General features: G+C 37.6%; 40 protein-coding genes (2 of these 40 cut by a window edge). 20 read left to right on the forward strand and 20 right to left on the reverse strand.

The features are described 5' to 3' along the window. From CRO54_RS05530 to CRO54_RS05545, 4 genes are all read left to right on the forward strand, one after another. Positions 1-1,348, forward strand: the 3' portion of a protein-coding gene (locus CRO54_RS05530; RefSeq protein ID WP_171047826.1) for a TonB-dependent receptor. 1,046 nt of this gene lie to the left of the window's left edge; only the last 1,348 of its 2,394 coding nucleotides appear in the window; its start codon lies off the left edge, out of view; the stop codon is at positions 1,346-1,348. 13 nt (positions 1,349-1,361) lie between these two features. After that, positions 1,362-2,267, forward strand: a complete 906-nt coding sequence (locus CRO54_RS05535; protein WP_097129576.1) for a DUF4625 domain-containing protein — start codon at positions 1,362-1,364, stop codon at positions 2,265-2,267. Between the two features lie 49 nt (positions 2,268-2,316). Then, positions 2,317-3,015, forward strand: coding sequence for a hypothetical protein (locus CRO54_RS05540; RefSeq protein WP_240775023.1), 699 nt, complete (start codon positions 2,317-2,319; stop codon positions 3,013-3,015). Between the two features lie 78 nt (positions 3,016-3,093). Continuing rightward, the gene (locus tag CRO54_RS05545) at positions 3,094-3,564 is read left to right on the forward strand and encodes a DUF4625 domain-containing protein (protein WP_097129579.1); all 471 of its coding nucleotides are present in this window, start codon (positions 3,094-3,096) and stop codon (positions 3,562-3,564) included. A gap of 227 nt (positions 3,565-3,791) precedes the next feature. On the opposite strand, the gene CRO54_RS05550 is transcribed toward CRO54_RS05545, so the two are convergent. The 16 genes from CRO54_RS05550 to CRO54_RS05625 form a co-directional block, all read right to left on the reverse strand. Continuing rightward, a complete protein-coding gene (locus CRO54_RS05550; RefSeq protein WP_097129581.1) occupies positions 3,792-4,550 on the reverse strand; it encodes a glucosamine-6-phosphate deaminase in 759 nt (252 codons plus the stop codon). Positions 4,551-4,600: 50 nt separating this feature from the next. Further along, complete coding sequence (locus CRO54_RS05555) at positions 4,601-5,242, reverse strand: carbohydrate-binding family 9-like protein (protein WP_097129583.1); 642 nt, start codon at positions 5,240-5,242, stop codon at positions 4,601-4,603. Positions 5,243-5,378: 136 nt separating this feature from the next. Continuing rightward, positions 5,379-6,572: an N-acetylglucosamine-6-phosphate deacetylase gene (nagA, locus tag CRO54_RS05560; RefSeq protein WP_097129585.1), complete on the reverse strand. Its 1,194-nt coding sequence runs from the start codon at positions 6,570-6,572 to the stop codon at positions 5,379-5,381. Then, positions 6,565-7,905 (reverse strand): sugar MFS transporter, encoded by a 1,341-nt coding sequence (locus CRO54_RS05565; RefSeq protein WP_097129587.1) that lies wholly within the window; start codon positions 7,903-7,905, stop codon positions 6,565-6,567. The genes nagA and CRO54_RS05565 overlap by 8 nt, the downstream gene beginning before the upstream one ends. Before the next feature lie 6 nt (positions 7,906-7,911). Next, on the reverse strand, positions 7,912-10,458 hold the full coding sequence (locus CRO54_RS05570; RefSeq protein WP_097129589.1) for a family 20 glycosylhydrolase: 2,547 nt from the start codon (positions 10,456-10,458) through the stop codon (positions 7,912-7,914). Between the two features lies 1 nt (position 10,459). Next, positions 10,460-12,007 carry a beta-N-acetylhexosaminidase gene (locus CRO54_RS05575; protein ID WP_240775024.1) on the reverse strand — a complete coding sequence of 516 codons (1,548 nt, stop codon included), beginning with the start codon at positions 12,005-12,007 and terminating at the stop codon, positions 10,460-10,462. A gap of 8 nt (positions 12,008-12,015) precedes the next feature. After that, positions 12,016-13,443 carry a T9SS type A sorting domain-containing protein gene (locus CRO54_RS05580; protein ID WP_097129591.1) on the reverse strand — a complete coding sequence of 476 codons (1,428 nt, stop codon included), beginning with the start codon at positions 13,441-13,443 and terminating at the stop codon, positions 12,016-12,018. Positions 13,444-13,453: 10 nt separating this feature from the next. Continuing rightward, positions 13,454-14,371: a hypothetical protein gene (locus tag CRO54_RS05585; protein ID WP_097129593.1), complete on the reverse strand. Its 918-nt coding sequence runs from the start codon at positions 14,369-14,371 to the stop codon at positions 13,454-13,456. Positions 14,372-14,412: 41 nt separating this feature from the next. Then, positions 14,413-15,963, reverse strand: coding sequence for a right-handed parallel beta-helix repeat-containing protein (locus tag CRO54_RS05590; protein ID WP_097129595.1), 1,551 nt, complete (start codon positions 15,961-15,963; stop codon positions 14,413-14,415). Positions 15,964-15,965: 2 nt separating this feature from the next. Continuing rightward, complete coding sequence (locus CRO54_RS05595) at positions 15,966-17,456, reverse strand: CBM96 family carbohydrate-binding protein (protein ID WP_097129597.1); 1,491 nt, start codon at positions 17,454-17,456, stop codon at positions 15,966-15,968. Between the two features lie 14 nt (positions 17,457-17,470). Continuing rightward, positions 17,471-18,895, reverse strand: coding sequence for a RagB/SusD family nutrient uptake outer membrane protein (locus CRO54_RS05600; RefSeq protein ID WP_097129600.1), 1,425 nt, complete (start codon positions 18,893-18,895; stop codon positions 17,471-17,473). 4 nt (positions 18,896-18,899) lie between these two features. Next, complete coding sequence (locus tag CRO54_RS05605) at positions 18,900-21,998, reverse strand: SusC/RagA family TonB-linked outer membrane protein (protein ID WP_171047827.1); 3,099 nt, start codon at positions 21,996-21,998, stop codon at positions 18,900-18,902. 1,131 nt (positions 21,999-23,129) lie between these two features. Then, positions 23,130-24,191, reverse strand: a complete 1,062-nt coding sequence (locus CRO54_RS05610; RefSeq protein ID WP_097129947.1) for a LacI family DNA-binding transcriptional regulator — start codon at positions 24,189-24,191, stop codon at positions 23,130-23,132. 156 nt (positions 24,192-24,347) lie between these two features. Continuing rightward, positions 24,348-25,814 carry an efflux transporter outer membrane subunit gene (locus tag CRO54_RS05615; protein ID WP_244904282.1) on the reverse strand — a complete coding sequence of 489 codons (1,467 nt, stop codon included), beginning with the start codon at positions 25,812-25,814 and terminating at the stop codon, positions 24,348-24,350. Positions 25,815-25,848: 34 nt separating this feature from the next. Beyond that, on the reverse strand, positions 25,849-29,004 hold the full coding sequence (locus CRO54_RS05620; RefSeq protein ID WP_097129609.1) for an efflux RND transporter permease subunit: 3,156 nt from the start codon (positions 29,002-29,004) through the stop codon (positions 25,849-25,851). Positions 29,005-29,035: 31 nt separating this feature from the next. Continuing rightward, positions 29,036-30,154, reverse strand: a complete 1,119-nt coding sequence (locus CRO54_RS05625) for an efflux RND transporter periplasmic adaptor subunit (protein WP_097129611.1) — start codon at positions 30,152-30,154, stop codon at positions 29,036-29,038. A gap of 407 nt (positions 30,155-30,561) precedes the next feature. Here CRO54_RS05625 and CRO54_RS05630 point away from each other — a divergent pair, with 407 nt between their 5' ends. Further along, on the forward strand, positions 30,562-31,371 hold the full coding sequence (locus tag CRO54_RS05630) for a universal stress protein (RefSeq protein WP_097129613.1): 810 nt from the start codon (positions 30,562-30,564) through the stop codon (positions 31,369-31,371). Between the two features lie 327 nt (positions 31,372-31,698). On the opposite strand, the gene CRO54_RS05635 is transcribed toward CRO54_RS05630, so the two are convergent. The 4 genes from CRO54_RS05635 to CRO54_RS05650 form a co-directional block, all read right to left on the reverse strand. Beyond that, a complete protein-coding gene (locus tag CRO54_RS05635; protein WP_171047828.1) occupies positions 31,699-34,992 on the reverse strand; it encodes a T9SS type A sorting domain-containing protein in 3,294 nt (1,097 codons plus the stop codon). Positions 34,993-35,450: 458 nt separating this feature from the next. Next, positions 35,451-38,819 carry a T9SS type A sorting domain-containing protein gene (locus CRO54_RS05640; RefSeq protein WP_097129617.1) on the reverse strand — a complete coding sequence of 1,123 codons (3,369 nt, stop codon included), beginning with the start codon at positions 38,817-38,819 and terminating at the stop codon, positions 35,451-35,453. A 1,183-nt stretch (positions 38,820-40,002) separates the two neighbouring features. Next, on the reverse strand, positions 40,003-40,758 hold the full coding sequence (locus CRO54_RS05645; RefSeq protein ID WP_097129621.1) for a LytR/AlgR family response regulator transcription factor: 756 nt from the start codon (positions 40,756-40,758) through the stop codon (positions 40,003-40,005). Further along, positions 40,748-41,854, reverse strand: coding sequence for a sensor histidine kinase (locus CRO54_RS05650; RefSeq protein WP_240775025.1), 1,107 nt, complete (start codon positions 41,852-41,854; stop codon positions 40,748-40,750). Before CRO54_RS05650 ends, CRO54_RS05645 begins: the two co-directional genes overlap by 11 nt. A 684-nt stretch (positions 41,855-42,538) precedes the next feature. Between CRO54_RS05650 and CRO54_RS05655 the strand changes: the two genes are divergently transcribed. The 15 genes from CRO54_RS05655 to CRO54_RS05725 form a co-directional block, all read left to right on the forward strand. Then, a complete protein-coding gene (locus CRO54_RS05655; RefSeq protein WP_097129623.1) occupies positions 42,539-44,620 on the forward strand; it encodes an HRDC domain-containing protein in 2,082 nt (693 codons plus the stop codon). A 256-nt stretch (positions 44,621-44,876) separates the two neighbouring features. Further along, a complete protein-coding gene (locus CRO54_RS05660; RefSeq protein ID WP_097129951.1) occupies positions 44,877-45,629 on the forward strand; it encodes a LytR/AlgR family response regulator transcription factor in 753 nt (250 codons plus the stop codon). Then, positions 45,629-47,581 (forward strand): sensor histidine kinase, encoded by a 1,953-nt coding sequence (locus tag CRO54_RS05665; RefSeq protein WP_097129625.1) that lies wholly within the window; start codon positions 45,629-45,631, stop codon positions 47,579-47,581. Before CRO54_RS05660 ends, CRO54_RS05665 begins: the two co-directional genes overlap by 1 nt. 139 nt (positions 47,582-47,720) lie before the next feature. After that, positions 47,721-48,164, forward strand: coding sequence for a hypothetical protein (locus CRO54_RS05670; RefSeq protein ID WP_138765750.1), 444 nt, complete (start codon positions 47,721-47,723; stop codon positions 48,162-48,164). Between the two features lie 8 nt (positions 48,165-48,172). After that, a complete protein-coding gene (locus CRO54_RS05675; protein WP_138765751.1) occupies positions 48,173-48,739 on the forward strand; it encodes a peroxiredoxin family protein in 567 nt (188 codons plus the stop codon). Further along, positions 48,740-49,354: an XAC2610-related protein gene (locus CRO54_RS05680; RefSeq protein WP_097129635.1), complete on the forward strand. Its 615-nt coding sequence runs from the start codon at positions 48,740-48,742 to the stop codon at positions 49,352-49,354. 13 nt (positions 49,355-49,367) lie between these two features. Then, on the forward strand, positions 49,368-50,426 hold the full coding sequence (locus CRO54_RS05685; protein WP_097129637.1) for a GIDE domain-containing protein: 1,059 nt from the start codon (positions 49,368-49,370) through the stop codon (positions 50,424-50,426). Further along, complete coding sequence (locus tag CRO54_RS05690; RefSeq protein ID WP_097129640.1) at positions 50,423-51,400, forward strand: hypothetical protein; 978 nt, start codon at positions 50,423-50,425, stop codon at positions 51,398-51,400. Before CRO54_RS05685 ends, CRO54_RS05690 begins: the two co-directional genes overlap by 4 nt. 39 nt (positions 51,401-51,439) lie before the next feature. Continuing rightward, positions 51,440-52,396, forward strand: coding sequence for an XAC2610-related protein (locus CRO54_RS05695; RefSeq protein ID WP_138765752.1), 957 nt, complete (start codon positions 51,440-51,442; stop codon positions 52,394-52,396). Positions 52,397-52,398: 2 nt separating this feature from the next. Continuing rightward, the gene (locus CRO54_RS05700; RefSeq protein ID WP_097129645.1) at positions 52,399-52,980 is read left to right on the forward strand and encodes a hypothetical protein; all 582 of its coding nucleotides are present in this window, start codon (positions 52,399-52,401) and stop codon (positions 52,978-52,980) included. Continuing rightward, entirely contained in the window at positions 52,980-53,798 is an 819-nt protein-coding gene (locus CRO54_RS05705; RefSeq protein ID WP_097129647.1) for a VanW family protein, read from the forward strand. Before CRO54_RS05700 ends, CRO54_RS05705 begins: the two co-directional genes overlap by 1 nt. A 468-nt stretch (positions 53,799-54,266) precedes the next feature. Further along, positions 54,267-55,346, forward strand: coding sequence for a hypothetical protein (locus CRO54_RS05710; protein WP_097129650.1), 1,080 nt, complete (start codon positions 54,267-54,269; stop codon positions 55,344-55,346). Positions 55,347-55,359: 13 nt separating this feature from the next. After that, complete coding sequence (locus CRO54_RS05715; protein WP_097129652.1) at positions 55,360-55,899, forward strand: hypothetical protein; 540 nt, start codon at positions 55,360-55,362, stop codon at positions 55,897-55,899. Positions 55,900-55,902: 3 nt separating this feature from the next. Further along, a complete protein-coding gene (locus tag CRO54_RS05720; protein WP_097129655.1) occupies positions 55,903-56,664 on the forward strand; it encodes a hypothetical protein in 762 nt (253 codons plus the stop codon). 481 nt (positions 56,665-57,145) lie between these two features. Further along, on the forward strand, positions 57,146-57,671 hold the 5' portion of the coding sequence (locus CRO54_RS05725; RefSeq protein ID WP_097129657.1) for a hypothetical protein. Its footprint extends 359 nt past the window's final position; 526 of the gene's 885 nt are visible here — the first part of the coding sequence; the start codon lies at positions 57,146-57,148; its stop codon lies beyond the right edge, outside the window.

Consider the following 57,671-nt stretch of genomic DNA (forward strand, 5'->3'; position numbering starts at 1 on the left):
GCACGATGCTTCTAACCGAGATATCCAATTACCTTATCAAAAGGTAAACCATTTTAAAGTAATTAGCCGTACGGAGTTTAAGCACGAAAACAGCAGAACAGAAGTAGAATTAGGTTTTCAGCGAAATTTTAGACAGGAGTATAACCGTTATACCAATCACGGTTTTATGCCTCCAGTTTACCCATCGCAAATGTCTATTCCCATTAACCTGGAGAGAGAATATGATAAATCAGTTTACTCGGGAAACTTGAAGCATAGCTTTGCGCTCAACCAGCATCAATTACAAATTGGAGCAAATGTGGATTATCAGGACAACAACATTAGCGGATGGAGCTTTCTAATTCCCGGATTTCAGCAGTTTAATACAGGATTGTTTGTGTATGACAAATTGGTTATCAATAACTCGCTAATTCTGCACGGAGCATTACGCTATGACTATGGACATACTCAATTTGAAAGGTATGATGATTGGTTCTTATCACAAATAGTAGATGGAAATACTACGATTTACAAAAAATTGAATAGAGCAAAAAGGTTTGGAAGAGATTTTAACAGTTTTGTATGGTCGGCGGGTGTAAATTACAATCCTAGCAAATTCAACTTTAAAGCAAACGTTGGGAAAAGCTTTAGGATGCCAATTGCGAAAGAATTAGCTGCAAATGGTGTAAACTACCATTATTTCAGTTACGAAAAAGGTAACGAGAACCTAAATCCAGAGGTAGCTTATCAAGCTGACTTTGGTTTTGGCTGGACGGAAAAGAGATGGTCAATAGAATTTAGTCCGTTCTACAACTATTTCCCAAACTACATTTACCTTAATCCTACACCTTATCATGATCGGGCTTACGGTGCTGGCAATCAAATTTTTGAGTACCAACAGAGTAGCGTGATGCGTTACGGAGCAGAGCTTAAAATAAATTATCAATTACTATCAAACTTAAGCACTGAATTTCTTGGAGAATACCTGTACAGTGAACAACTTTCAGGAAGTAAAAAAGGATTTACCTTGCCCTTCTCTCCTGCTCCATCCGCTTTGCTAAACCTTACTTGGTCGCCAAAATTAAATGGCAAATTAAGCAACAGCTATTTTTCAGTCGATTATCGCCTTACTGCAACCCAAAATGATGTTGTTCCTCCGGAAAAACAAACGCCCGGATATCAGGTAATAAACCTACAGTTGGGCACTACACTTTCTACCAAAAAACAAGCTTTTGAACTAAGTCTACAAGTACAAAATCTATTTGATGCCAACTACCTTAATCACACTAGTTTTTACAGACTGATAGGATTACCGGAAGCTAGCAGAAACATCATTTTATCCTTAAAAATGCCCTTTAAAATTAACTAAACAACAAATTACAATGAAAAAGAACTATCTGATCATCAACTTTTTGCTCTTGGCTGGCACTTTTAGCGCATGCAAGAAAGACAATCAGGAAATTGAGATTGCCAACCCTACGTTGAGCAATGTAGAAATTGGTTATGCCAATAATAAACGTGCCATAAGAGGAAGAGATTTCCATCTTAATGCCGATGTAATTGCAGGAACCAAAATCACTACTGTTGAAGTTAAAATCTTGCAGAAAACCAATCAGAAATACACTGATAATTGGAAACTGGAGCTTACATGGGAAGAATTTAAGGGCTCTAAAAACACGAATGTACATAAGCATTTCACTATCCCTAAAGAAGCGCCAGAAGGCACCTATGATTTCTTATTCATTGTAAACGATGAAAATGGCAGTAGGCTGGAGCTTAAAGAAGATTTTATTATCATAGACGCAGCTAACATGGCTGTAGACCCAATTGTTGACAGGGACATTTTCTCAAGAAACGAAACGATGATTTATTACATGAACACGTTTGTTGAGAACCCGCTACTTTTCAATAAAAACGATTTATTTACCGCTGGCGCACAGATTAAACAAATACAGGGAGATGGCATACTTTACACAGCGCTAATTAAAAGGAAACTCAACTACTTTCCGGAGACCGTAAGTCAGTTAGACTTTACTAAGTGTATCATCATTTCTAAGGTAGAGCATAAAGGTCTAGGGCCAGCGTCAAGCGTATCTACGCTAAATAAAATTAATGGCGTTTGGGGAGGCAACACCATAACCATAGGGGCAGAAAAAGATGGTGTAGGCAATTCTATTTCTGGTGTTAAAGCTTGGGAGTCTGGTCAATACAACCTGGTAATTCTTTATCATAATTCTACCTATAACGTCAGCACATATAAATCAATACCTATCACCATAGCATATTAATAACAGAGTAAAGCATTCATCAACAATTAATTATCAAATCATTAAAAAAATGAAAAAACAATTTAAACTATCAACTTTAGCCATTATCGGCGCCGCCATGCTTTTTATTACTTCTTGTAAAAAAGACGAAGAAACACCTGTAGTACAAGAAGGTATTGAAAGAGCCGAACTTACTTTTACCGAAGTAGATGGCCATGCACACGGAGATCACTTCCATGATCTTGCCGATAAAACTGGCGTAACTCCAATAGTAGTTAAGTTCAACAACAAAGGGGCAGCTATTTCTGGTGGTCACATGCACATTGAAGCCGATGCTATTTACAAAATCCAATTGAAAGCTTGGGACTATACAGGTAAGGAAGTTCAAAATGATTTCATCGCTAATAAAGCTACTGCTGATAACTACAAAGCTTTTTTGGTTGGCGGTAATTTCACCTTAAACGCAAATACCACAGACGAAAGTGGTGCTATTTTCCAACCTAGAGAAACTACTTATGGTGATGGAACAGCGGTTTCAGGAACTGGTGGTATAGGCACTACCGGTATTTTAAGCTACTTCACTGTTGGCCATGGCAATGAAGGTGCTACAAAAGAAGTGAGCTTCATCCTTAGAAAAGTAAATGCTGGCGTTAAAGCTAACATTACCAGAAATGATTGGAACCGTACCGATTATGCTACAGCTTTTGGTGGACAAGATGTATTGAAATTAAATCTTGAAATACACGCAGAAGAAGGACACGGACATTAAATTTTAAGAAATAAAAAGGAGATTGTTAGATCCAATCTCCTTTAATACCCTAAACAAAACGTATTAAATATAAATATTATGAAAAAGATTGCTGCCTTGTTTGCTATAGTGTTGTTGATTTTTACCAGTTGTAAAAAAGATGATAATAGTAACGAAATAGATACCGAATATCCTGAAATTGTAACTACGGCAAACTCAGCGCCACTACAGTGTGGTGTGCTTACACGTGGGCAAACTTACACCTTTAAAGCTACTTTTACTGACAATAAAGAATTAGGTGCTTATAGTATAGATGTTCATCATAATTTTGATCACCATAACCATAGTACAGAAGTTAACCAATGTACTTTTGACGCTAAAAAAACGCCAGTTAAACCGTTCTTACTCATACAAAACTACGATATTCCAACTGGTTCGAAACGATATGAAGCTACTGCACAAATTGTAGTGCCAGCAGACGTAGACCCTGGAGATTATCATTTTATGATTCGCTTAACGGATAAAGAAGGATGGCAAACCATCAAAGGATTAAGCATAAAGATACAGTAAATGAAAACAGCTAAGCTATTAATTGTACTTATTGGTTTTACATTTATGAGTACTGGATGTAGGCATGACCATAAATCAAAGTCATCCAAAACCGAAAAATCAAATGATTCTCTAGAAATAGATAAAGAGGCGAAAAAGAATCATCGCCATTAAAAATAATAGTTTGTTTAGGTTAGTAGTAATTGCCCCGACGGATGTCGGGGCTTTGCTCATTACCTTTCATGTATCTAACTGATCAGCTTACTACTATCATCATCCAAATAAAGTACTACATTAGGATGTGTTCTTAATATTGTTGATGGATTTGCTGTACTAATCTCACTTTCTAGTGTATGTTTTACTGCTTCTGCTTTCGTAGGACCAGGTACCACACAATTGATGTAGCTAGCACTCAATAACGCAGGAATAGTAAGTGTTAATGCCTTAGTTGGCACTTCTTCTAAATTGGCAAAACATCCATCGTTTACTTGTTGCTGTCTGCAAATTTCGTCGAGTATAACTACCTTAACAGTTTGTGTATCTTCAAAATCAGCGACCGGAGGATCGTTAAAGGCCAAATGACCGTTTTCTCCAATTCCCATACATACAATATCTACAGGATGTTCTTGCAATAAGTTGGTATAACGGGCACATTCCGCAGCAATATCATCGGCATTGCCATTTAAATAGTTTACTGATTTGAAATTGAATTTATTGAATAAGCGTTGTTTTAGGAAATTACCAAAACCTTGCGGCGCATCGGCAGCTAAAGCAATGTACTCATCCATGTGGAAAGCGTTGATCTTACTCCAATCTAAACTTTCAGGCTGTAATGTTTCCAAAAACTCATTTTGTGAGGGTGCTGCAGCAAAAACCACATTAATTTCCTCTTTGATTTTCAAAAGTTCATTTGCTTCTTTCACAAATTTGTCGGAAGCTGCCCTACCCATCTCTTTTCTTGTTTCGTAAATCCTTACATCAAGTTTGGTTTCGGTATTAGTTGTCATGTTATTCTATATTTTAATGTAGATAATTGCGTATCAAATACGCCAAATAGCTAAGCAAATGTTAGTTCTCCGAAAAAATCTTTCCTATGAAAATCTGGCTGTTCTGCCTCAATCATATTCCAAGTAAGGAAATGTGGTTGTGGTAGGCCATCGCCGCATTTGTAGAAATTACCTTTGGCTTTTAAATTATTGAACGATGTAATTTCATGTTCTATAAAAATTGCTCGAGGTATCACCAGCATAATCTCCCAATCGAATCCTCCGTTGCTGTTGATGACACTATTTGCATTAATTTTGGAAGAAAAACTCAGTTGTTTAATTACATCCACAGGCAATAGTTTTCTATCGCTCCTATCGTAACCATAACCAATTTTGGTAAAGCCCAAACAGTTAAATTCTAAATTATAATAGCCATCATTATCAAAAGCGATAAACAATTCTACGCAACTGTCATTATGAATATTACCATTGGTTACTTCATTTGCAGCGATGTATCTTTCTGCTACTATATACTTCAACAAAATGGCATCCCCATTATGTGCCATCAAGAAATTTGCTTTGGCATCAGCCTGATATGCTGGCCAAGGATTACAGTCGATAGCAATAGCTTTTAAGCCAACCATTAGCTGGTTAAGCTTATCCATCTCCTGCACATCATCAGTTTCTAAAAAAGGTATCTCTAATCTTCTCACACTCGTTATTTGTTAACCACCAAGACACAAAGAGCGCAAAGCCTTATTTTTAGGGCGAATAACGTTTTAGCTCTAAATAATTTGAACCATTATTCTTACTTAGTGTTCTTTGTGTCTTTGTGGTTTTCTTTTAAATTTATATCTTCTCTTTATTGTACACTACATTACCTTTAACAATTGTGGTATCTATATTTATCCCTTCGTCAAAAATCACGATATCTGCATCTTTGCCGTTTACTAACTCTCCTTTTCTTTCTTGAATTTTCAAGATTTTAGCAGGAGTTGAGCTAGCCATTTTTACTGCATCAAATAAAGGTACATCCGCCAGCTGAATCATATTTCGTACTAATCTATCTGTAGTTGCCACACTACCTGCAAATGCAGTACGATCTGGTAACTTCGCTACTCCATCTTCGATAATCACTTCCAAGCCATCTTTTAGGCTTCCCAAAATGCTTTTTCCTTCAGGCATTCCTGCACCTCTCATAGCATCGGTAATTAAAGCTGTATGCTCAGTTCCCTTTATTTTGTAAATCAATTTAAGTAATGGAGCTGGTAAGTGAACACCATCTACAATGATCTCTACGGTCATGTCATCCAGTAAATAAGCACTTTCTATCACTCCCGCATAGCGGAAAGCATTGCGCCTAGAAACGCCAGACATACACGAGTAGAAGTGTGTAGCGTGGGTAAAACCAACTTCATAAGCCTTAATTACTTCTTCGTAAATGGCATCGGTATGGGCAATGGCAGCTAACACATTATTCTTTTGCAAGAAGCGGCCAAATTCAATAGTTCCAGGTAATTCTGGTGCAGCACTCCATCTTTTGATATTTTTAGATGCAGCTAGAACTTCCTCATATTCTGCTGGATTTGGATTACGGATATACCTAGGATCTTGCGCTCCCTTCTGCGACATCGCAAAGTAAGGTCCTTCAATGTGAATTCCGACAAAATCGGCTCCATCGGTGTTTATGGCATCTGCTTTTTCGTAAATATCAAGCGTAGTCAACAAATCTTCTTTTTCACAACTTAAAGTAGTTGGCATTAAAGCTGTTGTGCCATATTTAGCATGTGTTTTGGCAATGGTCAAAAATGCTTCCAAGGTATTATCCATAAAATCGTGACCACCACCACCATGAACATGCATATCAATAAAACCTGGAGATACATATTGACCTTTGGCATCTATTTCCAAAGCATTATCTACCGCTACATTTTTAGTAGTGATTTCGGCTATTTTTCCGTCGGCAATAATCAGTGTACCATCCTTCAAAAACCCTGAAGGAGTGATGATATTGGCATTATATATTTTGGTATAGTTAGTCATTAGAAATTATCTTTTTGCTGGTCCAGCTTTTTAACGTGTGACCGTAGAAAGCATAAAAAATGAGATAAGCATAGCATGGAATTAATACCCAATAAGCCTCTTTAAGACTATGATTATCGGCCCAATAACCATAAAACAAAGGCATAATGGCATTACCGCAAAGTCCCATAATGAGCAAAGAAGCTCCAGTTTTAATAAACCTACCCAGATTGTCTAATGCCAAAGGCCAAACACCAGCCCAAATCATGGAATTGGCAAAACCTAATAAGACGATAAACCATACAGAAATATCAGTATCATGACCAAACAATGTAATTCTACCAGAAAATAATAGAATACAGCAGCTTAAAAGCAGGCCTAAAAGCGTACAAACTTTTAATGCTGTCTTTTGGGAAATCAGTTTTGGGATAAAGGTAATTCCCAATAGGTAACCTACAATAGTTGCCGTTAAAGTATAGGATGGAAATGATTTTGCTTCCATAAAATCCATACCGTGATGCGTTGCATAATTTACGATACTATCTACAGCAATTACCTGTGAGCCTACGTGAAAGAAAATGGCGATAGCCCCCAATACCAAGTGAGGGAAATCTAGGATGCTATTTTTGCCAGCATTTGCACTAGAAACCTCTTCCGATTCACTATCTGTATCTATTTCAGGCAGTGGCGAATATCTTACGAAGAAACCTAGCATTAGCAATAGTATAGCAACCACACCATAGGGCATTACCACTCGTTGAATGAGTTCATCCAGAGCCGCAGCTTTTTCAAGCCCCTGCATTAATTCTATTTGCTTAAACAAAGTACTATCTGTTGATTTTAACACGACAGCAGAGAAAAGCAAAGGTGCTAGAATACCAGCCATTTTATTGCAGATTCCCATTACGCTAAAACGTTGCGCAGCTCTTTCTTTTGCTCCCAAAATGGTGATGTAAGGATTTGCAGCGGTTTGCAAAATTGCCAATCCGATGCCAAGGGTAAACAATCCCGTTAAGAAAATGCCATAAGTTCTTGTCATTCCGGCAGGAACAAATAGCAAAGCACCTATAGACATCGCCCAGAAGCCAATCATCATTCCCTTTTTAAAACCTACTTTTTTTAATAGGTAACCTGCTGGAAGCGACATGACCAAATAAGCTATATAGAATGCAAACGCTACCAAATACGACTCGAAGTGATTAAGCTCGCAAGCGATCTTGAAAAAGGGAATTAAGATGGCGTTGATCCAAGTAACAAAACCGAAAATAAAGAACAACAATCCAATAATGGAGATAGAAACGAGACTATCTCTTTTTGATAAACTACTTACCTGTACCGCTTTTTTCTGTTCCATGTTTATTTATTTGGTAAGTTTTGAAACACTACTTGCATTACCTTTATGGTCAAATGTTCTAAAAATAAGCTTGTCATTTACGCTTACTGGTTTAGAATACAGTGGGCTTTTTAAAGTCGGCAACGAACCATCTGTAGTATATCTAATCGTAAAGCCTGGTAATTGTACATTTGCTACTACTTTGTCGTTCTCTACTTTTAAACCTGGTGTAGAGATGCGATAGTTAAAGCCACCTGCGTAGTAATTCAACCGCTTCAATTCTCGTTTTCCTAAAATGTTGTAAAAGCTTGAAAGTGATTGCTCGTATAATGGTTTAGCTTTGCTTTCATCTTTTTCTTCTGCCCAATCTGGACTTTTAGACCAAGCTCTTTCTGCTAGAGCCAATAATCTTGGCATTAATAAATATTCCAAGTGATCTTTGTTTTTAATGGTTTCTGACCATAACTGTCCTTGCAAGCCAACAATGTTATTTTTTCCGGTAGCAGTAAGCTTCTGAGCTTCGCTTAATACTTTTTCACTTAGTTGTCTACCTAAATAATTTTTCTGCTGGTTTTTAAGATAGTTATAGGGAATAAAGCTAAACGGCTTGTCTAGCTCTGTAAAACCACCCCAATAAAAACCTGGTTCTTCAAATTTCTTGAAGTAGGCCATATCAAAGTAGAAAGTACTTACAAAAGAAATGATGACTTTGTAATTTCCATTTGCCAGTCGATAGGCTAAATCTTCATTGCCTAATAAGTTGTTCCAAACGTTTACGTGTACGTTTTGATTTGCAAACTTATCATTCACCAACCATTTAGATTTACCATTTTCTATAGCTTTTTTTAAGCCTACTTCTTCCCATCCCGATAGGTAAAGTCCTTTGTTTTTTAACATGGCACTAACTTTACCGAAGTAGTAATCCCAAAGGTCTGCAGTGGTTTTAATATTGCTATCACTTTGTTTCAAACGATTAAAAGCTGGCGATTGCTCCCAAACGCCTTTAGGCACTTCATCACCACCAAAATGAATGGTTTCTAAAGGAGCATTGGCATCTTTGTACATGGCAATGATATCATCAGTGACCGTTTCTAAAAATGTGTAAACCGATGGCATAGCCACATCCATCACGTTATCGTTCCATTTTTGCACTGAGCGATAAACTGACTTATCTTCCAAGTGATGTAACAAATATTTTTCTGCCGCAGCCCTATTGCCTTTTGCCAGATAGTTCTGATAACGCTTATCCATTGCCTTAATTGCAGCTCTGGCGTGGCCTGGTGTTTCTATTTCAGGAATTACCCGAATATGTCTTGCGGTAGCATAACGAAGTATTTCCTTAAAATCTTCTTTACTGTAAAAACCGCTTCCTGGTAATTGATCGATAAACGCACCAGATCCGTAAGCAGGTTGTAAAGTACTGCTCTTCCCATCAAGATGAGCACGTTTGGCACCCACGCTGGTTAATTCTGGTAAAGTTGGAATTTCTAAACGCCAACCTTCATCATCATTTAAATGGAAGTGTAAGGTATTGATTTTATATAAAGCAAAAACATCTAGTAATTTCAATATTTGCGCTTTATGTTGGAAATTTCTAGCTACATCGAGCATAAAACCACGATAACCGAAACGCGGTGCATCAGTTACCTCAACTCCTGTTAGCACAAGGCTCTTATTTTTGTTACTAGCAAATGCAGCAGGATTAATTAATGTTTTAAGCGATTGGATACCATAAAATATACCTGCACCACCGCCTGCTTTAATAATTACTTCTTTTTCGTTGACGCTTAAAGAGTAAGCTTCATGAGCTGCATCGTTTTTTAGCAAACTAATAGTAGGTTTTGCATTGGTTAACTTATTAGCGTTAATTTTCTTGCCAAACAACTTAGTTAAATCTTGTGCTAATAAATTGGCTTCGTTTTCGAAACCAGCTTCATAACCAATAGTAAGGTTTGAAGTTAAGGTTAGCGTTTTACCATTTTCAGTATATCCAACTGGTGTTGGAAACACTTTTGTTAATTTACTTTCGTTGATATCCGAGATATTTTGATTGGCTTGGAATATCATTTCAGGTGTGGTTTCTTTATCTCCACCTACCCTAAAGAACTTTTTCTGATCTGGAGGAGCCACAAAAGTCACTGGCTTTATCGGTACAATTTCCTTACTGTTCTCCCAAACCAAGTAAAAGCCTTGTGGAGCATCAGAAGTATTTACCATCCAAGAATTAGAAAGCATTTCATATTTTAAGCTCTCGCCAGGTTTAAGTCCCTCGAAGCTTTCAGCTGGGGTAAAGCAAGATAAATCGCCATTTAGGTGTGCTACATCAAAAGGTTGGCCTGCTGTTTTAGGCGTAATTACCCTTATAAAATTGAAAAACAATTTCCATCCAGTTTTTGGCAAGCTTGTTTTACCTACGTTCTTGATTTCGAGTACAGATAAACCTTGCTCATCTTTCAAGTGATTGTTTTCTAAAGGTTGCCAAGTAATTGCCAAATCCAAATCCTGGGTCTTTTGCTTTTGTCCAAACACAACGGTACTTAATACACAAAGCAATATGGTATATAGGAACTTCATCTTATTTATTGGTTTTACTTCTAGATAATCGTTGGATGAGGAGCTTAATTTTAGCATTTCTTAATTCATTTTCCTGATCAAGCTCTGCGTCATATAGCGCATATTTATTCAACGCGATAAATCTTTTATCAAGTTTCTTTGTGTCTAGTTGTTTCAACTCTTTAATGATTTCCGGAATTCTCTGTGGGTTGAAATTAGGACTGTTCAATTCTATTTCTAATGCCGAATATGTAAGGTACTGAACCCTGATATCTGCCATTAAACGATAATGTTCAAACTCTTCTGTATTTTTCAAAGGCTTCAGTTCGTATAATTGTTTTGAAGCAAGTTTGGCACTATCTAACAATTGGTTTACGCTTACCTTTTTATTGCTTACGGCACCCTGAGTGATTTCGTAAGGCGCTTTGGTTAAAGCATCCCAAAAAGTTTCGCTTTGTGCTTCATTAAAGCCATAGTTTTTAAGACTGTAATTTCTAGCAAACTGAGCTATATTTAAAGGTTGATCCGTTTTCAAAGCTTCGAAATAGGCATCGATAAGCATGTTAAAACCAGTAATTGGATATACACGTCTAATTGCATACAGGTCCACGATATCTCTAGTGGTTTCAAAAACTGGCGAATACAATCCTGAGGTTGACCATGAGGTCATCACCATTCCTTTGTAACCAAATTTTCTAGCTGTTGGGATAAAATCCTTGATATTTTTAAAGTGCTTTTCCCATTGAGTTAAGAAATAATTATCTGGATGACTTCTGATAGACGGCGAACCCCACACTTCGAAACCACTTTCTAATAATTTACTGTGATCGCCAAACATATTGGTGTCCCAACCGTAATTCCAATCAATGAAGATGGTTTCTTTAGGCAACAACTTTAAAGCATCCGGATATTTAATGGCGATATCTGCCCATAGCACTGGCTTTTTACCTAAGCTTACCACCAAATCGCAAAGTAGTTTAATATAATCGCCGTACAAACGACCTTTACCTAACTCTTGAGCTTTCTTTTTCGATTTTTCTGAATGCCCAAGTAAGTAGGTTTCATCTCCACCAATGTGTATGTATTGTGAGCTATGCGTAGAAATTAAGTCTGTATATAAATCTTTAAAGAGTGCTCTATTTAAATCTTCCTTTAATGGATCTACTTGCGAATAGTCTTTTTGGTCTTCTCTCTGATCCTTATACCTGTAATTACGCAAGATATATTCTACGTGACCAAAACTTTGTTGCAATGGAACCACGTCAATATTAATAGATTTACAGTAGCTAATAAAATCCACGACTTCTTCTCTAGTATAGGCAAATCTGTTAGCGATCATTGGATGATCTTTAAATGGATAGGTTGCTTCCCATTCCATTACTAAAGTATTTACACCATTGTCGCTTAACTTTTTAGCAAATTGCTTTAAAGCTGGCATCTTCATCACCTGAATTCTAAGGTCTAAATGAAAACCTTTAACCTTAAAGTCGCTATTTTTAACATTAGCTTGCGCTAAAGCGAAATTTGCAATGAGCACGAAAATTATACTGAGAATCTGTCCTTTTTTCACCTGAAATACTATTTAATAAATTTGAAACTTTTGCTTTTATCTCCCATTACAATACGAGCCACATATACACCAGCAGGCATGTTTGTTAAATTATAATCGTAAGAATTGATTTGCTTTTGATAACGGATTTTTTGATTCAGCACCTTCTTTCCAGAAAGATCGGTAATCATTACACTTCCGTCGCCTTCGGTAATTGAGCTGGCAGCGATATTGATAACATCTCCCACTTTTGAAAATTTTATCTCTGTACCCAATTCGAAACTAACGGAAGCTACTTCTTCAAATATTGAAGTTTTGCCATCTCTATCTACCTGTCCAATTTGATAATAGTTGTTGCCAACTGCCGGATTAAAATCTGTATAAGAATAATGATTTAACTCTGTAGAGTTTAGCTTACCTACTACTTTCGCAATCACTTCGAAACCGTTAGAAATTTCTGTTTTTCTTAATACTTGAAAATACTCATTATCCTTTTCTGAAGATGTTTGCCATTTTAAAAACGCACTATTTGAGTTTTTAATTGCAGTAAAATCTACAAAGGTTACAGGAAGCGTACCGCCAATAGTATGCTTAATACTAACGTTACTTATATTAATTGGGGCAAGTGTACCTGCTGTGCTTCTAATTCCTTGCAATAAGAAACTATTTAAAGCCAAACCTCTAGTAACTTCTGTAGTAGCATCAAAATCTCCACCAATTCTTATATCATTTACCCAGATATGGAATTTCCCAGAAGCAACCTGATACTGTGTTGAGTTACGAGTATATTCACCAGCAGCTGAAGCGTGGTTGTTGGCATAAACTTCTACATTGTAAGGGCCACCAGTTTTTGTAAATGTTACAGAATTAATTGTTTGTGGAGAATAGTCGCTCTTATTCCTATAGTAGAAACCGATATTACTAGCTGTCATGTCCCAACGCAAGTAAGTAAAAACACCAGTAGCTGAAGCACCTTGAAGATTATTACCATCATTAAAAATGTTATTATTCTCTGTTGAGTTAGCACTATTGCCTATAGCAAATGTTAATGCGCCAGTAGAGGCATCTGTACCATTAAATGATATAGTAAAAAAATAACTTGCTATCGTTTCAGCACCATTTATGTTATAAACGGACATTTTATTGGTACTAGAGGGAGGTGTTCCATTACTTGCCGTAAGCGTTAGGCTAGATGAACCAGTTAACTCAAAGCCTCCATTGTTGCTATTACCTGTGTAAACTCTAGCAAAACCAGAGGAAGGTGAAGGTAAAAAATTAGCAACAGTACTAGTAGAAACAGCAGACTTAGCAGTAGTTGTAGCATTGTAAGTGCCACTCGTGATACCAAAACCGTAGGTAAAAGCTGTAGGATTTTCATTGGTCCATACACCTTGTGCATCAACTTTTAAAAACTGAACAACCAGTAACAAAGCAATAAATAAAGATATCTTTTTCATGATTGTAGCTTTATTTAGTTGAGTTTAATTGGATGTTACTTAAGCTTAAGGTAAGTGTATTAGGTATAGCACCTTTGCTGTGGTAGCCCTGAAACAAAAAGCTATTTAACGGTGCTTCTGGTGCCAACTCTCCACTCGCTGGAAAAGCTGATCCACTTTCAGCGGCAATTAATTTACCATCTACCCATATATTAAAAGTAGCTGGTGCTAAAGTATAAGCTGTACCTAATTTGGTGTATTTTTGTTCAGTAGCAGCATTGTTAATGTACAATTCTACTTGGTGTTCTCCTGTTTTTGTGAAACTATTGGCATTAATTAATTTATATCCATACGAGCCGTTGTTTAATTTACGGTACGAAAAGAAAACTGCTTTGTTTGTGCTGAACTCCCAACGCAAGCCAGCAAATAAACCTACAGCATCTGCACCAGTTAAAGCTGCTGTATTCTTAAAAATATTATTTCCCCTAGCATTACCTATCCCGAAAACTACCGCACCATTGGTTGGATCATTTTCGCTTTTAAAAGAAACGTTAAATAAAAGGCTACTTACCGCACTCGCTTTTGAGATATCGTAAACTGCAAATTTATTCGCACTTGCATTGCTCGAAGCTTCTAAAACTAATTTAGCTGCAGCGTCCTTACCTTCTACCTTAATTGCTCCGCCAGCATTTGCACCGGTAGTAACTGCTGCAAAGCCCGAAGAAGGGTAAGCTAAAAATCCAGGAGTTGCCGTAGAAGAAACTGATGTTTTAATTGCTTCGCCACTGCTAAATTTATCGCCTGCATTGCCCGTTCCTTTACCTAAATTATAATTCCAAACAGCTCCTTTGCTGTCGAAAGTTCCTGCTTCGCTCCAAGCTTTGTTTTGCGCCTGAGCTATTCCGAAAAGCATGGTTAATGCTGCTGTAATGTGTAGTCTTTTTTTCATGTGTATCAATTGTTTGGTTGATTAAGAATTGGTTTAGTTGTTTATTTTACTTGATATGCGCCTGGCGTAAATTTGCTCAGGTTTAATGCAGTTCCAAAAAAGTCTTTTGTACCTAAATCTGGCAACCAGTAATTACCTTCCATTTCGCTTTTAGCTAATGCTTTGTTTAAAATTGGGCTAGTTGTTTTAAGCTTAAAGCCAGCTGCATTAGCGAAACCTTTGCCATAGCTTAATGGATTTACAAGTTGCGGGTTTGTAAAAATCCCTTTATCGTCTTTTACATAAAATTTCTCGTAACCGAAGTAAACATTTCCATTGAAAACAGCAGTTTGTCCACCAGACTTCACTACCAATTCTCCCTGTCCTTCGTGATAAAAAATGTTATTGTAGAATTTAGAAGTAGTTAAGGCTTCATCAGCAATTACCACAGCTTCATGCGCTTTATTTAGCACTACAGTATTATTGTGTGCTATGGCAGTTCCACGTGTATGGTTAGCCCAAACAGGGAAATCGAACACATGCAAACCTTTGATGCTATCATTCACACTTACATTATGTCTGATAATTGCATCTTCTGAAGTACTGGTAATTAACACAAAGCCACCCTCGTTGTCATGCGAATAATTGTATTGAATTACGGTACGATAAGCATCTTCATCAGCGTCGAAAGCTTGCCCATCTTTACCGCCCCTGGTGTTGTAAACCTCGTTGTATTGGAAAATGGTCTCATCAGTACTACGGCACCACAAAGCCACTCCGTATCTCACTAATTCTTCATCCGCATTATGTGTTTCCCAAACTTCATTGTGTTCTACCAAGGCTCTGTAAGTATATCTTACAATTACACCGTCACCTGCACAATGGTGAATTTTATTTCTTCTGATGACTAAATTGGTGATGGGTCTATTGCCCTTAACCGCTTTTTTACCATCGGTTAAGTTGGTGAAAATCCCCAAACGCACCACATTCGCAATCTCGCAATCTTCGATCAAAATATCATCAAACTTGCTTTCTGCAGTACCAATAATGCCAATTCCTCCCGTGTTTTTTCCCTTCATCTCGAAAGAGTAATCTCCCATAATATCGTGGATGTAAAGATTTTTTAGGTGGATATGCTTTCTTGAAGCGCCATTATCTTTCACCAAGACGCCTAGCCTACTTCCAATTGCGGTTGCATTATTGGTAATTTCCAAATGGTTAACTTCCCAATAATCTACATCTTCCAGTTTTAGCACTTCCGATACTTTACCTTCTCCGTCTAACAAAGCCTTTTTCGTACCACTATAAACTGAAATCACTATCGGATTTTTAGCATCCCCAGAACCTTTCGGAACTAATTGTCCAGCCCAGCTATCTCCAGCTTTAAAAAGCAATGAATCGCCCGCCATAAATTGGTAACCATTTACTTTTTGAAGTGATTTCCATGCCTTAGCAGGTGTTTTTCCGTTATTTGCGTCGTCACCATTTTTGGCGTCAACGTAAAAAGTACTTCCTCTCCTATTATTTGTTGTTTCGTCAGTTTCTACTTTTTTACAGGCAAATGCAGAAAATTGAATGCAAAGGAGTAAGAGCGTAAAAGATTTGATTTTCATTTTTATTGGATGTTTACCGTGATTTTAATAGGTGTATTGTAATAACCACCGTTGTTATCTTTAGCTTCAACAATGATTTCGTCGGTATTGCCAGTACCCGAATGCAAGTATTTAATTGAACCAGCTACTAAATCTGCCTGCGAAAAACTTGCGTTAACTGGCAACGGAATACCATATTTTACCAAGTATCCATTGGTTGGTATTTTATTGATGATGTAGCTGATGTTTTTATCATCGGCACCATTCATTTTTAATTGTGTGGTTGTCAGCTTAGCAAAACCATCTTTAGCAACTACGCTAAGTGGTGTAGCATTACCAAAGGTTAAAATGGTTGCTGGCGGACTAGAAATACTTAAATATGCTTTGTAAATTCCACCATTAAATTCTCTAGGATATATCCTCACAAAATTATCGTTATTGTGATTCATCAGAATGTTCAAGAAAGTTTTATTGCTTCCATAAAGCTGACTTACCAAAGAAGTTACATCCATAGTTTGCCAACCCGTTTGCCCAGCAGCCAAAGAGATATTTGCTAAACTGATACGATCGTAAGTTGGTGCGGTAAGCCAAGTTACTGTAGTTTCATCAAAATTTGTATCCGCACCAGCGTATGCAGTTAGTGAAGATGCTAAACCAGTGAAGAAAACATAGAAATTAATCTTTGCCAAGCCGATCTTGTTTCCAAAAGTTGGCGTGGTTAAAGGAAACTGAAACAACCCCATCCTGTCTACAGATACATCTTTACCATTAGAGTTTTTCATCTCTATAGCTGTAGCATTGTTAAAATTTTTAGTCCTGTTGGCAGTACCATTTTGAATAAAAACATCTTTGGTTACATTGATAATATCAGTTTGTGCACCAACAGAACCCGAAGGCGCATCTGGAACAGCATCACGTAGTTTATAGAAAGTAAACTGATCAGTAACATGCGCCACACCATTTTTAAACTCCAAGTTCTGGCTTCTAATGGTTGCTGGTGGCGAAGTTAAATCGGTAGAGTTGTTGGCAGTTAATACGTACTCGTTCGTACTGTTAGCAGTTCTCGTATAGTAAATAAAACTACCGTTAATGGTTTCGATCTTCTTAGTTTCACCAATTTTCAAATCAAACGAACGCAAACGCCCTTTAAAAATCTGATCGGACACAATATTTCGCAATACAGTAGCAGGCACATCGTTAAGATTTGCATAACCTAAACTACCTACCATATTTGTTACTGCTTGGTTAGTCAAAAACAACACCGTATAATCGTCTGGCTGATTTAGCAAATCTGCTAATCCAGCTTTTTTAATTACCTCAGCATAAAGATTTAGGTTAGTAAGATCTGTACTGTGATCTATCTTCAGAAAATCAGATAAGGTCATCCCTCTCAAATTAGTACCTGCATCTATGGCTTCTGGTTGTTCGTTTTTTAAGAACTCGAACTTGCTGCAACTTAAGCCTGTGCATACTAATGCAATAGCTAAAGATTTGATGATTAATTTTTTATTCATAACAAGTTGATTGATTATTGATAGTATGAATTTTGTTTCAATAGCGGATTTAACCTGATTTCGTTCAAGTTAATTGGCCATACATAATTGTCTTCGTTATTTAAACCATTGATAGGCTGCATTACGCTGATAGCTTTTTTGGTCCTCACTAAATCAAACCAACGCTTACCTTCAAAGCAAAGCTCTTTCGAACGTTCGTTTAAGATGATATCTTCAATTTGGCTTTTGTTTAGCGATGTATAATCTACGGGTTGCAATGCTGTCTCACCTGCTCTTACTTTCATTTGGTTTACAATGGCAATGGCATCTGCTGGTCTGTCTAACTGATTTAACGCCTCGGCACGAAGCAATAAAATATCCGAAAGTCTGTACATGATGATGTTTTTATCATCCATCGTGCTTCTCACAAAATTTGTCTTATCGAAAAACTTAGTGATATCCCTTCTTTCGTTGTAACTGATCGTAGCTCTTTTGTCGTTTGGCTGAAACTTAGTCATTAACGGAATACTCACCTGAAAAGCGGGTTGGAAACCGATATCGCCATAAACTTGGATGTAGAAAGATCTGGCACCACGCTCCGCGAAGTTAAAATCGATTTCGAAGATACTTTCTGTAGAAAAGCCATGCGTAAATTGTCTGGCATACGAGGTGTTTTCTAAAGCTGTGGCATCTGTTAAAGAGGTTAGCGAGTAATTAGAAGTATTAGTTAAAATTCGCTGAGAAGCGGTTAAAGCTTTATCATACTGATGGCGCCACATGTACAAATCTGTGTAAATAGCGTTTACGGCACCAGCAGTTAATAACGCTTTAGTAGTTTGCGATGGCGAGTAGCTAGTAGGCAAAAGCACTGTAGCACTATCTAAATCTAGTTCTATTCTTGCGTAAACTGCTTCCGTATCAGATCTTTCTACTAAGTAATTCTCGGTTGCGTCTTTCAATGGCTGGGTAACTAAAGGTAGCGCTCCCCAAATTCTAGTCATGTTGAAATAACAAAGAGCTCTTAACGCATAAGCTTGTCCCAAAGTCTGGTTAAATTCCGCAGTTTTATTAGCGTACAACCCATTTTGATTCATTATCCTTACATTTTTGATGATCAAATTGGCTTGATTAACTACCGCATACAATTGGTTCCAACTGGTAATCCTTAAACTTGGGTTTACGTTATTGGTCAGCAAATTAAGCGATTCGGTATTTAAGGAAGTTAAATTTTGTGAAACATTGTCCGCTCTAGCTTCTCCGTAAAAAACACCTTCTGGCCCCATTGCAGCTTGCAAAAGTGTGTAAGCGCCATTTAAGGCTGCAGTTGCCTGCGATGTTTCTTTCCAAAAATTGGCGTCTGCGTATTCTGTGATTGGGTTAAGCTCCAGTGCCTTTTTACATGCTGTAAGCCCACAAAACAGCACTAGCATATATATTAATATTGTTTTTTGATTCTTCATATCACTACAAATTAATGTTTAGAGAAAAATTGTAAGATCTTGTTCTTGGAAAAGCACCTCTATCTACACCACCTGCAAGAGAGTTTGTAGACGAACTTACTTCTGGATCATAACCTGAATAAGAACCCAGTGTAAATAGATTTGAAACGCTAACACCTAAGCTAGCTCCAGAAATTTTAACCTTCGATAAAATGCTTTTTGGCAACCTGTAGCTTAAAGCTATATTCTGTAATCTGATAAATGAAGCATCTTCCACAAAGTGATCTGAAACTGCGTAGTTCAACATCGGGTCGGTTTTTACCAATCTAGGTATATCCGTTACATCTCCTTGTGTTCTCCATCTTCTCAGCTGATCTGTAGAAAAATTCTGATCTATTGGCGAAGAATCTAAACTTCTTTTTAACTCATTGAAAACATCTGCACCAAAACTATAAGTGAACAAGAAACTAAACGTGAAGCTTTTGTAGCTTAATTCGTTGGCAAAACCTCCCGTAAAATCTGGATTAGGATCTCCAATGATTTGTAAATCGTCATCATTAATAATGCCATCACCATTAATATCTTCCCAAATCATGTCTCCACCTTTGTAAATCTTACCATTGCTAGAACCTTGTTTGTATGGAATAACTACGCCGGTATTCTCATCTCTTTTGTAAACATTGTCTTCGTCTCTAGCATAAACACCTTTCTTCTTCAAACCGTAAAAAACACCTACTGGCTCACCTACTCTAGCCATGTTAAACAGGTTCGGTCGGTAATCTTGTCCGTTAGGTAATGATAAAATTTTGTTACGATTGTAAGCGAAAGTTAAGGTTGAAGACCATTTAAATGGAGCAACAATATTAACTGTGGTTAAGGTTGCCTCAATACCTTTGTTTTGAAGTGAGCCAAAGTTACCTGGTATGGTACTTACACCAGTTGTTCCTGGTACCGTTACGTCAAACAATAAATCATTGGTCTTTTTAAGATAAGCATCTCCAGTAAAGGTGATTCTGTTTTTAAGAAATGACAATTCTAAACCGATGTTGCTATGTTGGGTAGATTCCCACTTTAAAGATGGATTTGGTATTCCTGATAAGATCACAGCATTTTGCCCTAAGTACGATCCATTGTTAATGTAACCACCTTGACCAGCGTAGTTACCAATAGATTGATTTCCGGTAACACCAAAACTCGCTCTCAACTTACCTTCATCCAAGAACTGGAATTTCTTAAAGAACGACTCTTCGCTAAATCTCCAACCTGCAGAAACTGCTGGAAAGTAACCAAATCTATTATCGGCACCAAAACGTGAAGAACCATCTCTTCTGATTAAAGCAGAGAACAAGTACTTGCCTTTATAATCATAATTTGCTCTGGCAAAGAAAGACAGAAGTGAATTTTGTGAAATGTTTTGTATGTAGGTTGATAATACCGATGCAGCCCCAACATTTGTCAGCTGTGCATCTGGCAATCCCCTTCCTATTAAATCAAGGTTGTCTCTATTAAACTTTTGGTACGATTGACCTAATAAGAAGTTGAAAGTATGATCTGTTTTTAAGTTTAATTTATACGTTAACGTATTCTCGTTGATGAAAGACGATGCTTTCGTTGTTTGAAGATAAGAACTACTCAACTGTCCCTGTGGCAACAAGCTAGTTGGGGTAAAGTTCGATAAATCGCTGTTTTCGTAGTCAAAACCTAAATTTGTAGTAAACCTTAAGTTTTTCGCTATCCAAACTTTAAAATCTTGATTTCCGAACATTCTAAAGCGTTTAATTCTGTTAGCCGCAAGTTCTGCAATCGCTAAAGGATTTGGTTTACTACCTTCAAACAAAGGAATCAGTTGCCCAGTTATTGGATCATAAGGATTATAAACAGGCATCGTACTCAGAGCCTGAAATACCACACTTTGTCCGCTTAAACCCGTTAAAATTCTTGTATAATCAGTATTAGAAAGATTGAAAGAAGAACTTCCAGAAATTGATTTGTTAAATGTATAGTAAACTTTAGCGGTAGCAGTTGCCTGTCCGTAATCTGTTTCCCTTACTATCGGATTCAAGTCTTTATAACCCGCACTTAAATAATAGTTGATAGAATTATCAGATGATCCGCCACTGATACTTATATCTGTTTTTTGCTGTATGGCTTGTCGATACATGATATCATGCCAATCTATCGACTTCGAGAAATTCGGGTTTAGCGAATCAATTACCGAAGGTTTAGTTGTCATCTGTCCGGTACTGTTAAAAATAGCGTCAATGTATGCGCTACGCCATTGTGGGCCATTCATCACGCCTACCGTTCTGCTTAATTCGGCTATACTGGTATTAGATGAAAATCTAAGTGTTGGTTTTTTGGAATTTCTACCAGATCTTGTAGTAATCAAAATTACACCGTTAGAGGCTCTAGAGCCATAAATCGAGGCCGTACCATCTTTCAAGAAATCTATCGATTCGATATCTGCTGGGTTGATATCTGCTAAAGGACTAAATGTAGAACCGTCATCATTTAAACCTCCTGCAAAAGTTTCTGTATTAATGGGCACACCATCTACAATGTATAAAGGCTGGCTACTACCATTAACAGAGGATGCACCCCTGATTCTTACAGTTGCTCCTGCGCCAGGCTCACCTGAGTTGGAGGTAATTTGCAAACCTGCAATTTTACCCTGCAAGCTGGTATTAATATCTCCCATCGGATGGGTCTCTAATTGATCGCCAGATACTGAACCTACCGCCCCAGTAACTTCTTTCCTTTTCTGCGTACCGTAACCTACAGTAACGTTCACCTCATTTAGGCTTACCAATTGCTGCTTTAACTTAATGTCTAAGTTGTTTTTTCCTTTAACTGGTATAGACTGAGATACAAATCCAATTGATTTAAAAACAAGTACTGGATTTTCGCCACCTACGTCGATTTTAAATTTACCGTCTTTATCAGTAATTACGGTTTTTCCTGTTGCCATTACCGAAACGCTAATACCGGGCAAAGTCTCATTTGTCACTTCATCTTTAACTACACCAGATATAGTTCTAGGCCTTGCATCTTGTGCAAAAGCGACAGAAAACACGGAAGAGAACGTAATAATTAATAAAAGGAGCTTAAATATTCTTACTTTCATCATATACCTTTATTAGTTACAGGGTTTAACGCTTCGCAACTATTCCACAAAGCTCTTAAATTACAAAAGCTTAGAGATGTTGCCACACTAGATTTTTCTTCTGAGTAGTTGAACCTTCTGATCAATCCATACGTGTTCATTTCTTTCATATTATTTTGTTTAGGTAATAGTGTACGTACACGATATAATTCAAATCAAATTTAGTAACAGTAATAATTTGATAATAAATTTTTTATTAAAGGTTAAAAAATACTACAATGTAAATGCCCGAAGGCTCGTTTCATTGTACATACAAAATAAAGAGTACAGTTATATTTGGTTAACGGTAACGTACACGAAATTAGTAATTATTATTTTACTTCCAAATATTTCGGAATAAAATTTTGAGATTTTAACATTTTAATTTGTTAAACATGATGATTTTAGCCACAGATGCACAAATGTCTTTTTGACTATTTTAGTGAAGGCACTAATACTAGGACTAATTGCTATTGTTAGCTGAATTTACACTCTAAATGATCCCTAATTATCTTCCAATTGATTATATCGATTAAAATCTGTACATCTGTAGCTAAACAAAAAAGGAAACTAACAATGCCAAATAAAACTTGTTGGCGGGGACGCCAACAAGAGATAATGCCCACGTTGGCGTCCCCGCCAATGTGTTAGCTGAATTTTACAATCTAAATGATTCCTAATTATCTTCCAATTGATTATATCGATTAAAATCTGTACATCTGTAGCTAAACAAAAAAGGAAACTAACAATGCCAAATAAAACTTGCTGGCGGGGACGCCAACAAGAGATAATGCGCACGTTGGCGTCCCCGCCAATGTGTTAGCTGAATTTTACACTCTAAATCCCTAATTATCTTCCAATTGATTATATCGATTAAAATCTGTACATCTGTAGTTAAACAAAAAAGGAAACTAACAATGCCAAATAAAACTTGCTGGCGGGGACGCCAACAAGAGATAATGCCCACGTTGGCGTCCCCGCCAATGTGTTAGCTGATGTCTTTTTGACTATCTAACAAAAGACTTTAGTAACTCAATAATACTTTAGCTACAGATATGTTTTTTATTAGTTGATCAGAATAAATCTGTGCATCTATGGCTAAAAAAATCAAACCTAATTGCTATAATATTGATAGTTTTCCCTTGTAATGATATCAATAGGCATAAATTGCTCTTTCTCTATTGATGAATGGAGCACTAAATAATTGTAAAGGCTCATTATTCCTCTGTAACCTTGCTCTTGAGGCTTCTGACAGACCAAAAAGTCGATGGTTTTATTCTTAAGGTAGTTGATGTTATCTTCCAAGAAATCGTAGCCAATCAGTTTAATATCCTTGATTTGGTTTTCCTCGAAATATTTAGCGACTGTAGAAACCCTAGAATTGGTAACAAACACCACATCGTATTTCTCTTTGGCCAATTGTTCGGTCAGTTTTTCCTGAATATGGGCATAGCCCGTTTGCTGTATGTCAATCTTGGTTAATTCATTGGTATTTCCATTTTGCTTAAAGTAATCCCTAAAACCTTCTTCTTTACGCAAAAGGTGATGGTGCAAATCAATTTCTTTAGAAATATTAACAATCAAGGTTTTCTTTTGAGCGGGAGAAAGGTAGTTGACAATATGTGCCGACAGATAACCACTTTGGTACAAATTAGGCCCAATGTAGCATAAGTTATTGTGACCAGGAACATCCGAATTGATAAATACTAAAGGAAGTTTCTTCTCCTTGCATTCTTCAATAAACGCCAAACTTTCATCTTCAAACATTGGCGCCATCAATACACCATCAAACTCACCCGTTTTTATTTTAGCTGCGCCTTCCTTAAAAGTAGCTTTATCATTTTGGTCAAAAAAGAACGTCACCACTTCAATACCAAAATCTTTGATTTCTGCAGCTGCCTGTAAAATGCCATTTAACGGAGCTTCCCAGTATTTAGTTTCACTAGACACTTGCGGAATTAAAGTTGCAAAGCGAAGTTTTTTCTTTGAAGCCAACCTTCTTGCAAAGATATTAGGTTGGTAATTGAGATCTTCTATAATCTTCAGGATTTTGGCTTTGGTTTTCTCAGAAACCCCTACCCTATTATTTAACACTCTATCTACCGTACCGATAGACACATTAGCTAAACGAGCAATTTCTTTAACACCAACTGTTCCTGAATTCTTCTTTTCCATCTTTAACAAAACTAATAAAAAGTTTAGTTGATGTGTACGTACAACAAAATAAAAAGATAACGCATCTAATAACTGACAATCGATTGAATCACCTAACGAAAACGGCCAAACCACATCCATGGTTCGGCCATTTAACCAACTGTATTACTAAACAAACTATTCTACTCCACCACCAAGTGCTCTATACAGCTCAATCTTGGCATCGTATTTATCTTTTTGGATGGTAATTACATCCAATTCATTTTGTAAGGCGTTATTTTGAGCCACAATTACTTCCAGATAGGTAGACATTCCAGCTTTGTACAATAACATCGCATTTTTAACCGCTTTAGTCAGTGCTGCTTTCTTTTCATCCACCAACGTTAATCGCTCATTAGCAAACTTGTTTTTCACCATGGCATCAGAAACCTCGCCTACAGCCACCATCATCGATTGACGGAATTGTTCTGCTGATTTCTCTTGCTCTAACTTGGCTACTTCATAAGCGGTTTTCAGTGCTTTTTTTCTAAATATCGGTTGTGCGATATTGCCTCCAATATTTTTCACTAAAGAACCTGGTAAATCAAACCAGTTGTTAAACTGAAACGAATTGACACCGATGGATGGCGTAATGCTCAACGTTGGGTACATGGCAGCTTTTGACAGTCCTGTATTTGCATTAGCCGCAACAATAGCAAATTCTGCTGCTTTTAAATCTGGTCTTCTGCTTAGCAACTTCGCCGGCACACCATCTGGAAAAACATTGCTCAAATCATCCTGATGAAAAGCTTCATTTCTTGCAATGTTTTTAGGATAATCGCCACACAAAATACTCAAAGCGTTTTCTTGCACAGCAATATTCTGTTTTGCTAAAGGCACCAAGAGCTCTGCTGTTTTCTTTTGAGCTACCGCCTGCTCAACTGCCAACGAATTTACCTGCGCCGCATTGTACTGCAATTTAATCATCCTCAAAGTGCTATCACTTAGCGTGATGTTACGCTCTGCTACTCTTAACTGTTCATCTAAAGAGAGTAGATTGTAGTAAGCTTGGGCTACTTGAGCAATAATTCTCGTTTTTAAAGCACTTAAATTTTCTTTTTGTGCGAAATAATTAGCTCTTGCAGCATCTTTCTGCATTTTCGCTTTGCCCCAAATATCAGCTTCCCAAGCTAGGGATAAAGTTGCGGTATAATCATCCATGTAACTGGTACCTACAAATTGCTGACTTAAAGAACCATTTAGTGAGTTCTGTGATTGATAAACTCTCCCCGCACTTACGCTTAAATCTAAGGTTGGTAGCAAGCCCAACTTCGCCTGTTTAAAGGAAAGGTCTAATTGCTCCATGTTCAGCATCGCTACCGAAACCTCTTTGTTTTTCTCCAACGCCTGATTGATCAGTGTCACCAACTGCTGATCTTTAAAGAAAGTTCGCCAAGGCAAAAGCACTGTATCACCTGTTACGGCTACCGAATTACGGTAAGCTTCTGGCAGTGCCAAATCTGGGCGCTGATACTTTTTACCCACGGCACAGGATGCCAACGTTAGCGACATCACCGTACCTATTATAATATGATTGAAACCTAATTTCATATGTGTGTAATGATATTTTTTAAAGGTCATATGGAATAGCCATGTTATCTTCATTAATGTTTATTTCGAGAACACGACTATTTCATAATTAATGATTTGATTCAGGTTGAACTAACACACGTTTTCCCGAAACCTTTTCCTGTAAAAATTGAAACAACATGTACAATAATGGAATAACGAATACTCCGAATACGACACCGGTTAGCATCCCCATTGCCGCACCTGTACTAATGGAACGGTTACCCATTGCCGAGCCTCCAGTAGCAATCATCAACGGAATCATCCCCACAATAAAAGCAAGGGAAGTCATGATGATTGGACGTAACCTAGATTTGGCTCCTTCAATAGCTGCATCTTTGATAGACAGACCTGCTGCCCTACGTTGAACGGCAAACTCTACAATCAGAATGGCATTCTTGGCCAGCAAACCTACCAGCATGATTAATCCAACCTGTACGTAAATGTTGTTATCTAAACCAATGGCTTTAATCGCCGCAAAAGCTCCCAATACCCCAGTTGGGATAGACAGCAATACAGCCAATGGTAAAAGATAACTTTCATATTGTGCCGCCAACAAGAAGTATACAAACAATAAACAAAGTGATAGAATCACCATGGTTTGCGCTCCAGAAGATTTTTCCTCTAAACTTAAACCAGTCCATTCGTAACCATAATCTGCTGGCAACTTGCTCAATACGTTCTGCTCAATATCATCCATAATATCGCCACTGCTAGAACCTGGCAAAGGAATTACGTTAATAGTTAAGGCATTGTATAAATTGTACCTGCTCATTGATTCAGGGCCATAAACTTTATTTAAAGTTACCAATCCTTTAACTGGCACCATTTGACCTAAATCGTTTCTCACAAAGATTTCGTTGAAGGCATCTTCATCAGTCCTAAAAACACCATCAGCTTTGATACTTACTCTATAGAACTTTCCAAATCTGGTAAAGTTTAAGCTTTGGTCGCCAGAGAAATACATTTGAATGGTTTGCATGATATCGTTAACACTTAATCCCATTTGGGCAGCTTTGTCTTCATCAACTTCTAACTCAAACTGAGGAAAATCTGCCCTAAAAGTAGTGTATGCATATTGTACACCTGGTTGTTGCATCATCTGCCCCATTACTTTATCAGCCATAGCTTTTAAAGAAGCGGCATCCTTACCAGATTTATCTTGCAATACCACTTCGGCACCGTTAGCAACACCATAACCTTCTACTGGCGGCATCCTAAACACCATCACCGAACCTTCTTTAATTTTTGCCAACTCGGCAGAAAGGATAGCCGTAATCTCGTCGATATCTTTCACAGCACCACGGTCCTTCTTATCCTTCAGTTTTACGAAACCTAAGCCATAAGCTGGACTGGCACTATTTGATAAAATATTGAAACCTGTGATATTTGCTACCGTTTTAACCGCTTCATTATCTTTAAATATCTTATCGATTTTTCTAGCTACTTCCGTAGTTCTATCTAAGGCAGTACCCGGAGGCATACTTAAACTAAATACCATGAAACTATCGTCTTCCATTGGTACAAAACTTTTAGGTGTACTCATCATTAGGAAAATAGCAATTGCAGTTATCACCACCGTTAAACCAGCGCCCAACCATTTTTTCTTGATTAGAAAACGTAAACCTTTGATATACTTGTTGGTCAAATTATCGAAACCTGCATTAAATGCTGTGAAAAAACGTTTACTGAAACCTTTCTTTGTAGGCTGATTTCCGTGCTCATGACCATGCTCATTTTTCAATAGCAACGCACAAAGCGCAGGGGTTAAAGTCAAGGCGTTTACTGCCGAGATAATAATGGCGATGGCTAACGTATAAGCAAATTGCTTATAGAAAATACCCGATGAACCAGTCATGAATCCGATAGGAATAAATACCGCCGACATTACTAAAGTGATAGAGATTACCGCTCCAGTAATTTCGCCCATGGCACTGTGCGTAGCTTCTTTTCCAGAAAGATTTGAACCTTCCATTTTACTGTGCACCGCTTCCACCACTACAATGGCATCATCTACCACAATACCAATGGCCAATACCAAAGCAAATAAGGTAAGGATGTTGATGGTAAAACCGAAGACCAGCAAGAAGAAAAACGTACCAATAATAGCCACTGGCACAGCAATGGCCGGAATAATAGTAGAACGGAAATCCTGCAAGAACAAGAAAACTACAATAAACACTAAGATAAAAGCCTCGATCAACGTAGATTTTACCTGACTAGTTGCTTCATCTAAACGTTCTTTGGTACTCATCAACTTGCTATAACCAATTCCTGGAGGGAAAGACTTCGCAGCTTTTTCCAACTCTGCATTTACCCCAATTTCTATCGCATTTGCGTTAGAACCCGTAGTTTGCATGATGGCTGCTGTTACCGCATTTCTTCCATTAGATGTTCCGTTACCACCGTAGTAGATAGAACCAAATTCAATACGAGCAATGTCTTTTAGGCGAACCAATTCTCCACCAACGCGTTTAACCACAATATTTTCATACTCCGAAGTTTGATTCTTTTTGCCTTTGTAACGCATTACGTATTCCAAAGGTGCATCAGACTCCGCTCCCAATTTTCCAGGTGCCGCTTCTACACTTTGACGGGCAATGGCTGCATTTACATCAGCTGGAACCAAACTGTAGTTAGCCATTTTCTGCGGATTCAGCCACACTCTTATCGAGTAGTCTTTTGCACCAAACATTTGTACTTGTCCAACTCCAGGCACCCTTTTTAGTTGTGGCACAATGTTGATACTCATGTAATTCTGCAAGAACAACTCATCGTATTTCTTATTGTCCTCCGTAAAAACGTCGAACACCATGATCATACTATTTTGCTGTTTAGAGGTGGTTAATCCCATCTGGATTACCTCTTGCGGTAAAATTGGCGTAGCCTGTTGTACCCTGTTCTGTACGTTTACTGCTGCCTGATCTGCATTAACGCCTTGCTTAAATATTACGGTGATAGAGAACGAACCGTCGTTACTGGCGGTTGATTTGATGTACTCCATTTGCTCTACACCGTTAATCTGCTCTTCTAAAGGTGTTACCACCGAACGAATTACAGACTCGCTATTACCTCCCGGATAACTTCCCGAAACGGTAACCGTTGGCGGAGAAATATCAGGGAACCTTGTTACTGGTAATCTCGTTAATCCGATGATACCGAGTATGAGTAGCACCACAGAGATTACCGTAGCCAATACTGGCCTATCTATGATTTTCTTTAACATAAAATTCTTTTAAAAAGATGTAAATTTTGGACTATTTAGTTACCATAGTTGGCACTACTTTTTGTCCTTCAGATAAGGCATCAATGCTGTTGATGGCAATTTTTTCACCTTTAGCAATACCCGATTTAACGATGTATTTGTCACCAGTTCTACCTTCAATCTCGATGGCTTTCATCGCTACCTTGCTACTATCTGCCAATGCAAAAACGAAGAACTTATCCTGTACATCTTTTACGCTGGCCATAGGTAAGGTCAAGGCTTCTTTCACCTGCTTGGTAACAATTACCCTACCAGCACCGCCAGAACGTAAAAGCTTATCAGGATTAGGAAAAACTGCCTTTAAAGCAATGCTACCTGTGCTACGCTCAATGTTACCACTGGCTAATTCTAACTTTCCTTTATGCGCATAGGTTTCGCCATCGGCAGTAATTAGGCTCACCGAGTTCATCCCAGCGTCTGTTTTACGATCTTTATTAAAAGCAATGAAATCAGCTTCGCTCATAGAAAAATAAACAAACACTTGGTCTATTTCTGAGAGTGTAGTGAGCGGCGTAGGATCTGCTGGCGTAACCAAGTTTCCTATACGGTTAGGAATTCTGCCGATGTAACCACTTACAGGAGCTTTAATTACCGCAAAATCTGCATTAATTTGCGATGAACCTAAAGCCGCCTTAGCTTGGGCAACCTGTGCTGTCGCTGCATCGTAATTAGCTTCTGCTGTTTTCAATTGGATATCAGAAACTACTTTCCCTGCTACCAAAGGCTTAATTTTCTCTACTTCAATTTTTGCGGTAGCTTGTGCTGCCAAAGCAGATTTTAAAGTTGCCTGACTGTTGTTTACCTGCTCATTAAACACATCGCCCTTAATTTTAAATAACGATTGCCCTTTCGTTACATAATCACCTTCTTTAACGTAAATCGCTTCTAAATAACCTGTTACTTGCGCTTTCACTTCTACGTTTACTGTACCCTCAATCATGCCTGGGTAACGTTTTTCTATGGCGGCATCAGCTAATCCAAGCGTTATAAAGTCTGTATTAACGGGCTGCACTTCATATCCTTGCGGTGCTTGTCCGCAGGCAGCAAACACTAACGAAACTGCTAGGATAAGCCAATATGCGCCTTTCTCTTTTGTATGTTTTTGTACCATTTCTAATTAAATTTTCGATGCAAAAGAAACACATTTTCGAAGTGTTTTAGAGGCAAAATGGCTGAACTGGATAAATCGGCACCCGAAACGAAAATACAGCAACCTCAACCGTAAAAAATGCCAGTACACATACACAGAGGTAACAATTGAGTTAACATACAAATATTCTACCGTTAACGTTTCGGTAAACTCACGTCTACATTTGGGAAGCGATTTTTTCCGTTTGGGGAAGTTTATCTCCACACGAAAACCGATACTATTTTACTTTTATCACATCAAATAGATTTTCAAAATAAAAGCCTTTTGAGTTCATTTTAATTTTTAATCAATACACACAAATAAAGCCGTTATGCTAACAACGCTAACGGTTTTTAATACTTTCTAAGCATCTTAAAAATCCATTAGATATGAAGACCATCATTGTAGCTACCGATTTTTCTGCCGAAGCAGATAACGCCATGACTTACGCTGCAGCAGCCGCTTCCGAAAAGGGATACAAGCTGGTGCTCTACAACTTATACAAAACCTCTATCCACGCCATGAATGCCCGTATATCTGGCAGTGAACTAGACCAAATTTTCGAATGGAGGCGCAACAAGCATAAGGAAATTTCAGAAATGATTGCTGAGATTTATCATATCGAAACTGACGTTTACTTTGCTACCGGCGATTTCTATGAAGAACTTTTAAACTGTATCCAACTACATCAAGCAGATTTATTGGTGATGGGCATGGCCGAAAAATCCCTAGAGCAAGACCTACTGGGCAACACCACTACCGAAGTCATCCAGCGCTTAAAATTCCCGATTTTATCGGTGCCTTTAAATGCGAAATACAATGGTATTAAGCACATCCTTTTTGCTTGTGATATTTCGAGGGGCGTACATCGTTTAATTTTAGATCGTGTACGTGATTTTGCCGCCGACTTTGGCGCCACGGTTGAAGTTTTCTATGTAAGACAAAAAGCAGAAGAAATTTCTAGAGACCAAGAATTGAGCTTAGTAGATGTTTCGCTAACTGAAGTTGAACATTATTATAAACAGGTGCATTCTTCGGAAATTATCAAAGCTATTGAACTTGAAATTGCAGCTTCCAAAACGGAACTGCTCGTGATGGTACCTTATCGACATGGCTTTTGGCATAGTTTATTGCATAAAAGCAAAACGAGGGTAATGGCTTCTGGCAATAGTGTACCTTTGCTTTCGCTGCCTTTATAGGTTTTGAGTTGTGAATTATAGGTTACGAGTTATAGGCTATAAGTATTACGTTAATGGGATGGCAAAGTAGCTACGGTAAAGACCGCTAGCATACTAATTACAGGATCGTAATGTGATACTAGGAAGTACAGATTGTCCCAGTACAAACCCTCTCTGCCCGTTGGGCATCTGTCCCTTTTAGGGAGAGAACAGCGATGCGACTATCTGCAAGGGATACTAACCCCTAATTCCCGACGACTGTTACCTGACTCCTAATACCTAACCCTTAAACAAAAAACCGTCGCAGCTTTTACACTACGACGGCAATCTACATATGAAAAATTAAATTTATGGTTTGATGAGTTTGACTTGGAACTGCTCCCTGCCATTGCTGATCTGTAACACATAAATACCTTTGGAAATCGCAGCTTTTAGATTAAGGGTATTGCTGCTACCTCTATGCTCGAAGCTGCCTTTTTGTAGCAACCTGCCTGTAATATCGCTTAGTTTATAGGTATAAGCACCATTGCTGTAGGCAGCCATGGCGATGTTAATTGTATTACCTACTAAAGGATTAGGATAAACCGAAGTCGAACTTTGATTTAGGTTGGCAACCTTAACCTCCCTAACATCTTCAAAATAATTTACTGTACCATCATTATTGATAGCCGACAAACGGTAATAGTTACTACCCAATTGCGGATTGGCATCTATCGCGGAGTAGTTGTTTAACTGGTCTGCAACTACCGTCGCTATTTTAGCGAAATCTGCACCATTGCTCATGCGCTCTACCTCATAATGTAAGATATTTATCTCAGCGCCCACGTTCCAATTTAGGCCAACCCTGTTACCGTTTAACTTGGTGGTAAAATCTTTGAAGGTCACGGGCAATACAACCACCTCCTCAAAGGCACCAATAGTTGGTAAAGAAGTTCTAGCGCCACCTAAAATATCATCTGTAACGGCACCTATTGGCGTACCTTTTTCTGCCACCTTTAACTTGCCGGTAGCGGTAGTTTTTAGGAAATTATTGGTACCCGATGCCATGTTAAAGAAAGTGCTTGGCGTTAAGCTCATATCGTTGATAGAGTTGTTATCCGAACCACTGTTCGCCGCTTTCCAGGTAGCGAAATCTTGTGCCATACCATTCCAGGTGCCTACGGCAGTATTGCCACTCGCTGTAGCCAAAAAGTTATGATCCGATACCCAAGCTGCCGTTGGATTGTTGTAACCGTACAAACTATGTATACCATCACCACCGCTAAGGTTGTTGAACAACAGATTGTTCTTTAGCTCAACCGGACTATCATTCGTACGATAAACAACCGAAGAATACCCTCCGCTTGTGCTTACACCTTCCAACAAAATGGTATTATAATAGGCCTTAATATGATTTTGAGGATTTGGACTGGTTTCATCTGTATTTTCAATGAGTAGGCCAAAAACATTACCATCGCCACCATTATTGATATGAATTACATTATTAGCTAAAAAATAAGGGTCTGAGTGTATCGTTGCCAAAGAAATGCCACCAACCACCGAATCGTATGTGTACATTCCATTATTTTTTAAGTCATAAATTTTATTTTTCAATATATGGATACCTTCATTTGCTGAGATACCAAAAACGCGTGATGAACCAAAACTACATTCTACAGAAGATATTTCATTAACGCTAATGAGACCAGTACCAGTAGAATAGATACCGCTAATATCTCCGTAATTATCAAGATAAAGATTCGAAATGGAATTAGAAATAATAGGGGTACTACCTGTAACATTGATACCATAAACCTTATGACTTCCATTAATTTGTGCCCGAAAGTGCTGAATTGTATTATTTGCTACCACTCCTCCAACAATACCGTCATCTTGAATGCCATAAATTGGTCCTATGTCATTTTGAAAAATATTCCTTACCGTATTATTACGCACATTTGCATGTTGACTATAAATGCCTATTATCGTAATTGGGGAAAGATTGTCTCCTAAACCAACTTCCAAACTATTAGCTACCGTACCTCCAATGATATTGTTCTCTACAGTTTTGATATTAGCTACAGTAGAACCAGCTGCATAGATGCCACATAAGGTCAATGGACCTTGAGCTTCTGCGGAAACTTTTATACCGCCTATCTGGTTGCCAGTAATTTGGGTCGGAAAATTTCCGATAGCTTTGATCGCATAAATTTCCCAACCTGCAGCATTAGATGAAACTACAATATCTTCTGTGGAACTTTGTGAACCTATGTAGTTATTTACTATAGCTGTATTTTCAGTAGCCGAACTAATTACATTAAATATAGACATTGGTCCATCTAAATTTATTTTTGTAAACGTGTTACCATCTATTAATCTTCCACCTGTACCCGACGGTGTATAAATGAGGTATGCATTTCCGAGACCATTATTGATGCTAAAATTGGCGAAAATATTGTTTTTGAGATTGCTCACACTGCTTCCCGAGTGAACTGCTTGTACTCCAATAAAACTTAGAACTTCTTCATCAATCCTATGGCACACTAAGCTGTTTGACTCAGTAAGAGAACCAAAAGTGTTACCCAACACATCAAAAACCTGATTACCGGTCAAATACATCAAATACACGGAAGAAGCTTGTTGCTGATAATTTTGAGGATGGAGATCGATATTGGCTATCGTATTATTTTGTATAGTGGTTTTAGCCGAGCTAGAAGTACCATTGATATAAATCAATTGAATATGAAAAGCATTTACCTGCATTTTAGCACCACCCGCACCTTGAGTTTGTCCGCCAATAAAGTTATCTTTAATGGTATGACCTCCCTCACTATCCGTTAGGTAAATACCATAGAGCGTAGTGTAACCTAACGTTACTATGGGCTCTGTACTGTAAAAATGATTACCGTTAATTTGCCAAGCATTGCCAGAGCTACTTCTAATAGCTGCTCCACTACCCCAATTTCCAAAATTATTATTGGTAATGATGGTATTATCATTAGGTATGCCTGCTCTACCTAACGAAAGAATCTGTAAACCTCTTAAGGTACCTGATACGTAATCGCTGGTAACGCCAAATGTATTGTTACTAATGGTGTTATGCGTATTGCCCGTTGCACCTGACATAGCATCTAATGTGATCACAGCTTCAAAACCTATTGATTTTAGATTGAGATAGGTAATTTTATTGAATTGTGATCCATTACTGAGCGTGATTAAATTACTCTTATTGTTCTCTATGGTAAATGCGCTACTTGTGCCTATACCTCCCGGCCTGCCATCTATCGTAACATAATCAGCATTATTAAATTGAATCATGGCATTACCGATGTTGGATTTGAACGTTACGCTAACACCAACAGCGGGCCTAATGGTAAGCCCCAATGTAGAACTAGCATTAGCCAACGCATTAAAGATGATACCATTGCCACTGGAGAAATCTTCAGCCGAATAGCCGGCAGTGAACTCTAGTATAGCCTGGCCAGTACCGCTTAGACCTGCTGCATTCACATAGGTTGCCGCCGAACGCAAAGTGGCAAAAGTGCGATCTGTATCACTACCACCATTTGTACCATTGATTTTGTAGACAACACCGCCTTGCAATTGCGCATGGGCCAGAAGACCGAAGCCGATCCCCAAAAGGGTAAGTAGAGTTCTTTTCATAAATAGATTTAGATAAATGATTTTCTTAACTGATTTAAAATTAAATAGTGAGCGAATAAACAAACTACAAACAAACATCATTAAGCATTGCTGCACAAAGATAGAAGCTACTGCGCTGGTCGAGGAAGATTAAAGCTACATGCTTACTCCTTATAGCTCTACAACTGTAACTTATTAGTGATTTTTATAAAATGAAGGTTCCGAACTACTTCTGTTTGGCCGAGATTAACAATAGTATAAACTTCAATTACCTCCATAGTTCTTTTTTAGTGAGTGTGTAGAATTGGGATGACTAATTGAGAATTAGATATCCTCCCTAACCCTTTGCCAATGACCGGCGACTCACGCTAAACTTATGAGAAATAGATACATGGGGAAATCAACAAACCAATTGGATAAAAAAAAACCGCTGCAGTATAAATACCACAGCGGCCCCATTGAACCAATTAAACTCAAGTCTATGGTTTGATCAACTTAGCTTGGATTTGCTCCTTGCCATTGCTGATCTGCAACACATAAACACCTTTAGGCATTGCCGCACTTACCGTGATGGTATTGCTGCCACCTTTATGATCGAAACTGCCTTTTTGTAGCAACCTGCCTGTAATGTCGCTTAATTTATAGGTATAGGTACCATTGCTGTAGGCAGCCATGGCTACGTTAACCGTATTACCTACTAATGGATTAGGATAAACAGAAGCCGCACCCTCATTTAAGCTGGCAACTTTCACCTCTCTAACACCTTCAAAATAGCTTGCTGTACCATCATTGTTGATAGCAGACAAACGATAATAATTGCTACCCAATTTTGGATTGGCATCTACTGCGCTGTAGCTATTAAGCTGGCCTGCGCTTACTGTAGCTACCTTAACGAAAGTTCCACTGTTAGTTAAACGTTCAATCTCATAACGTAAGATTTCTACCTCACTGCTCACGCTCCAGTTTAAATTAACTTTGTTACCGTTTAATTTAGCGGTAAAACCACTGAAAGTTACTGGCAATACTACGACCTCCTCAAAGGCACCCATTGTAGGCAATGTAGCCCTAGAAGTACCTAAAATATCGTCCGTAACAGAAACCGATGTACCTTTTCCTGCCACCTTTAATTTGCCAGGCTCTGTAGTTTTAAGAAATTGCGTAGAAGCTGAAGCCATGTTGAAGAAAGCACTTGGCGTTAAAGTCATGTCGTTAATTGAATTAACATCCTGACCGCTGTGGCTCGCTTTCCATGACGTAAAATCTTGGTTTACCCCACTCCAATAACCTACAATAGGATTGCCACTTGCAGTAGCTAGGAAATTGTAATTTGAGCTCCAAGCTGCCGCACCATTAGTAGTAGCATACAAACTATGTGCACCTGTGCCACCACTACGGTTGTTGAACAACAGGTTATTCTTAAGATCCATCGGGCTATCGCCATCACGATAAATGGCCGAAGAACCAGCCGTATGGGTAGCCGTACCTTCTAACAAGATGGTATTGTAAGAGGCATTGATAGCCGCCGCAGGGTCTGTAGCATTATCATACTCTGCCAAGATACCATATACGGGGATAATACCGTCGTGGTTGATATGGATGACGTTATTGCTAACGTTGTAAGCATTTGGCGAAGTCTCGGCAAGCGCCATCCCGCCTACGCTCGCACCCGAGGTAGCGCTAGTAATCTTCAAGTTATAAATTCTGTTTTTGAGGATGTTGGCAAATTTGCCCACGATACCATATACCGTTGCCGCTCCAACACCCGTATTCTCCAGGTCGTAGATTCTGTTGCCGCTAAGTATACTATTGCCCCCAGAGCCAAAAATACCCATTAAATTTTTGTAAGGGCTAGTGGCACTTGTTAAGGGTTCTACATTTCTGCTCCTAAGGCCCCATATGGTATTACCAGTAATGGCTGTAGCAGCACTACCACCATCGAAAATACCAGAAAGGTAAGAACCGTTGCTTACCCCGCCTAAAGTTAGTACTTCGATGATATTGTTCTCAACCGTGTTGGCAAAACTACCCAATGCATATATACCATACAATACCCCCTCCTCATTGGCCGAGAAGTGTCTTACTGTATTGTTGCGGCTGATTGCAGCCTGCATATAGATTCCGTAAATATTAATTTTCGCAGCGGCCGCACCGCCACCAACAATCGTTTGTATGCTGCTAGCCACTGTACCGCCAATAATGTTGTTTTCTATAGGCTTTAAGTTTAGTGTGCTAGAACCTACTGTTCTTATAACATAAAATGTTGAAGTTGCTGCCGTAGCCAGAGTAGTTTTAATACTTAAACCACCTATCTGATTGCCAGTAATTTTAGTCGCAAAATTACCAAAAGCATAAATACCATTGTAGTTACTTGAAGCTATAATAGACTCTAATGAAATATCACCTGTAGTACTTTGCGATCCAATTTTATTATTGGTGATCTCAGTATCAACGGCGGTATAAATGAGTGCATATGTAGTTAAAGCTCCACTAGCACTGATTTTTGTAATCGTATTGTTGTCAATAAGTTTACCATTTCCCGCATTCACATAAATCCCATAAAAACTATTAGTTCCTACACCACCAAGCTCATTAAACTTTACATTAGCCAAGATATTATCTTTGATATTACTTGCATTATCACCTGTATTATCCGGCTGTATCAAGAAATAGCTTGCACTTCCATTAGTATTTTTATTAATTACGAAACTATTTGGTGTACTTAACGAGCCTATAGTATTGTTAAGTACATCAACAATTTGGCTACCTGCCGTTAATATCACTCTAAAATTACTAGCTCCGGTAGTAGGTGTATTTGCATTGATATTAGCAAAGGTATTACCTTGTATTGTAGTTTTTGCCGCACTTGAAGTGGCATTTACAGAGATAAAATTAGTGCTCTGTGCTGTCATATTCATTGCTGCACCACCGGCATTGGCAGTTTGTCCGCCAATAAAATTGTTGTTTATAGTATGACCGCCTAGCGAAGTGGCCAAGTAAACTATACCTGTTGCGTTAGTACCATCTGCTACTACAGTTTGCGTACTGTAGAAATGGTTGTTGTTAATCTGCCATGCATTACCAGAAACGCTGTAGATGGCTGCTCTCCCACCCCAGTACTCAAAATTATTGTTGGTAATCTGGGTATTGTGGTTAGGTAATGATGCTGTACCAGAAGAAGCAATCTGAGGTGTTGGTGCAGCGCCTGCTACAGCTGTACTTGCACTACTGAAAGTGTTATTGTCTATCGTGTTATTAGTATTACCTGTGGTACCCGCAGCACTGGTACTTAGCAATACTGAAGCGGAAACCGTATTTACCGCAGCAGCTATCTTAAAATTAAGGTAGCTTAACTTATTGAACTGGGCATCGTTGATCATCCTTACCACACTAGTTTGGGCACTAGAACTCGTACTGGTATTTTCTAGGGTAAGAGACTTTGTAGTTCCTACTCCACCGGGTCTACCATCTATAGTAATGTAATCGGCATTGTTAAGGTCTATCAGCGGTAACGCTGTTAAGTTTGCCGTTAAACTTACATTCATGCCTGTAGCCGGCCTAATGGTTAAGCCCAAAGTAGCACTGGCACCAGGTAAAGCATTAAAGGTAATGCTTGTAGCTCCTATAGTTTCGTTCGTATAGGGAGCAGTAAATTCGAGAACGGCTTGTCCAGTACCCGTTAGGCCATTTACATTTACATAGGTAGCTGCCGAGCGTAACGATTCGAATGTACGAGTAGCGCCGCTACCTCCATCAGTACCATTTATTCGATAAACCGTACCTCCTGTGAGCTGAGCATGGGCTCCAAAACCCATCCCCAAAGCAAAAAGAAAAAGTAGTCTTTTTTTCATGATAGAAATTGTTATTAATTGATATTTTTTATTGATTAATTAGTTATTAGTTTCTCGAAACAACGGGATAAATAGCACCTACATCTCTCTTTCATCGTTTCTCCCTAAGGAGAAATCTATATCATTCGCCACTGAAATAATTGGCAAAGGTTATTAGCTTCCAGAAGTATCGAGATTATTTGTAAATCAGTTAAACTACATCATCGGCCTTTTATAGACTAGGCGATGTGTTGATGTCTTTGCAATCCTCATTGCGATACTTAAATACATTTAGAGCTGCAAATTGCTTTAGCAGGATACAGTATTGTTTGATTGCTTTCAACAACTGTTAACTTTATGTGTAAATTCTGCGGGTAAGGTATTTCTCTAACCATTTGTTAATCTGTTTTTTTAATAAGTAGTGTGCGTAAATATTTACATTTATAATGCCACTTATAGAAAAACACGAAGACACGCTTACACCCAATATTTTTAAAAACGAAGCAAACAACTGATTACCAACAACTAAAAACAGTTTATTTTAAACATATAAGCTATGCGATTACTTTATCTCTAACTGATATACACAAAATTATTTAACTGATTTTTGGGGAAGCACATATCCCTCTATACCCAAATACGACTAAAAATGAACTTTGAAAGTTCAATTAATTATGAGATTTTGCAGACGATTTTTAGCAATTTCTGTGATTTCGAGCATATTAGAGAATCCATTGAACTAAGCTTTCCAAAAAGAGGTTTAAGCATATCCAAAGATCTCTCCATTCCGCTGCGCTTCAGTCGGGATAACGGACTGATGAAAGGATGATGAGATTAGGAAGTTTAATGAACAATGACGGATGAACTAGTGAGCCAACCAACACACTTTCGGGTTTTAACCCGTAACCAAACATGCTAGATTCCTCCCTAATGCCGGAATGACGTACTTGGGTGTGAACAGTGTAATACCAATCCCTGATACCTAACCCCTAAACAAATACCCCGACCTTCGGCCACCTCTCTAAAAGATGGGAATGGTGTACCTGGCAATGGACAGTGCAAACTAATGAACCAATGACGAATGAATTAGTGAGCCAACAAACACACTTTCGGGTTTTAACCCGTAACCAAACATGAGGCTAGATTGCTCTTAAGATCGGAATGACGTAATTGGGTGTGAACAGTGCAACTAATGAACCACGAACTAACAATCCATCCATTGCTTTAACGCAGCAGCTTTTTCTCGGCTTACAATTACCTCGATATCACTGTTTTTGAGTGCGACCTTTAGCTTGCCGTTAAAATGGTTATGGAGCTGAGCGATGGCATTTACATGGACAATGCACTGCCTGTTGGCCCGAAAGAAAACGTGAGGATCTAGCTGTTCATCCAACTCTTCCATGGTTTGCGGCAGTACTACTTCCGTACCATCTTTTAACCTAGCTTTGGTAACTTTAAATTCAAGGTGGAAATAACAAATCTCCTCTATCGCGATAGCTTTGTAACCATCCTTATAGGGAATTAAAAATCTACTTCGATGTTCCTTAGGTTTTAAATACCTCACCAAATCATCTATTGCCGTTTGACTTTTATTTGATGTGCAGTATTGTTCTACTTTTTCTAGGGCTACCTGTAATTCTTCCTGTTCTACAGGTTTAAGTAAATAATCTACACTATTGTATTTAAACGCTTTAACAGCATACTCATCATAAGCTGTAGTAAATATGATTGGACAAGTAATCGTTACCTTATCGAAGATTTCGAAACTTAGCCCATCTGATAAACGAACATCCATCATCACCAAATCAGGCATATTTTCATGGTTAAACCACTCCAAAGTTTCAGCTACGCTATCTAATACCGCCACTATCGTTGCTTGGGGTCTAATGACACCTATTAGCCGCTTTAATCGGTCGGCATTTAGCTTTTCGTCTTCTATGATTAGGATGTTATTGCTCATAATCCATTAAGTGAACAACCACTTTATAGGTAGTTGGAGTTTTGATAATTTCTGGAGTTTTGCCTTTCAAAAGTTCAAATCTGCTCATGATATTTGGAAGCCCGATACCAAAAGAACGTAAATTTTGGTTTTCTATTAAGGCTAACGAATTTTCTACCACTAAAATTTGCGCTTCTTGCGTGTAAACTTTAATAGTAAGTGGGTTATTTTTATTCGTAGAATTGTGTTTGATTGCATTTTCTATCAACAGTTGCAGGGTAAGCGGCGGCAGGTACAAAGCCTTACTTTGTGGGGCAACGTCAATATCGAAAGTAATGCCCGAGCCAATACGGTGTTTGATGAGGAAGATATAGGAGTCTAGAAATTTAAGTTCTTCTTCCAGCGAAATAGTGTTCTTCTTAGAATTGACCAATAGAAAGCGGTACACCTTGGAGAATCTCTCTGAATATTCGTAGCCAAGCTGCTGGTCTTCGAGAATTAACTCCGATAAAATACTGAGGCTGTTGAAAATAAAATGAGGATCTAGCTGTAATTTGAGCGAGTTTAACTGCGCTTCTACGGAGGCTTGTTTCAGCTCTGCTTCTCTTAGTTTGTGCTCCGTTACTTTCATTTCGGAGTTTTTCCAATTGCTCACTAAATAACTACCTGTGTTAATGGCAATAATCATGAAAGAAATCATCATGCTCACCACACCCCACTGCATTAAATTCTTGATATCTTCCGAAGACGGCGCACTTAAATCTTCCTTTTCGATGCAGATAATAAAAACGATGTTTAAGAATATGATAAACATCACTGCCAACATGTTAAATAGTGCTTCTACCACTAATCGTTTAAGTGGCCTGTCGGTCCACGGTAGGCTACGGTTAAGCTTTGCATGTATAAAGATAGACGCTTCTGAGACGAGAAAGCAAAAAACTAAGGAAGTACACCATTCGGCCAATAAATTCCAGAAATTTCTTTGCGAATACTCTGCCCAAAACTTAGCGTAAGGATCTAATAAAAAGGAAACTAAGTAAAACAGCACAAAAGCAAAAGGCACAAAAACCATTCGTTTTACCTTATTACTTAAAAATGTATTTTCCGTTTTATTCACCAACAAAGCTATATTTAATCTTCTGCAAAGGTAATCCAATCATAGGTTTATCTTAATTTTTCTTCACCGAAGTGTAAAAAAAACGGGCTAAATCGGAGATATGCAAGGTTGAATAACCTAAAGTGTGGGATGTGTATATCCGTAAACTCGACTTAAATTGAAGCAACCTCACTAATGTTTCGTCATTTCGACGTTAAGGAGAAATCTAATCACATGTATAATTAGCATTGGTAACTAATTACTCGGTTTGTAATTGCATATTTGCTAATAATGGATTACAAATCCATGGTTATTTAAGTCGGGATTAAAAATCTCCGACTAGCAAGGCTTGAAGCAACCTCGCTAATAGTTCGTCATTTCGACCTTAAGGAGAAATCTAGCTATATATAAAGATGGCATTTGCTGATGAACATTCGAATTTCATATCGCAAATAATGGATTACAAACCATGGTTATTTAAGTTGAAATTACAAATCCCGACTAGCAACATTCCTAGCGAAAGCTTTACGATTCCTGTATGACGTGCTTGGGTGTAGGCATTGCCAACCAACCAACCAACCAACCAACCAACCAACTGAATATAAACCACTTGCAAAACCTTCAAAAAGTTATCCCCAAAACGGATATTCGCAAGCTGTTTTGGGCCCTATTTTTTACCTTTGTAGCTCAAAAGCATAGCGTAAAATGAAGCTAAATTCCCTGCAACAACTCATCATGGATTTTATAGAGAAGACCGACAGGCCTATCTTCATGACAGGGAAAGCAGGCACAGGGAAAACTACGTTTTTACGCTACATTAAAGCCAATACCACTAAAAACCTTGCTGTGGTAGCCCCTACCGCAGTTGCTGCAATTAATGCAGGCGGCGTAACCATCAACTCTTTTTTTCAAGTTCCTTTTGGTCCCTTGGTGCCGAGTACACAAACTGCTTCGTTAGCCGAGCTTTTCGATAAGAAAGTAGGTTACGAAAAAACCAAGCTGCTCAAATGCCTCGACTTGCTGATTATCGACGAAATTAGTATGGTGCGGGCAGATATGATTGATTACATTGATACCGTGCTGCGAGCCGTAAAAGGCATTTCGAAACCATTTGGTGGTGTACAATTGCTGATGATTGGCGATTTGTACCAGCTTTCGCCAGTTTTTCAAAAAGATTGGCATGTCCTTCGGAATTACTATACTGGTCCTTATTTCTTTGATAGCTTAGCGCTTCGAAAAACACAGCTTCTTACTTTCGAATTGGAAGAAGTTTACCGCCAAACCGACCCTGTCTTTGTAGATATACTGAATAGTGTACGTGATGGTTCTGGTAATGAAGCTCTACTCGCTAAACTGAATGAGCGCCATTTGGAGAACGCTACAGCCGAAGAATTACGAGATTATGTAACGCTAACTACGCATAATCCTTTGGTGAAACAAATTAACGAGCAGAAATTAGCAGCACTAGAGAGCGAAGCCTATACTTATACGGCGACGGTAACCGATGATTTTCCTAAAGAGGCCTATCCTGCTGAAGAAGAGCTGATACTTAAAGTTGGTGCACTTGTAATGTTTATTAAAAACGATGCTTCTGGGAAAAAGCGTTATCACAATGGTAGAACAGCAAAAATTACGGCACTTACCGAGCATTCTATCCTACTCAACTTCTTAGATGATGGCACCGAACTGGAAGCAGAACGTGAGATTTGGCAGAATGTAAAGTATGCATTTTCTGAAACGGACAATAAGGTAACCGAAACCAATGCCGGTTCATTTAGTCAATTTCCATTGCGATTGGCGTGGGCAATTACCATCCATAAAAGTCAGGGATTAACTTTTGACAACGCCTTAATAGATGTAAGTGCTGCTTTTACCCACGGTCAAGCTTATGTAGCACTAAGCAGGTGCAGGAGCTTACAAGGCATGGTATTACTGGAGAAAGTGAAACCAGCGAATATCATTACCGATAAGTCTGTGATAGGTTTTATGCAAGCAGCAAAAGAAAAAATGCCAATCAATACAGATTTGGAACAGTCTATCATCAGCTCGGAATTAGGCGTACTTTCTAGCTTGTACGATTTCTCCATCATGATATTGGCATGGAACACCTATAAGTCTATTTTGTTAGAACGTTTATCGATTGATTTAACCGCGACGGAGAAGTTGCTACACACAGAAATTGGCAACATTGGCACTCGCTTTATTCAGAAGGAATTAGCTTCGCAAAACGAATCGCCGTGGCAATCGGTAAGTTTAAAAGAGCGTTTACAAAAATCGTCAACATACTTTTTAGCTAAGCTCGAGTTATTGGAAGACATGCTAATTGACTTGCACCAGACCTATCCGGCAGCATTGATGGATGACGATTATTACTTATCGGTGAATCTTATTTTAGAACAACTGAAAGGCAAAACAGCAATGTTCCGTTCATTACCGTCTGCAATTGATACCACAACAATTTTAGAGCGTTGGAAAAGTGCTGCTATCGAATATCAGGCTATCGACAGATGGACCTCTACCACCGTTACCAAAGAAGCCGAAATCACTAACAAGGCACTTTACGACCAGCTTTATGCTTGGCGCATCAAAAAAGGAAAAGAAAGAAATACATCAGACTATAACATTTTATCAGAGCAGGTGCTGAAAGATGTTGCAGCTAAACTTCCTAAAACACTTAAACAGTTCTCACAAATTAAAGGTGTTGGCGAAGGAAAAGCGTTTGATTTTGGAGATGAAATCCTTAAGATGGTGAGGCAATATTTGGGAGAAGGTGATTTGCTTTTTTAGCAAAATGATATTTAAACACATACAAACATAGGATTTTAAGCTGATCGTAGATCTTTATTTCTATGTATCTATACGCTAATAATAAAAGAAAATATCATGCTTTCTAAACACATAGAAACATAGGATTTTGAAGCTTATTTCTATGTCTTTATGTGGTTATAAGAAAAGAGACCAAAGATCAATACTAACAGTATTTTAATACTAAAACCTATAATGCTTGGCAGTATTTTTGTACGTGTCTTAAAAATTAATGCCCATGATCAGAACTTTAATTATTGAAGATGAACCCGCCGTACGTAAAGAAATTGAATGGCTATTACAAAAACAAAGTGATTTTAATTTAATTGGTGCGGCAACCAATGTAGCCGACGCTTTAATTTTGATCAAATCTACCGCTCCAGAGCTGGTTTTAATGGATATCCAGCTAACCGATGGTACCGCTTTCGATATTTTAAATCAACTCGAAGAAATCAATTTCAAGATTATATTTATTACCGCCTTTAACCATTTTGCAGTGAAAGCGATTAAGTATGGTGCACTTGATTATTTGTTGAAGCCTTTGGACGAAAATGAGTTTCAAACAGCCTTAACCAAGATTGCCGAAGATGGTGCAAATGGATTAGCACAACAGCAACAGCAAATTTCGATTCTAAAATCTCAGTCCTTAAATACCGAAGGTGATCTGGAAAGCCGTATAGTTTTACACACACTGGAGTTTCTTCAGGTACTGCAACTCAAAGAAATTGTTTATTGTCAGAGCGAGGGCGGTTACACTAATTTCTTTTTAACGGAAGGCAGAAAAATCATGATTTCGAAACCGTTGAAATTCTACGATGAGCTGTTGCCAGAAAAATGGTTCCTTCGCCCCCATCAATCGTATTTAGTTAATGTGTTGTACGTTGATAAATTCTTAAAATCGGGTACCATTATATTAAAAGACAAAACAGAAATCCCTGTATCTAGCAGAAGAAAAGACTATATCATTCAACACATCAACCATATTGAGTAATGAAAAATAGTTACGCTCTTTTGTGTCTGGTTATTTTTTGCACCGCATTTTACGGATGTGAGCAAAAAGCAATCGACAAAAAACTAGAAGACCGCCAAAAAGCGCTTCAAGGTTTTAAAGATGCCAGTGAAGAACTGAAACAAAGTTCAGATGCTGCTGCGAAACTGAAGTATTGGAATCGACAATTAGCCAATCCCCAATTCAATACAGATTCTGTGTTGGTTTCTAAAATACATTATAATATTGCTGGAGTATTTTATTCGATGTCGGAGTTGGATTCTATCAAGAACCACATGCAAGTGGCTTGGGAGTTGATGGAGAACCAAACTGGATACGATGCTGATAAAGTGCAGCTCTTTTCTGGATTAGGAAATATTGCAAATCTAGAGCAAAAAGTACATCAGGAGAATTATTACTACAATAGTGCGGCGCAAATGTTATTGGCCGACAGTGCCATTAACCTCACACCCAAACAAAAAATAACCATTTATTTCTCTGCAGCACAATCAAGCGCAAAGTTACGTCAGTTTAAAAATGCTTTTGTATTGAACCGCAAAGCGATGGAACTTTTGCCACTTTTAAAAGACAACCAAAAGGAAAAGTTTAGGGCTTACAGTCAGATTGCGGTTTGTTATTTCAAATCTGGCGGCAGTACCGATTCACTTTACAGCTACATCAAAAAAATGGAGCAGCTGTACATGGAAAATCCGAACAAGCAGAGTGAGAACTTTTTGTATGATAGGAAAGCGACTTATTTCTCGAAAGTAAACATCGCCGATTCGGCGTTTTACTATAGCCAAAAAAGGCTTAAGCTAGATTTAGAAGATGAGCTGCAAAATGGTGCAAGGGCTTTTAGCGTTACTACAGGTAATTTATATACCAGCTATTGTGACATGGCTGGCGTTTTCATAGAATCTAAACAACTGGACAGCGCTGCCTATTACTTAAAGCAGTGTGAGAACTTTGCAAAAAAATATCCTGACAAGATAGATGACGAAAGTTTATTACTGTACGAACAAAACTTGGTGAACTATTCTTTTGCCACTAAAAAGTATGCAGATGCCGAGCGCCAACAAGATATTTTGTTAAGGAGAACTCGGTTTCTCTATGAGTTGGAAAGCAGCAGAGCCATCGCAGAAATGAGTACCATTTTTCAGCTTCAGGCAAAAGACAAATCGATTCTTAACCTAAATGAAACGGTGGTTTTGGCACAGAGCAATCTTCAAAAAAACCGACTATGGTTATTAGTGAGCACCCTTGCATTTTTATTGGCTGTAGCCATTATTTCATTGCTTTATTTTATCCAAAGGCAAAGAAAACTAAAGAACGAAGCTGAGAGGGCACAATTGGAACAACGTCTACTGCGCACCCAAATGGAACCTCATTTCATTTTCAATACACTATCGGCACTGCAAAGTTTCATCCGCTTTAACGACAATGAAAAAGCGCTCAAATATTTACATCAATTTGGTAGATTGCTAAGAAGCAGTCTAGAATCCTCTAGAGAAGGTTATGTGAAGCTGAGCGAAGAGATTGACACATTGGAAAACTACCTCAGCTTACAGCAAATGCGTTATGATGATGCCTTCTGCTATCAAATCAATTACGACGAAGAACAAGATGTAGAGAGTATTTGCATCCCTCCTATGCTAATGCAGCCTTTTGTAGAAAATGCGATTTTGCATGGTATCAATCCCAACGGAAAAAATGGTTTAATTACGGTAAATCTGAATGTAAAAGAAAAAACTGTATTGGTAACCATCACCGATAACGGCAAAGGAATTTCTCAAGAAGTTAAACCACAACAGCACAAATCTTTATCTACCACCATCAGCAAAGAACGACTGGCTATTATTGCCAAAGAAAGTGGTGTAGCAGCAGGAATTGAGATTAAAAGCGAAAAGAACAAAGGCACTGTAGTTACCCTAACTATTCCTATAAAAATGGCTTAAATCATTGCTTTTAATCACGAATAATAAGCCAATTATAGCAGATACTAGGCAGCAAACCGCAAATAATAATAGATAAAAACTATTCTTTCGCCAATCTGTAATTTTAGGTATTCAATCTTAAAAAATGATGAAACCAACGATGAAAAAATCATTACATATAGGCATCTGCATCCTCTTATTTCTGCTGGCCGATATTGGGTTTGCAACCGCACAAGAAATCAAAAGATATTTATACCAAGGTATGGTAGATAACAGAGCTGTGAGATTCTACTTAAAGCAGTTACCGAACAATTGTGGCGGTAGCGATATTTACGAAGCGATGTATCAATACGGAAAAGGTAAAAACTGGATTGAACTGCTAAACCAAACTGACGAAAAAGGAAACTTTTGCTTTACTGAAATTCGTTTCACAGGTGTGCTTATCCTTAAAAAAACAGCCACAGGAATGACCGGAATTTGGATTAGTCCAGATATGAAAAGACAATTAAAAGTTAACCTCACCTTACAAAAGCTGTCGGCAATAGAAATTGAAGAGCTTGAAAAACGATTAGAAGTAACACATTACGAAAACTTTGACTGTTAAATAAAGATATGAAGAAGATGAAAAATTTGATTTTCGCCGCATTGGCGTTGGTATTTACGGCTTGCAATTCTGCACCAAAAGAAGAAACGATGGAAGAAAAATTGGCCACCTACAATAAGTCTAAAATTGATTTATTAATGGGTGCTAAACCTGAGTTTTCGGCAAAAACTACAGATGGAAGTGTTTTTAACTCCAAAGATAATAAAGGAAAGTACTGGGTTTTGTTTGTTTACGACAGTGGTTCTATCGCAAAGAGTGAAAGTTATGACATGGCGGCCGAGCTGAACAAAACTTATGAACTGTTTGGCGATAAAATACCAATGGTTGGTTTAGTGAATGGTTTTTCTGATGATGAACCTGCGCTTCAAAAGTTATTTGCAGAGGCGAAGTTTAGCTTTAAACAAATCGACAATACCGAAGGACCCAACAAAGAAAAACCGTTGAACGACAACGTATTTTGTACGCCAGCTAAAATCTTGATTGACCCTAATGGAAAAGTGGTTTATAATGGTTGCGGTGGCAAAACACAAACTTTCGATTATAAGTTGGATAGCTTAGTTAAAGCTGGTTTATAGATGACGATGAGGCTGTTGTTATACTTTACACTGTTACTTTCGACTGTTACATTGGTAGCGCAGGAGAAAGTTTTTCATCAGCCCAATGCTAAAGGGGATTGGCGATATATTTACCCTTTTGTCGATAAAACTTATGTAGTAGCGATACAACACGGCATTAAAGAAGGCGAAGAAGATGCGCTAAAGACAACCAATATCTATTTCGGAAAAGTGGGTAAAACCGATAAAATTTTTTGGAAGGAAGAGCTACAGATGCTGTTAACTCAAAATAGTGTTAGCTACGAAGATTTCAACGACGACGGGATAAAAGATGTCTTAATTTTTGAAAGGAATGGAGCTCGAGGCGCCAATGCTTTCTTTAACCTATATCTGCTCAACCCAACAAATCATACCGTTAAAAAAGTAGTTGGCTTCAACAGAATCGTAAATCCAAATTACAACAAAAAGCATAAAGTAATTGTAAGTTATGGCTTGGCCGGAGAAGATTTTTACACCAGCATTTACAGGATAGATAATAATAACAAACCTTACCAAATAGGTAAAACTTTTAAAGAAACGGATGATACTGATGTAGATCAAAAGATAGCTGATATTTTAAGAAGAAATAAGCAATAGATCATTTTAGAAGATGAGCATCCTACCTAAAGCAATGCCGAATCCATTTGTATCGAACAATCTAAAAAATATTGGTTGTGTTGTGCTTTGTTTTGGTATAGCATTAGGTGTTTTCTTTACCAAATTTTTAGTACCAGTTATTCCTCTACTTATTGGTAGCATTGCGTATTTTTCTACCATAAAGCTAAAAAATATAACTTTCAAAGAACCTCAGAAAATTGCCGAGCTTAATGACGGACAAGTGCTTTTGGAAGGAACTGTTTTAAAACTAGAGGAAGAAATCAACAGCCCCTATTTTAATGAAACTTGCATTGGTTACTTGTACAAAGAAATTGAGTACATTCCCATTGATGATGGTTACAATGATGACGTGAAATCCATTATTACTGAGTGCAAGAACTTTACTTTAAGCACTAATTCGGGCAATATAACAATTAAAGGTAATGGACTCGACCTAAAACAATTGAATCCAAGAACCCACAACGAACATTCGTTAAAACCTGACATTAATGATGTTGGTCATGTAGAACATCTATTGAAAAACAATGACCAAGTCGTGATCATCGGGACCGCTATAAAAAACATTTATCAACGTTTAGAAATTGGCAAAAAAGACAATGAACCCTTTTTTGTAACTACCAAAAGTAAAATTGAAACACAAAAAATCAGTTTTCAAGTTTTGAAACGATTATTTCCATGGATGTGCATTTTGTATCTAGTTGTTAATTACATTTTATTTTTTGCTCCAAATAAAAATATTCCTAAAAGTGATGTTTTTGCTTTTGTCGCGATATTTGGTTTACCGGTACTATTTGTTGTTTTCTGGGTAATTGGCAAAGACAAAAAAGACTGGTTCTCTCAAGTATTTCAATATTTAGCTTCGGTTTGTATTCTCAGTAGCTTACTCAGTTTTCCGCTCATCATCTTATTTTACATGATAGAATTAGAGTTTTACAAAATATATTACATCTTCATTAGCGTTTTATCTGTAGTTGCCTTGGCATTAATCTTTAATCTAAAAAAATTAACAGCATACAATAATCAACACGAAAAAATCAAAGAAAAGTCATGAATAAAAAACTGATTGTATTTTTCAGCCTCTTAGTATTTATTGTAATTATCTCTTTGGTAATCTTTAATAGTGGTTATGAATTACCCAATAAAAACAAACATCCAGAAATACCTTTCTTTCCAAGAATCACTAACGAAAATGATTTTACAAATCGGAAAGTAGATAGTTTTTATGTGAACTCGTACAGCTTATTGAAAAAATCGAATTTATTATTAATTAACTACGACAAGGATACAGTAGACCGTCAATCAACATCGCTAGCAATTGTTAACAAGAGTTTTAAGTCTATTTTCCACTTTAAAACAACCGATTATTTACACTACACTTTTGATGAAAAAACAAACTCTCTTTTTCTCATCGAAAATACTGGTGAAGGAATTAAGAAAGGTATTATCTTCAATATTAACCTTCATAAAACTGAATTTATCCACGAGCTAAATGAAAAAGCATACGAAAATTTGAAAGAAAAGCTGAAAGTGATTAAGCATTTTACACCAAATGGCAATTTTACAGAGGCTATATTTTTTGTTTCAAACGGGGGTCAATTTTATATTGCTAAAAATGAATTAGCGAGCCGTATAAGTAAAGATATGGCATTAACTGCTGGAGATAACTTTAACTTTTTAGTATCTATTGTGATGGCTGGAGACACATCAATCCACAGCAACAGCATACAACTTTTTGACAAAACGGTCATATCAAACCGCATTAAACGATTAATTGTTATTGGAACTCCTTCCTCAAATAGTAGCGATAGCAAGAAACCAATGATTGATGAAGACAAAGGATGGTTTAGTAAAAGCAGGTATTATTTTTTCAAGATAAAATTTAACAAAACAGAAGTTAAGTTTAAAACACATTTATTTTATAATTCTGATGTTTATTTCGATGAATTATCTGAGCCTAAGACAAGTACCGACACCCTACTCTATTATGCTCAGAATAGGTTTTATCAATTTTACAAGAAAAGATAATTGATAAACAGCTACTATCAAACACCTAATAAAACAAAAATGATTAAAAGAACACTTTTGATATTACTAACGACAATTACCTTAAGCCAAACTTATGCGCAAAAAGCCAAAGTTACCGCCAATTTGAATTTTACAGGTACAGTAGGTAATTATCCGGTGGAGATGTCTTTGAAATTGACTAACTATTCTGATAGCGTCTCGGGAACTTATTACTACGTTAAAAGTGGTAGAGAAAATTACATCTACCTTTCTGGAACGCTAAAAGATGGGGATTTGGTGCTTAACGAAAGTACCTACAATGTTAGAAAACGAAAGTTTGAGCATACAGGTTATTTTAGAATGGCGTATGTAGCCCAGACTACGTTAAATGGCATTTGGGAGAAGGATAAGAAAAACACTGACCCGAAGAAAACAATGGTTGCAAAGTTAAAAAGCAGAGAATTGTTGAATAACTTCAATCCACTTGGCTTTGACTTTGTGATGTCTAAAAACAAGCCTAATTATGATAACGTGACGGAAAATGCAGCAAAATATTTCACCTTGCTTTCTTTACGAATCAATGTAAATAAAAGTTCGAGGTGGATACTTAACGAATTTGACAAATATGATTTAGTGAATGATGAGGTAGAATTAGAAGACGTAAATTTTGATGGCTATCTAGATATCAAAGTGCCCATTCACTACCCCGACCTAGCGAAAAACGATTATAGCTATGTATATTTCATCTACGATGTAAAAACTAAAGGCTTCCGTAAAAGTGAGCGTTTAAATGAATTAGGTGTGGTATCATTTAATCCCGTAAAAAAAGAAATAGAAAAAACGGATGCAGATGGTAGTGGAAATGAAGGTACGGCATACTATAAATGGTACAACGGAAAGTTGTTAATCACAAAGGAAATTAGGGTTTATGAAAACGATTCTTACACTCACTACGATGAATACAAAATTGAAAATGGAAACTCGGTTAAAATGCGTAGTTACAAGAAAAAGGGATAGCCATGATATATCAAAAACATACTAAAAAACTGATTAAAAGGACATTATTATTGATGCTACTACCTATCATCACTTCTTGTGGAAATGGCGACCAACCCGACTATAACTATACGGAAGAAGAAACAAAGCAGTTTTTAAACGAGATTACGGCTAATGCGAAAGCCAGCATTACCGATTTGACTGAAATAAACAAGCAACCAGCCAATGAATTTGGAATAGTTACTCGCTACCCACTTCCCGAAAACAGGTTAAAAGAGTATAACGACAATGACGGTACAATGGTAAATAAAGACGATGACATATCCGACTTCGCTTCCTACGTTTTTAAAACCTACGAATTAACTAATGAAAATAACGAGAAGCTACAGTTTGTAGATAATGGACGAGCAGTTTATTTACAAGAATATGGTTTATGGGAATACGATAAGGTATTGTGCCAGAATTTGGGAATTACCCTAAAATTAGATGGAAAGTTTAAAACCTTGAAAGGATTCATCACTATTGAATTTAAGATGCCTAAAAACTTGAATAAAGAGGTAAAAATACCTGTAGCTATTTCAGTGGAAGATAAAATATCGGAGTAGTGAAACAGCGAAAACTTTTAAGCCAGCGGCACCCTATTCTGTATTTCTTAGCAGTTTGGGCTAGGCGTTTAAAGCGTATCGCTGAATGGCACCTCGATGGAAAAAAATATGCAAAAACGAGAACAGTTGACAAGCTTTCCAATCGCATAAAAAAGCACCAATCTGTGTTATTGAAAAAACTGGGAGACAATAATGCGCAACTTCAGCTGAATAAAGTAACCAACTTAAAAATTGCAGTAAAAAAGCTAGATGGAATTTTAATTAAACCTAATGAAACCTTTTCATTTTGTAAATTAGTTGGCTTGCCTACCAAAAAAAAAGGCTATTTAGATGGAATGGAACTTTCTTTCGGAGAAGCTAGAGCAGGAACTGGAGGTGGTATTTGTCAAATCTCTAACCTCATTCACTGGTTGGTGATGCATAGTCCGCTAACAGTTACCGAACGTTACCATCATTCATTTGATCCATTTCCGGATGATGGACGGGTTTTACCTTTTGGTAGTGGTGCTACAGTTTTTTATAATTACAGAGATTACCAGTTTACCAATAATACAGCACATACATTCCAAATCAATTTATGGTTTACGGAGAAATGTTTGGAGGGCGAGCTTCGCATTAACGAAGAGCTAGATTATGCCTACCATGTGATAGAGAAAGACCATCAGTTCTTGAAAATAGCCCATCAGTTTTACCGAAAAAATGAAATTTGGCGAGAGAAATTCCTCAAGTTTGAAGGTGGAAAGGTGGTAGAGACAGAATTACTGACCAAAAATTTTGCTAGGGTAACTTATCAGCCGGATCGTTGGGTTGAGGGGTAGTTAATCATATTCGCTCTATGCCGCATGGCATCAAAAGTATGCAAAAATGCTTGTCAATTCCATATGTGCCTTTTCACAGGCTTTCCCATCAAAAAAGTAGCGCTCAATTTTGTTTATTTTTACTAATCGAAAGTTGCTGCCAACATGAGTACAAAACCACTATGTTTTAGGCTTAATGTTGCAATTTGTACTATTATGATTCCTTTTTTTGATTTGGCTCGCACTAAGAATTGACAATCGTACTTGGCAAAAAATATCATTTTATTAGCGGAACTTTAGCAATAGCAAAGTTTTTACAGCTGGCTTAGTTCACTGCTGATTCGATAAACGTAATACTTCTTCGTTCTACTGATTTAACGAATAATAGCAAAACACCAACAAATAAGCTACTAAATCGCACAGATAATAACTCTCACAAATTACTGCGTTTTAAACAGATATATTAGTGCAACAAAGCATTTGTAAATCATGAAAGCCATTATTAACCTTTTAATAGTATTCTTACTGATTGGTACTGAAGCAAGTGCTCAACAAGTGCTGATGGATACCGCTTTCATGCAGCCTTACGACGCCAATAATTACGATAAAATTGATGGTTTTTTCGACAAAGGAAAAAGCCCAGAAAGATCTACAATAAACAAAAGCACGCTCGTTTATTCACTACCCAACTTAAAATCCAAACAAGTTGGCGATCTCGAAGCCTTCACTCCTATTGTTCTACTAAAAGAAGGAATACATCCTGAAACAAAGCACAACTGGATAAAAATTAAGTACGATGTGCAAAACGATAATGGCAGATGCGAAGAAAGGCAAGGTTACATTATCAACAAAAACCTCAGTATAGGTAATTTAAACGCAAATTTAGCAAACGAAAACCTAGCATTTATCTTAAGTAAAAGTCCGCTGTTAGATGCTGATTTGAAAAAGCCTAGATTTAGATTGAATGCGGTGCATCGTTTTACAGACTTAAATTACAAAAAGGTAAAAAGCGTTAGCAGCTATGATTTAAGCATTGGCGCTGTCGATTATTACAACCATTTTTACTTGGCCGGTGTTTATAATAATGCATTAAAGCAAATGCCAAATTTGTTGCGCTTGTATTGGCATCATGGGGAGAGTTGTCCCGAAAGTGAGGGTAATGTTTTTATAGCTTATGCGAACGGAAAAATGAGCGAAATTATAAATGCTAGCTCTACTGGCGAAGGTGGCTTTTACGAAAGCACAAAGGTTTATATCCCGTTAAAATTTAATAAAGGCAAGATTTTATTAGTGGAAAACGGTGATAGCGAAAACATGCTAGACAGTTACAATGGAACTTCAAAAACCATTCCCTATCCTAAAGATTGTGGCATACCTATTGAACAGTTAGTGGTAGTTATTGAGGAAGATGCGGAGGGTAAAACAGATGCAGAAGGCAATTTCATTGAAGACAAGTACAAAGAAACTGTAATGGTGATTACACATAAAATTATTCGCTATTATCGTTGGACTGGAAGCAAGTTACAAGAGGTAAAAAAGGTAGTGGTTAAACAAAGGAAAGAGAATTAAAAGCTCAATTAGGATGAAAAAATTGATAATGGCTTTGCTGCTAATTGCATTTTTTGGCTGCAAAAATACATCCCATAAAACGGTTGAAGAAAAAGTAACAGGTACAGCAAAAGCTAAACCAGACGGTGTGGCAGTAATCGAGCAAGATATTGTTCCCGTTAAGAAAGCCCCACAGAAAGACACCATTAGAAATTACAAAGACACGCAGATGAGCGAGGAGTTTTTCCAAAAAGCAATCATCGACCTTAGCGACAGTTCTCTAACAGTTTATCAAAATATCAGAGCCGACTACAGGATTTTCGGCTACCAAAAACCAGATACCAACTCTAGGAAAATGATTTTCTTTTCTGTTTTCACACCTGATGTAGAAGGCAACCCTTACAATTGCCCTTATGGTTCTTATTATTATTCGGGAGCTATGCGGGATACCAAAATCAAATACGTTAAAAACACTGGTGCTTTTGTAGAAGCTCATTTGTTTAAAGAAAATAACATTTTACCTACGCCAATTTATTTTCTTAAAGATTGGGTACAGTTTGAAGAAAGGAATTAAGATATGAGAAACTATTTTGCAACCCTCCTACTTATCGGCTTATTTTTATCGGCAAATACCGTAAGAGCAATTGAAAATTTCAGCGGTAATTTTATTGGTAAACTAGGTAGCAAAACAGAGGTTATTTTTAGCTTGAAAAGTAGCAATGGCAAACTGACTGGCTTTTACTTTTATGATAAAATAGGTATCGAAATTAAACTAGCTGGTGAAGTCATTAATGGAAATGCTATTATTTACGAGCTAGATGATCAGAACGTAAAACAGGCAAAAATTACAGGCAAGCTTTCTGCCAACGGCTTCAGTGGCAAATGGGAAAGTTTAACGGCTAAGAAGACATTTCCCCTACAGTTAAAATCAACAAGCAAAGCGATTCCTACCTTACCTAAAAATCTAATTGGAACTTACCAAGCGGATGAACGGGATAAGTGTGCTTTAAATATAGCTATCACCAAAAGTAAAGGCGAATATTTCTACCATTTTAAAAACTTGAAACGCAGCTTAAATGGAAAAGTTACCTTTAGCAGAAGCTTAGATGAAAATTTAGTTTACATCAATTTTCACGGCATTGAATGGGAAGAAGATAGTGGCGATGTCACAAAAGAAGACAATGAAAATTCAGTTGTAGATAATGGACTTCCATCGGTAGTTCAAGGTTTGTTGAGCGATGGAGAGATAGCTATTCAAAATACAGGAAATGCCATGAATAGGTATGTAAAAATCAGTCAATGTGATCTAAAGTTTATCCATTTGAAAAGGATAAAGTAAGTTTGATTTTTAAACAATTTTTTCCTCTCGCCCTCCAAAGTAAATATTTAAGGGTCTTAAATCCCTATTTGCTTACTTCGGCTTGAAATTCGAAGTGCTAGTTATTTAACATCTTTATAACCAGTTCTAACGTGCATCTTAATAAGATAAAAAGATTTATTCTCATTTTAAGATTTCCACCTTATTGGAAATGACTACTAAAAACAACATTTAACGAATAATAAACCTAGGCTAACAAATAGTTTTCACCCACTAACGGATAATAAAGGCGGTAATTTTTAAAACAAAACAGCCTTATATTTAATTAAGAAATTGGATTTAAACGAGTGCAGGGTTGGCGAAATGTTTTTGCGTTAGGGATTGTAAGGGTTTTTGCAATTTTTCTTAGCACCGAAGCGAAGCGCAGCCCTGAAAAGTCCGACCCTTGCGCAGCTTGGGGAACGCCCAATTTCGACCGTAAAAGGAAACAAAAATGAGAATGATGAGAGTTAGCTACATTTTAATGTTGATGATGTTGAATATAGGAATGGCATCTTGCCAGCAAAATAGCGAACCAGACTGCACTGGCAAAAAGGGCGAAAAACGTGCTATCAAATCTGAAAAGATCATTTACTATGTGAATGGAAATGAAAGAAGAGGCAGCTTTGGTTCTGATGAAATGAACCAATACGATGAACAAGGCAACATCTTGACACACTCGATGGTGCTGTACGATGAGGATACCAAAAAAGATACGATTGTTCCGGCTAGCATTTTCCACTACAAAGATGGATTACTCGCTAAACAAGAAAATTTTAGTGTGTTGCGTGGCGGAATTAAGAAGTATGAAGTAGAGACACTTTACGATAAGGACAAAAAAATAATTAAGGTAACACACAATGTTTTTGACCAAAACAAAGCTGTTTTAGATAAGAATTCTCATTATTACGAATATACCGTTAACAGTAATAACATCAAGAAAAGTAATATTTCTTACTATAATGATGCTAATAAAAAGTTTGAGTTCG

The sequence above is a fragment of the Pedobacter xixiisoli genome, from assembly GCF_900215335.1.
Classification (GTDB): domain Bacteria; phylum Bacteroidota; class Bacteroidia; order Sphingobacteriales; family Sphingobacteriaceae; genus Pedobacter; species Pedobacter xixiisoli.

What these genes read in the sequence shown, in the direction of transcription:
- CRO54_RS05635 (WP_171047828.1), bottom strand. Translation starts at nt 34,992, where the DNA reads ATGAAAAGAACTCTACTTACCCTTTTGGGGATCGGCTTCGGTCTTCTG.
- CRO54_RS05665 (WP_097129625.1), top strand. Translation starts at nt 45,629, where the DNA reads ATGAAAAATAGTTACGCTCTTTTGTGTCTGGTTATTTTTTGCACCGCA.
- CRO54_RS05715 (WP_097129652.1), top strand. Translation starts at nt 55,360, where the DNA reads ATGAAAAAATTGATAATGGCTTTGCTGCTAATTGCATTTTTTGGCTGC.
- CRO54_RS05675 (WP_138765751.1), top strand. Translation starts at nt 48,173, where the DNA reads ATGAAGAAGATGAAAAATTTGATTTTCGCCGCATTGGCGTTGGTATTT.
- CRO54_RS05620 (WP_097129609.1), bottom strand. Translation starts at nt 29,004, where the DNA reads ATGTTAAAGAAAATCATAGATAGGCCAGTATTGGCTACGGTAATCTCT.
- CRO54_RS05565 (WP_097129587.1), bottom strand. Translation starts at nt 7,905, where the DNA reads ATGGAACAGAAAAAAGCGGTACAGGTAAGTAGTTTATCAAAAAGAGAT.
- CRO54_RS05625 (WP_097129611.1), bottom strand. Translation starts at nt 30,154, where the DNA reads ATGGTACAAAAACATACAAAAGAGAAAGGCGCATATTGGCTTATCCTA.
- CRO54_RS05605 (WP_171047827.1), bottom strand. Translation starts at nt 21,998, where the DNA reads ATGAAAGTAAGAATATTTAAGCTCCTTTTATTAATTATTACGTTCTCT.
- CRO54_RS05720 (WP_097129655.1), top strand. Translation starts at nt 55,903, where the DNA reads ATGAGAAACTATTTTGCAACCCTCCTACTTATCGGCTTATTTTTATCG.
- CRO54_RS05595 (WP_097129597.1), bottom strand. Translation starts at nt 17,456, where the DNA reads ATGAATAAAAAATTAATCATCAAATCTTTAGCTATTGCATTAGTATGC.
- CRO54_RS05630 (WP_097129613.1), top strand. Translation starts at nt 30,562, where the DNA reads ATGAAGACCATCATTGTAGCTACCGATTTTTCTGCCGAAGCAGATAAC.
- CRO54_RS05655 (WP_097129623.1), top strand. Translation starts at nt 42,539, where the DNA reads ATGAAGCTAAATTCCCTGCAACAACTCATCATGGATTTTATAGAGAAG.
- CRO54_RS05640 (WP_097129617.1), bottom strand. Translation starts at nt 38,819, where the DNA reads ATGAAAAAAAGACTACTTTTTCTTTTTGCTTTGGGGATGGGTTTTGGA.
- CRO54_RS05670 (WP_138765750.1), top strand. Translation starts at nt 47,721, where the DNA reads ATGAAAAAATCATTACATATAGGCATCTGCATCCTCTTATTTCTGCTG.
- CRO54_RS05570 (WP_097129589.1), bottom strand. Translation starts at nt 10,458, where the DNA reads ATGAAGTTCCTATATACCATATTGCTTTGTGTATTAAGTACCGTTGTG.
- CRO54_RS05585 (WP_097129593.1), bottom strand. Translation starts at nt 14,371, where the DNA reads ATGAAAAAAAGACTACACATTACAGCAGCATTAACCATGCTTTTCGGA.
- CRO54_RS05590 (WP_097129595.1), bottom strand. Translation starts at nt 15,963, where the DNA reads ATGAAAATCAAATCTTTTACGCTCTTACTCCTTTGCATTCAATTTTCT.
- CRO54_RS05690 (WP_097129640.1), top strand. Translation starts at nt 50,423, where the DNA reads ATGAATAAAAAACTGATTGTATTTTTCAGCCTCTTAGTATTTATTGTA.
- CRO54_RS05680 (WP_097129635.1), top strand. Translation starts at nt 48,740, where the DNA reads ATGACGATGAGGCTGTTGTTATACTTTACACTGTTACTTTCGACTGTT.
- nagA (WP_097129585.1), bottom strand. Translation starts at nt 6,572, where the DNA reads ATGACTAACTATACCAAAATATATAATGCCAATATCATCACTCCTTCA.
- CRO54_RS05685 (WP_097129637.1), top strand. Translation starts at nt 49,368, where the DNA reads ATGAGCATCCTACCTAAAGCAATGCCGAATCCATTTGTATCGAACAAT.
- CRO54_RS05610 (WP_097129947.1), bottom strand. Translation starts at nt 24,191, where the DNA reads ATGGAAAAGAAGAATTCAGGAACAGTTGGTGTTAAAGAAATTGCTCGT.
- CRO54_RS05540 (WP_240775023.1), top strand. Translation starts at nt 2,317, where the DNA reads ATGAAAAAACAATTTAAACTATCAACTTTAGCCATTATCGGCGCCGCC.
- CRO54_RS05535 (WP_097129576.1), top strand. Translation starts at nt 1,362, where the DNA reads ATGAAAAAGAACTATCTGATCATCAACTTTTTGCTCTTGGCTGGCACT.
- CRO54_RS05545 (WP_097129579.1), top strand. Translation starts at nt 3,094, where the DNA reads ATGAAAAAGATTGCTGCCTTGTTTGCTATAGTGTTGTTGATTTTTACC.
- CRO54_RS05580 (WP_097129591.1), bottom strand. Translation starts at nt 13,443, where the DNA reads ATGAAAAAGATATCTTTATTTATTGCTTTGTTACTGGTTGTTCAGTTT.
- CRO54_RS05695 (WP_138765752.1), top strand. Translation starts at nt 51,440, where the DNA reads ATGATTAAAAGAACACTTTTGATATTACTAACGACAATTACCTTAAGC.
- CRO54_RS05645 (WP_097129621.1), bottom strand. Translation starts at nt 40,758, where the DNA reads ATGAGCAATAACATCCTAATCATAGAAGACGAAAAGCTAAATGCCGAC.
- CRO54_RS05710 (WP_097129650.1), top strand. Translation starts at nt 54,267, where the DNA reads ATGAAAGCCATTATTAACCTTTTAATAGTATTCTTACTGATTGGTACT.
- CRO54_RS05660 (WP_097129951.1), top strand. Translation starts at nt 44,877, where the DNA reads ATGATCAGAACTTTAATTATTGAAGATGAACCCGCCGTACGTAAAGAA.
- CRO54_RS05600 (WP_097129600.1), bottom strand. Translation starts at nt 18,895, where the DNA reads ATGAAGAATCAAAAAACAATATTAATATATATGCTAGTGCTGTTTTGT.
- CRO54_RS05550 (WP_097129581.1), bottom strand. Translation starts at nt 4,550, where the DNA reads ATGACAACTAATACCGAAACCAAACTTGATGTAAGGATTTACGAAACA.
- CRO54_RS05700 (WP_097129645.1), top strand. Translation starts at nt 52,399, where the DNA reads ATGATATATCAAAAACATACTAAAAAACTGATTAAAAGGACATTATTA.
- CRO54_RS05615 (WP_244904282.1), bottom strand. Translation starts at nt 25,814, where the DNA reads ATGAAGATAACATGGCTATTCCATATGACCTTTAAAAAATATCATTAC.